This window comes from Rhodococcus sp. 27YEA15 (assembly GCF_049739425.1).
Taxonomy (GTDB): domain Bacteria; phylum Actinomycetota; class Actinomycetes; order Mycobacteriales; family Mycobacteriaceae; genus Rhodococcus_F.
Window position 1 is genome coordinate 3408082 of sequence record NZ_JBMHHW010000001.1, and the last position, 57671, is coordinate 3465752.

Consider the following 57671-nt stretch of genomic DNA (forward strand, 5'->3'; position numbering starts at 1 on the left):
GAAACCGACACCGCATACTTCTCCGCCAACCACAACACCTGATTGACCACACTGCGATGAGAAACCGCCACCCCCTTCGGCCGACCCGTCGAACCCGACGTGAAAATCACATACGCCGCATTCTCCGCCCGCAACACCGACACCCGATCCACATCCGACACCGGACCAGCCGAAAAACCAGACACATCAACAACATCAACCAACACCACCGGCCGACCACCGGCAACAAACCCCACATCAGACGTACTGATCACACACACCGGATCCGCAGCATCCACCACATACGCATTACGCTCGACCGGCTGATCCGGATCCACCGGCACATAAGCACCACCAGCAGCAAGAACACCATAAACAGCCACCACCAAATCCACCGAGCGACGCACCGCAACCGCAACCAACGACTCCGGACCCACACCCAACGAAATCAAATACCGCGCAAAACGATTCACCCGCGCATCAAACTCCGCATACGAGACAGACACCCCCTCGAACGAGAGCGCCACCGCCCCCGGAGACTCGAGCACACGAGCACCAAACAACCCCGGCACCACCACATCCGGCACCCGACACGCCGTCTCATTCCACGACTCGAGCACCAACGAACGCTCACCCGCATCCAACAACTCGACATCACCCACCCGCACACGCGGATCAGCCGCCACCGCCACCAACACCCGCAACAACCGCTCACCCAACAGCACCACCGACGACCCATCAAAAAGATCAGTCGCATAAGTCAACTCGACAAACATTCCGGCGGCGGCGCCGTCTTCGTCGATACTTTCGGACACGGTGACTTGCAGATCCACTTTGGCCTGAGCGGCGTCGATGTCGATACCCGACACCGACAATCCAGGTAGCTCCAGGGTGGTAACGCCTAGGTTCTGGAATGCGAGCATCACCTGGAACAACGGATTACGAGCCTGCGAACGCTCCGGATCAAGAATCTCCACCAACCGCTCGAACGGCACATCCGCATGAGCAAACGCACCCAAATCCGTATCACGCACCTGCGCCAACAAACCCTCGAAGCTCACACCCGAATCAACCCGAGTACGCAACACCAAAGTATTGACGAACATCCCGATCACATCATCAAGGGCAGCCTCACCACGACCCGCAACCGGAGTACCGATCGCAATATCCGACGTACCCGACACACGCGCAAGCAACACAGCCAACGCCGAATGCATCACCATGAACAGTGTGGTGTTCGCATCCCGCGATACCGCTACCAAATCTCGATGCAACTCGGCAGAAATCGAGAACCCATGTTGCGCACCCCGATTACTCGCGACGATCGGCCGCGGGCGATCAGCCGGCAGATCCAACTGATCCGGAACCCCATCGAGGGCCTCCGTCCAGTACCGCACCTGCTCCGAAATCAACGACCCCGGATCATCCTCCGATCCCAACACCTCACGCTGCCACAAGGTGTAATCCGCATACTGCACCGCAAGCGGCTCCCACGACGGCGCAATGTGACGCGCCCGAGACTCGTAGGCCACCACGACATCGCGAGTCAGTGGGCCCATCGAGAAGCCGTCGGCGCTGATGTGATGAACCACCAGCACCAGGACGTACTCACGACTACCGATCTCGAACAGATTCGCTCGCAAAGGAACTGCCGCGGTGACGTCGAAACCAGCTCCGACGACCCTGATTACGGCGTCAACTACCTCCGACTCGCTGATCTGTACTGGTTTCAGATCCAACTCGAGCTCGGCGACGCGCAGTACCTGCTGGTATCCGACACCGTCCACGTCCGGGTAGACAGTACGTAGCACTTCGTGACGCCCGATCACATCGAGCACCGCTGCACGCAAGGCGTCGACATCGAGCGCGCCCGACAACCGAATGGCAACCGGAATGTTGTTGACGGCAGATTCCGGATCGAGCCGGCTCAGGAACCACATGCGCTGCTGCGCCAAAGACAACGGAATTTGCTCTGGTCGTGTCCTTGGAGTCAATTCGACGCGAATGCCAGTTGCATTGTGCGAGTCGAGTTTCGCGGCCAACGCGTACACCGACGGCGCCTCGAAGAGCAGACGCACCGGTACGTTCATCCCTAGTGCGCTGCCCAATCTTGCCGCCACTCGGGTAGCGACAAGCGAGTTGCCGCCGAGTGCAAAGAAGTCGTCGTCACGACCGATGCGATCCATTGCGAGCAGCCCTGCAAATGTAGCCGCGACCAATTCTTCGGTGCTAGTTACCGGTGCACGGAATTGCGCTGGCTCGAAGGCCGGAATGGGTAAGAGTGTACGATCCAACTTTCCATTGACGGTACGCGGGAATGCGTCGAGCGCGATGATGCGCGAGGGCACCATGTAACTTGGTAATGTCTCCGCAATCTCGGCACGTAGCAGTTCCGGTTCGATTGCCGTGCCCGTCACATATGCCAACAGTTGATCACCGATGTGGGTGTCCTGGTGCACGATGGCTACCGATTGTGACACTCCGGCCAGACCGTCGAGCACCGCTTCGATCTCACCGAGTTCGATGCGGAATCCACGCAGCTTCACCTGGAAGTCGGTGCGGCCCAGGTATTCCAGTTCACCAGAAGCGTTCCACTTGACCAGGTCACCGGTGCGGTACATCCGCGCCCCTCCACCGGACGGGTTCGCGACAAAACGATCAGCCGTCAATTCTGCTCGCCCGAAGTAACCGCGGGCCAACTGCTCACCGGCAATATAGAGTTCCCCGGCCACACCGGTCGGCACCAGGTGAAGGCGTGAATCCAACACATAAAGTTGGGTATTGAGCTCCGGTACGCCGATGGATACCGTGTCGCGATCAGAGTCGTCGACCAGGTGAGAGGTCACCGAGACCGCAGCCTCGGTGGGTCCGTACAGGTTGTAGAGATCGAGCGCCGGATTTGCGACGCGCACTCGTCTGGCCAGTTCCGCAGGTAGTGCCTCGCCGATTGCGAGGACTTGCCGCAGTGTGGTGGGCAGTCGATCGCCTGCGGCAGTGGCCAGGGCGTCCAGCATCGACGGCACCACGTGCAATGTGGTGACAGCCTGCGTGTCGATGAGTGCTACCAACGACTCCGCGTCTTGTTGCGAGCCGGCGGGTGCGATGACAATGCGGGCGCCCGATGTGAGTGCAGACCAGAATTCCCACACCGAAAGGTCGAAGGTCGCGGCGGTCTTGAGCAGCACGGCATCAGCCGGTGTGATCGCGAATTCTTCTCGCTTCCAAGCTAGTTGATTTACCACAGCGCGATGCGATACGGCGACACCCTTGGGTTTGCCCGTAGAACCGGAGGTGAAGATGACGTATGCGGTGTTGTCCGCGTGAAGAGGTGTGATTCGCTCGGAATCGACGATCGGATGATCCGGTATTCCAGTGGAGTCCATCGCGTCCAGTTCGACTATCGTCCGGTCGCCCCACGCTCTGGCGTGAGCGTCGGATGTTCGCGTCACGATGCACACCGGGTTAGCGGATTCCAGGATGAACTCCGAGCGTTCTGCCGGCTGGTCCGGATCGATCGGGACGTACGCGCCACCAGCTTTGGCAATCGCATACATGCCGACGATCAAGTCGATCGAGCGCCGCAAAATCAAGGCCACCGAAGTTTCCGGACCCACACCTGCCGCAATCAACACTCGTGCCGTGCGGTTGACCTTGGCGTCAAATTCGGCGTACGTCAGTCTCTGGTCGCCCGACACCACTGCGATCGCGTCGGGAACCTTGACGACCATTCTGTCGAACTCGTCCACCAGGGTGCACGGGTCGGTCGTGAGCGCTGCACCTGTCCCCTGTCGGGTCAGCAGTTCGCGCTGGTCAATGCCCAGTAGATCGATGTCCCCCACCACGACGTCCGCATGCGCGGCGACCTCGGCGAGAACGCGTATCAGGTGGGCCGCAATCCGCTCGACTGTTTCGCGATCGAACAAGGCTGCCGAGTACTTGATTTCACCTCCGAGTCCGGTCGGGAGTCCGCTCTCGTCATAGGTATCAGTCACCGCGAGGTGAAGATCGAACTGTGAGGTCGAGACGTCGAAGTCCACAGCAGACAGGGCCAGGCCCGGCAGTTCGAAAGTGCTCTGCGCCAGGTTCTGGAACGAGAGAGCCACCTGGAACAGCGGGTGATACGACTGCGAGCGAGCCGGGTTGATCACTTCTACCAACTGCTCGAACGGTACGTCTGCATTACCGAACGCCGCCAAGTCCACGTCCCTGGTCTCGGCCAACATTTCGGCGAACGTCTGCTTGGCATCGAACCTGGTTCGGAAGACCAACGTGTTGACGAACATTCCGACAACGTCGTCTAGCGCCGCTTCGCCCCGCCCCGCGATCGGCGTGCCGATGGCAACATCATCTGTGTCGCTCAGGCGCGCCAGCAACAGCGCGAGCGCCGCGTGGACCACCATGAACAATGTGGTGCCTGATTCTCGTGCGAGAGCTGTCAGTTGCTGATGGATCTCCGCGTTGATGGTCACTGGCACACTTGCGCTCGTCACCGATTGAACGGCGCCGCGCGGCCGATCCATCGGGAGCGTCAACTGGTCGGGTAGTCCAGCAAGAGCGTTTCGCCAGAAGTTCAGCTGACGGGACTGCACGCTGTCCGGATCGTCTTCTGATCCGAGAACTTCTCGCTGCCAGAGCGTGTAGTCGATGTACTGCACATCGAGCGGTGACCAGGTAGGTGCACCCGCGGAAGAACGGGCGGCGTACGCGACCATGAGATCCCGGGTAAGGGGTGCCATCGAGAATCCGTCGGCAGCAATGTGATGCACCACAAACACCAGCACAAATTCTGATTCTGCGCCGGCAGCATCGCTGATCTCGAAAAGGCGGACCCGAACGGGTACCTGCGCTGCCACATCGAAACCTTCAAGTGCAAACTCCGACACCGAGTCGATGACGTGTGCCTGCTCGATCGTGGTGACCTCGAGATCGGCAGATATCTCATCAGCGGGAAGAACTTCCTGATAGCCGATACCGTCGACATCGCGATAGCGAGTCCGCAGACTCTCATGCCGTTGCCGTACATCCGTCACGGCAGCGGCCATCGCTGCAACATCGAGCGTGCCTGTCAATCGGATTGCGGCGGGTAGGTTTTGTGCCACCGAGCTGGGGTCGAAACGGTTGAGGAACCACATGCGGCGTTGCGCGAGTGAGAGTGGCACAAGTTCGGGCCGTGGCCGCGCGGTCAATACCGGTCGACCGCCATCGCCCGCGGCAGCCTCGAGCGCGTGGGCCAGAGCATGAACGGTTGAGAATTCGAACAGCTGCCGCACCGGAACAGAGGAATCGATCGCTGCACCCACTCGTGAAACCACCTGGGTAGCAAGGAGTGAGTTGCCGCCGAGCGCAAAGAAGTCGTCGTCGAGCCCCACGCGCGGGGTGCCGAGCACATCGGAGAACACCCTGGCCACGATCTGCTCGATAGGTGTCTCGGGTGTCCGAAAAGCCGCACTCTGGAACACCGGCGCGGGCAAGGCCCGACGATCCAGCTTTCCGCCTGGCGTGACCGGCAGCGACTCGAGAATCACCACCGCTTCGGGAACCATGTAGGCGGTCAACGAGGCGGCGACTGACGTGAGAATTGCGTCGGGATCGAGGCTCATCCCGAAGTCAGCCACCACGTAGCCGACCAACCGGTCGCCGAGTCGCGCGTCCGGGTGCGTGGTCGCAACTGCCTGCCGCACGCCCGGAACTGCGAGCAGTGCCGACTCCACCTCACCGAGTTCGATGCGTAGTCCACGAATTTTGACCTGGGCGTCACCGCGACCGAGATATTCGAGGGTGCCGCTCGGGGTCAGCCGAACCAGATCGCCGGTTCGATACAGAACCGACCCAGCGGGCCCGAACGGGTTCGCCACAAACCGCTCTGCGGTGAGGGCTGCGCGGCGATGGTATCCCCGTGCAAGCTGGCTTCCCGCAGCGTACAACTCACCCACGGTGCCCGCAGGTACCAGGTTCATCCGCGCATCGAGGACTATCGCGTCGATGCCGCGGGTGGGTGTTCCGATGTCTACGGGCTCGCCTGGCGCTACCGGCCCACTGCACGTCGTCATAACGGTCGACTCGGTCGGACCGTAGGCATTGAAGAGTCGACGGCCGGGTGCCCAACGCTCCACCAGATCGGGCGAGAGCGCCTCACCTGCCGAGAGGAGAACTTCCAGAGAGTCGAGCTCCTGCGGATCCATCGATGCCAGAGCCGCAGGAGTGATGACGGCAAGCGAAACTTGCTCGCGGCGAATCAACGATTCCAGTTCGGCGCCGCCGAACACCGACGGCGGCGCAATTACCAGCGTCGCGCCGTTGCCGACCGCAAAGAGCATTTCGAACACCGAGGCGTCGAAGCTCGGTGACGCCACGTGCAGTGCCCGCGAATGCGGGGTGATCGAATAGCGTTCGCGCTGCTCGTTCACAAGATTGCCGATACCTCGATGAGTAACGACCACGCCCTTGGGAAGGCCGGTCGATCCTGAGGTGAAAATCATGTATGCCGCACTCGAAATCCGGATGGGCCGAATCCGGTCGGCATCGGTGATCGTGGCTGTTGACGCCGACGCCAGCGCATCGTCGATGTCTGCTGAATCGACCGCCAGCCACTCCAGTAGGTTGGGCAGCGTCCCCGCCTCGGCAGCAGTGGTCAACCCGAACTTCGCACCGCAATCACCGACCATGTAAGCGACCCGATCCGCGGGATACCGCGGATCCACGGGAACAAAGGCTGCGCCGGCCTTCGCCACTGCCCAGACGCTGAGTACCGATTCAATCGATCTCGGAATAGCAACTGCCACTACATCTTCCGGTCCGACACCGCGGCCGATGAGCACGCGGGCAAGCCTGGTGGACCATGCGTCCGCCTCGCTGTAATCAAGGACTCGATCGCCGAAGACCAGCGCAGTCTGCTCGCTGTGCACCCGCGCAGTCTCCGCAATGACGTCCGCCAACGTCGCGAATGTCTCATCTTGATCGGATGCGTGCAGAACCAGGTCGCGGCGCTCGTTCGCCGTGGTGATGGCGACGTCGCCAAGGACCGCGGCAGCATCGGTGGCCATTGCCCCGATGATCCGGGTGAGCCGATCGGCGAAGTCGACTACCAGCGCCTCGTCGAACAGTTCTGTGGCGTAGAGGAACTCCATCGAAATGCCGGCGGGATTCCCTGAGACGTCAACCGACTCGTTGACGGTCAATTGCAGGTCCGTCTTGGCCGGCGCAAAATCTGTGGTTACCGCGGCGACGGCCAGTTCTCCGAGTTCGAGGCTGTCCTGTGCTGCGTTCTCCAGAGTCAGCGACACCTGGAAGAGCGGGTTCCGAGCCTGCGAACGCGGCGGATCGATGATTTCGACAAGTCGCTCGAACGGTAGATCAGCGTGCCCGAAAGCAGCCAGATCCACATCACGCACCAAATCCAGAACCGACGCGAAACTCGCGTCTGCCGCTACCTCCGTACGCAGAACCAGGGTATTGACGAACATTCCGACGATATCGTCGAGTGCGGCTTCGCCACGACCTGCCACTGGCGTGCCTATCGCGATATCCGACGATCCGGAGAGTCTGGCAAGCAGCACGGCGAGGGCTGAATGCACCACCATGAACAGCGATGCCTGGTGCTCCCGGGCTAGATCGCCGAGTGCTCGGTGCGTGTCCGGGTCGATTGAGAAGGGATATCTGGCACCGATTTTCGATGCAACCGTCGGTCGTGGCCGCGTTGTCGGCAGCAGCAACTGCTCGGGTGCATCGGCAAGATTGGCGGTCCAGTAGCCGATCTGCTCGGAGATCAGCGACGCCTCATCTGATTCCGAACCCAGAGTAGCCCGCTGCCACAGGGTGTAGTCGATGTATGAAATTTCCAGCGGTGTCCACGCCGGCTCGTCGCCGCGGCGACGAGCCTCGTAGGCGAGCACTACATCGCGAACCAACGGTCCCATCGAGAATCCATCGGCCGAGATGTGATGCACCACCATGGCAAGAACAAATTCGTCCGCACTCAGTCGCAGAAGCTCCACTCGGAACGGCATCTCGGCCGTTACATCGAAAGCCGTTGCCATCAATTCTGATATGTAACCGTATATACGCTCGGGGTCCACCTCGATAGGTGAAAGGTCGATAAGCGCATCGGCAGCCGCCAAAACGTGCTGGTAGCCGATGCCGTCAATTTCCGGATAGATCGTACGCAGCGCTTCATGCCTGCCCACGACGTCGTTGACAGCGCCACCGAGCGCATTTACATCAAGTGAACCCGTCAGGCGAATAGCCACCGGGATATTGTCGGCAGTGGAGGCGCGGTCGAAGCGGTTGAGGAACCACATACGTTGCTGCGCCAGCGACAGCGGCACCTGCGCCGGACGGTCCTGACGAACCAAGGCCGCCCGGGATCCCTTACCCGCCAACGCTTCCACCCGAACGGCGAGGGCCTCCACCCCGGAGTCCTCGAAGATCACACGAACCGGAATCTGGGCATTGACCGCCTGTCCCAAACGCGCCGTCAGTCGAGTAGCTCCGAGCGAGTTGCCGCCGAGTTCGAAGAAATCATCATCGAGACCCACCCGATCAACACCCAACACCTCGGCAAACACCCGAGCCACCACAACCTCCGACTCCGACACCGGAGCCCTGAACACCGCCGACTCGAACACCGGCTCCGGCAACAACCGCCGATCCAACTTCCCCGACGCATTAACCGGCAACACATCCAACACCACAAACAACGACGGCACCATATACGACGCAACCCGAGCCGACACACCCACCTTCACCACATCAACATCAACCAACGACCCCACCGCAGCAGTGACATACGCAACCAACTGATCACGCCACACCACCACCACCACAGAACCCACACCCGACTGATCCCGAACCGCAGCCTCGATCTCCCCCAACTCGATCCGCTGACCACGCAACTTCACCTGAAAATCACTACGCCCCACATACTCGAGCTCACCCGACACACCGATCCACCGCACCACATCCCCCGTGCGATACATCCGCGAACCCACACCACCAAACGGATTCGCCACAAACCGCTCCGCCGACAAATCCACCCGCCCGTAATACCCACGAGCAACCTGAACACCCGACAAATACAACTCACCCGCAACACCCACCGGAACCGGACGCAAACGAGAATCCAACACCAACACCGACGAATTCCACACCGGAGCACCCACCGGCACCACACCCACACCATCGAGCGGACCCGCCGCCGTCGCATGCACCGTGAACTCCGTCGGACCATACAAATTATGAACCTCAACCGACGGCAACACCGACAACACCCGACGCACCACCGACACCGGCAACGCCTCACCCGCCGCGAAAATCACCCGCAACGAACCCAACCCACCACCAACACCCCGATCAGCACCCTGATCGACAACCTGACCAGCACCCTGATCGACAACCTGATCGACAACCTGATCGACGAACACCTCCAACATCGACGGCACAAACGAAACCATCGACACCGACTCCGCCGCCATCACCGACGCCAAATACCCCGGATCCCGATGACCGTCATGAGTAGCCACCACCACCCGAGCACCCACCGCCAACGCAACAAACAACTCCCACACCGACACATCGAAAGTCACCGGAGTCTTGAACAACACCACATCAGAAACCGACACCGCATACTTCTCCGCCAACCACAACACCTGATTGACCACACTGCGATGAGAAACCGCCACCCCCTTCGGCCGACCCGTCGAACCCGACGTGAAAATCACATACGCCGCATTCTCCGCCCGCAACACCGACACCCGATCCACATCCGACACCGGACCAGCCGAAAAACCAGACACATCAACAACATCAACCAACACCACCGGCCGACCACCGGCAACAAACCCCACATCAGAAGTAGAAATCACACACACCGGATCCGCAGCATCCACCACATACGCATTACGCTCGACCGGCTGATCCGGATCCACCGGCACATAAGCACCACCAGCAGCAAGAACACCATAAACAGCCACCACCAAATCCACCGAGCGACGCACCGCAACCGCAACCAACGACTCCGGACCCACACCCAACGAAATCAAATACCGCGCAAAACGATTCACCCGCGCATCAAACTCCGCATACGAGACAGACACCCCCTCGAACGAGAGCGCCACCGCCCCCGGAGACTCCAGCACACGAGCACCAAACAACCCCGGCACCACCACATCCGGCACCCGACACGCCGTCTCATTCCACGACTCGAGCACCAACGAACGCTCACCCGCATCCAACAACTCGACATCACCCACCCGCACACGCGGATCAGCCGCCACCGCCACCAACACCCGCAACAACCGCTCACCCAACAACACCACCGACGACCCATCAAAAAGATCAGTCGCATAAGTCAACTGAGCAGCGATACCGTCCGGCGCACCGGCGGTATCGAACTGTTCCACCAGAGTCAGCTGCAGGTCCACCTTGGCCTGCGCGGCATCGGCTTGCACCCCAGAAACAGTCAGCTCACCCAATTCGAGTGCCGACTGCTCCACGTTCTGGAATGCGAGCATCACCTGGAACAACGGATTACGAGCCTGCGAACGCTCCGGATCAAGAATCTCCACCAACCGCTCGAACGGCACATCCGCATGAGCAAACGCACCCAAATCCGTATCACGCACCTGCGCCAACAAACCCTCGAAGCTCACACCCGAATCAACCCGAGTACGCAACACCAAAGTATTGACGAACATCCCGATCACATCATCAAGGGCAGCCTCACCACGACCCGCAACCGGAGTACCGATCGCAATATCCGACGTACCCGACACACGCGCAAGCAACACAGCCAACGCCGAATGCATCACCATGAACAGTGTGGTGTTCGCATCCCGCGATACCGCTACCAAATCTCGATGCAACTCGGCAGAAATCGAGAACCCATGTTGCGCACCCCGATTACTCGCGACGATCGGCCGCGGGCGATCAGCCGGCAGATCCAACTGATCCGGAACCCCATCGAGGGCCTCCGTCCAGTACCGCACCTGCTCCGAAATCAACGACCCCGGATCATCCTCCGACCCCAACACCTCACGCTGCCACAAGGTGTAATCCGCATACTGCACCGCAAGCGGCTCCCACGACGGCGCAACGCCATTGCTCCTGGCGGCGTAAGCAGTCATGACGTCACGTGTCAGCGGCCCCATCGATACACCGTCGCCCGCAATGTGGTGAATCACTACTGCCAAGACGTATTCGGTGTCGGAGATGGCAAACAGACGTGCCCGGATCGGCACCTGCACGCGCACGTCGAACCCGGCCGAGAAGAACTCGGTCACCAACGGAACAATTCCGGACTCATCTGCCGGAACAGCGGATACGTCCAGTCGGGCCTGGGCAGGGTCGAGGATTTGCTGCACACCAACGCCGTTCACGTCGGGATACACGGTGCGCAAGATCTCGTGTCGTGCCACCAGGTCCGACACGGCAGCCGTAAGTGCTTCGACGTCGAGCACACCGGACAACCGGATGGCGACCGGAATGTTGTTGACGGCAGATTCGGGATCGAACACGCTGAGGAACCACATGCGCTGCTGCGCCAAAGACAACGGAATTTGCGCTGGTCGTGTCCTGCGAGTCAACTCGACCTGAGCACCGTGGCCACCTGTGTTGTCGATAGTGCGCGCAAGTGCTGCGACGGAGGAGAATTCGAAGAGTGTCCGGATGGATACCTGCGAGTCGGTGGCTCGCCCGATACGCGCCACGATCCGGGTCGCGATGAGCGAATTACCGCCGAGTGCAAAGAAGTCGTCGTCACGTCCCACTTGGTCGATGCCCAGGGTCTCGGCAAACACCTGCGCCACTGCGCTTTCGGTCTCAGTGACAGGCGCTCGGAACGCAACCGTCTCGAACACCGGAGCGGGCAATGCTTTTCGATCAAGTTTGCCGTTGACAGTTAGCGGTAATTCGCCCAGCACAACTATCGCATCCGGCACCATGTAGCCGGTCAGATACTTGGCTGCATACTCGGAGACAGCGCGACTTTCGAGCGCAGCTTCCTGCTCCGCCACCACATAGCCGATCAGGCGTTCGCCCAGATCGGAGTCGCTGCGGACAATCGCCACGGCCTGCGCGACCCCGGGAGCGTCGACGAGGACGGTCTCGATCTCACCGAGTTCGATGCGGAAGCCGCGCAACTGAACCTGAGCGTCACTGCGTCCAGCGTATTCGAGCAGTCCGTCAAGGTTCCACCTGGCTACGTCGCCGGTTCGATACATCACCGAACCTGCTTCGCCACCATAAGGATTGGCGACAAAACGATGTGAGGAATGGTCAGGCCGGCCGCGATAGCCGCGTGAGACCTGCGGGCCCGAAACATAGACCTCTCCCCTGGCACCGACAGCGGCCGGGCGCAGACGGTCGTCGAGAACGTACACGGTCAGCCCCGGTAGTCCGCGTCCGATCAGCGAGCCTGCACCCGCTCTAGCGGCATCAACGGCACCGGCATCGATGGCCTGGAAGGACACGTGCACCGTGGTTTCGGTGATGCCATACATGTTGACCAGGCGCGCCCCGCCGCTCTGGTACCGCTCGAACCAGCGACTCAGACGCGGTAGATCGAGCGCCTCGCCGCCGAACACGACGTGTCTGATCGAGTGCGAGAGGTCTGCCGAGGCGGCCTGATCCGCGGCGTCGAACTGGTAAAAGGCCGACGGGGTTTGGTTGAGCACCGTCACGCCTTCTCGCGCGACCAGTTCCCGGAATTGTTCGGGCGAACGGGAGGTGAGGTAGTCGACCACAACCACGCGGCCGCCGTAGAGAAGCGCGCCCCACAGTTCCCACACCGAGAAGTCGAAGGCGATGCTGTGGAAGAGCGTCCACACGTCGGAGCTGTCGAATCCGAACAGCGACCACGAGTTGCCGAACAGACTCACCACGTTGCGGTGTTCGACGGCAACACCTTTGGGGCGCCCGGTGGACCCGGAGGTGTAGATGACGTACACGATGTCGCTCGGGCGAACCGGACGGCGGCGCTCGCCTGCCCGCAGGGGCGTCTCGTCGACGCCGGTCAAATCGAGTGTGTCGAGCACCAGTGTCTCGAGATTCGCCGGTACGGTGTCTGCGGTTTCCGTGACGACCAGCGCGCACACTGGAGCTGCGTCACCGAGCGTGTACTCGATGCGTTCGGCCGGGTATCCCGGGTCGATCGGAAGATACCCCGCGCCCGACTTCACGATGGCCACCACCGCCACGACGAGTTCAAGCGAACGTGGAAGCAGTACCGCAACAAGGTCTTCGCAGCCTACTCCGCGTTCGAGCAGTACTCGCGCCAAGGCATTGGTTGCCTCGTCGAGTTCTCGATACGTCATCGACCGATCCTCGAATGACACGGCCACGGCATGTGGATCGGCGCCGAAACTCTTCCCAATCAAGTCGGTCAACGTGGACTGCGTTTGCGCTGTCGCTCGCTCGTGCCAGCCGTCGAGCACGAGCGCACGCTCCGCGGTGCCCAAAATCTCGATGTCTCCGACCGGCGCGTCCGGCTGGTCGACAAAGCCGTCCAGAATCAGGGACAGCCGGCTGAAGAATCCTTCGATGAATTCGCCGCTGAAGACACCTGTGGCGTAGGACAGTGCCAGGTGAATCTCCTGCCCGGCGTTGACCACCAGGCTCAGGGGGTAGTGGCTGTCGTCGTTTGTCACAACGCCGTCCACCGAGAGTCCATCAATCGAACCGGCCTGCGCGGCAAGCCCGTCCTGATCGATGGGGTACGACTCGAAAACGACCAGACTGTCGAACAGCGCCGTGACACCGATCGCCTGCTGAATCTCGGCGAGTCCGAGGTAGTGATGGTCGAGCAGAGATGCCTGCTCGAGCTGGATTCGCCCGAGCAGGCTGCGCGGCGATTCGGCGGGGTCGAAGGCGACGCGGACGGGCAGCGTGTTGATGAACAACCCGACCATCGACTCGACACCCGTGAGCTGCGGTGGTCGACCGGAGACGGTGGCGCCGAATACTACGTCGCGCGTTCCGGTGATCCGACCCAGCAGCACACCCCACGCGCTCTGCAAGACGGTATTGAGCGTGACACCGGCACTGGCCGCGAGCGCATTGAACTTTCGGGTACGGTCAGCACTGAGCAGCAGTTCGACCTTGTCCTTGGACTCGCCGGCGGCCGGTGTACCCAGTTGAGTAGCAAGCAAAGTCGGCGCATCGAGGTCCGACAATGCCCGTCGCCACTCGAGTAGCGACGCCGCCCGGTCCTGCTCGCCCAGCCACGCCAGGTAGGTCCGATAGCTCCTGGTCCGCGGTAAGGCCGAGGAGTCGCCGCGGGTGGCATAAAGGAACAGCAGATCCTTGAGCAGCAGCGGCATCGACCAGCCGTCGAGCAGGATGTGGTGGGTGACCACGGACATCGTGAACCGGCCGCCACCGAGTTCAAGGAAGGCAAAACGGATCAGCGGTGGCGCCGCCATGCTGAACGGCGCCTGCCGCTCGTGGTCGAGAATGCTCCGCCTGGCCTCGGCCCGTGCCTGATCGCCGAGTCCGGAGAGTTCGTGCGAAGTCCACGCCGGCTCGACGCCATCTCGCACCACCTGAACAGCCGTACCGTCGACACTGGTGTGAAAGGCGGTACGCAAGTTGTCATGGCGGTCGAACAATGTCCGCGCTGCCGCCTTCATCCTGGCTTCGTCGACAGTGCCCGACAACTCCAACGCCACCTGTACGGTGTAGAGGTCGACGGCGCCCTCGGCGAACAACGCGTGGAAGTAGAGTCCGCTCTGCAGTGGGGCAAGCGGCCACACGTCAGAGATCGAATCGTGTACCGATTCCCAGACATCGAGGTCGTGTTGTGAAGTCTCGACCAACGTGATGTCCGAGGGAGTCAACCCACCTGCACCCTCAAAAGCCGTGTGTTCGGCCAGGGCTGAAAGGGTTTCGGTCCACAACTCACTCAGTCGCCGAACATCGCTTTCAGCGACCGCGAGTCGAGCAAACCCGAAACTTGCTCGCAGCGAAAGGTTTTCGCCCTCGCCGCCCACCACGGCATTGATATCGATGGTGCGGTTGGCCGGCCGGTCCTCGTCACCAGCGGCGGTGAATTCACCGAGTCCATCACCCGGGATCCAACTCATACCGGTGGCGTCCGTCGGTACCCCACCGCTCGCGATCTGGCCAAAGTAGTTGAAGCTGATCTGGCCGTCGGTGAGGCCATCGAACAACGTCGACGTCTCGGGATTGAGATGCCGGAGCAGGCCGTATCCCATGCCCTTGTCCGGTATCGCTGCCAATTGCTCTTTGACGGCCTTGATCAGCGAGCCGGCTTCGGCGCCGCCGCGAAGCACCGAGGCGATTTCTATCCCGGTAAGATCCAAACGCACCGGATACGAGCTGGTGAACCAGCCCACGGTCCGCGACAGATCGGCACCGGGAATCAAGTCTTCCTCCCGGCCATGGCCTTCCAGATGGATCAGGGCCGTGGATTCCTCGACACCACGTTCATGTCGCAACTGGACCAGAGCGACCGCCAATGCCGCGAGAAGTATGTCGTTGACCCCACTGCGATACAGCGTCGGCAGGGAGCGCAACAGCGCGCGCGTCGTGTCCACCGAGACGGACACCTCGACGTGATCAACGGTCGGCACCACATCAAGAGACGGATCAAAAGCTCTGGCACCGAGCTGTGGATCCGAGCCGGCAAGAACACCGCGCCAGTACTCGGTTCGCGCGAGATGTTCGGGCGCTGTAGCCGCGTCCGCCAGGGCGTGGGCCCACCGACGCATCGAGGTCACGGCAGGTGCAAGGCCTATCGGTAGGTTGGCCGACCGCTGCGCCCACGCCGTCACCAGATCCGGCACGATGATCCGCCAGGACACCCCGTCGACAACAAGGTGGTGTGCGATGAAGAGCAGCCGGCCCGAGCGCTGGGTGCCGAAGTCGAACCAGACGAATTGCGTCATCACGGCGCCGGCCGGGTCGAGTCGGGAGAGCGCACGATCGAACTCGGCGGATGCGATCTCCGTGATGTGCGCGTCGGTCGCATCGATCGGGAGCTCTACCCGGTGTAGCAGCGAATCAACACTGACTGCGCCGACGGGAGCTACTTCGAGGCCGCGGCCACGATGATCGTCGACCAGTCGCGAGCGCAGCACATCATGCCGATCAACCACCGCTGTCAACGTGTCGACCACGCCGGCGCGGTCGACACCCGCAGGCAACTCGAGAACCAGATTCTGGTTATTGCGTGCGAAGCTACCCGGACCGGACGTAGCGGTGCGGGCGAACGGCAGCAGCGGCATCCAACCGATTCCGCCACCGGGAAGCTCTTCGAGCACCACGGCATCGGTATCGCCTACCGCCGTTGCAACTTCAGCCAATTTGGCCACCGTCTTGTGTTCGAACACATTACGGGGTGTGAAGTGCATTCCCCTGGCCTTGGCGCGCGCAACCAGCTGAATCGACATGATCGAGTCGCCACCGAGCGCGAAGAACGAATCGTCGACACCCACCTGATCCAGGCCGAGTACATCGGCGAACACGGCCGCAATGGCTTCTTCGAACTCCGATTCAGCGGCCCGGAACTCCGCTGCCTCAAATGAGGGTTCCGGAAGACCACGGCGATCGAGCTTTCCGGACGGGCCCACCGGAAGCTCTTCGAGGACCACAAAATGAGTGGGAACCATGTAGATGGGCAGGCGTGCGGCAAGCGCGTGCTCCAGCTTCTCGGTATCGACCGCCACTTCGTCCGCCGGAACGACGTATGCAACCAAATTCTCCGAGAGCACCAGCACCACCGCCGACGTCACACCCGGTTGATCCCGCAACGCCGACTCGATTTCACCGAGTTCGATACGTAGACCGCGCAGTTTGACCTGAAAATCGGTCCGGCCGATGTACTCGAGTTCCCCGACCCGCGTGGGACTCCACCGCACCAAGTCGCCAGTGCGGTACAGGCGCGAGCCGGCCGGACCGAAGGGATCTGCAACAAAGCGCTCACTGGTCAGTTGGGCGCGCGACAGATAGCCACGGGCCAATTGGATACCAGCGAGGTACAGCTCACCCGGTACCCCTACCGGCACCGGACGCAACCGCGAATCAAGAACGAGCACCCGGGTATTCCAGACCGGTGCTCCGATCGGCACCGAGACGGAGTCTGCCGCGGTGACTTCGTGGTACGTCACGTCGACGGCCGCTTCCGTGGGGCCGTACAAATTGTGCAGTCGCGCGGTGGGCAGTGCCGATCGGACTCGGGCAGCTACCTGAGCCGGCAACGCCTCACCTGAAGCGAACACCCGCACCAACGAGGTGCACTGCGCTGCAGAGGGTTCGGCAATAAATACCTCGAGCATCGACGGCACGAAGTGCAAAGTCGTCACCGCTTCTTCGGTCACGATATTTGCCAAGTACTCGGGATCGCGGTGCCCGTCGACTGCTGCCACCACCAGTCGCGCGCCAACCTGCAACGGCCAGAAGAACTCCCACACCGACACATCGAAGGTGAATGGGGTCTTCTGCAGCACTACATCAGTTGCGCCCAGTGGATACTCGGACTGCATCCACCGCAACCGGTTGACGATTGCCTGGTGCGAGACCGCGACGCCCTTGGGTCGTCCGGTCGAGCCCGAAGTGAAGATGACGTAGGCGGTGTTGGCGGCGCGCAAAGTCGAGGTGCGCTCGGCGTCGGTGACAGGCGCTGCCGAGTACTCGATCAACTCCAGACGATCGATCTCGAGGACCTCTATCGCACCCGCAGACTCGAAGCCGTCAAGGCTCGTACTCAACACACAAATCGGCTCGGCAGTCTCGAGTACGTAGTTATTGCGCTCCTGAGGTTGCTCTGGATCCACCGGAAGGTATGCAGCGCCGGCCTTGATGACGGCGTACATTGCCACGAGCAGTTCCACCCCGCGCCGCATGGCCAATGCCACTACGGCGTCGGGGCCCGCACCGCGAGCGATAAGTGAGCGCGCCAGTCGGTTGGCTCTGGCATCAAATTCTGCGTAGGAGATCGACACTCCCTCGAACGTCACGGCAGGTGCATCTGGCGTGCGCCCTACTTGAGCGTCGAACAGATCGACCAGGCACGCATCGGTCGTGTCGATATCGGTGGCATTCCATGCCCGCAGCACGCCGTCGCGCTCGGTGGGATCAAGAATATCGATATCGCCGACCGCGGTCGTCGGTGCCGTCAGCGCGGTCTCGAGGATTCGGACGAACCGCTCGGCGAACGCGACGATCGTGGATCGATCGAATAGATCTGTGGCGTAAGTGAAATAGCCGGCCATCTGCTTACCGGACTCAGGTTCCGACTCGCTGGGAACCTCGGACAGGGTCAGTTGGAGATCGACCTTGGCCAACTCCATGTCGAAGTCGACTCCGGTAATCTCGAGGCCGTCCAGCTCGAGTGTCTGGGCACCGAGGTTCTGGAAAGTGAGCATCACTTGGAACAGCGGATTGTGTGCCTCGGTGCGCTGCGGATCAAGCACCTCGACGAGCCGCTCGAAGGGGACGTCCGCATGACCAAATGCTCCGAGGTCGTGTTCGCGTGTGGCTGCGAGCACGTCGGAGAAGGAGGCGGCCGGGTCGATCTCGGTGCGTAGCACGAGCGTATTGACGAACATGCCGACGAGGCTGTCGAGTCCGGCCTCGCCGCGGCCGGCAACAGGGGTACCCACAGCGATGTCAGTGGTGGCGGACAAGCGCGCCAGGAGTAGGGCGAGCGCGGTGTGAGCGAGCATGAACATGGTGACGTTCTGCTCGCGAGCGAACCTCTCCAGACGCTCGTACAACGGCGAATCGAGGGTGAAGGAATATCCCGCACCGGCGTTGGTAGCGACCGCCGGTCTGGCTCTGTCGCTTGGTAGTTCGATCACAGTGGGGATACCCGCGAGCGCTCGGCGCCAGTACGTCAGCTGCCTCGAGATAAGCGACTCCGGATCGTCTTCCGAGCCCAATACCTCGTGCTGCCACAACGTGTAGTCGGCGTACTGGACCGGCAACGGTGCCCACGTCGGTGCCTCACCGTGGGTGCGTGCGGCATACGCGGTCATCAGATCGCGTGTCAACGGTCCCATCGAATAGCCGTCACCACTGATGTGATGCACCACGATCGCCAGGACGTATTCGGACGGCGTCACCTCGAACAGCCGAATCCGAACCGGCACTTGCACTGTGACGTCGAAGCCTTGAGTCACAAATTCTGTAACGGCAGCAACAACATTCGCCGCGTCAACGGGAAGTGGAGTCAGGTCGACGCTCACCGCTCGGGCAGGGAGCACTCGCTGGAACCCGATGCCGTCGGCCTCCGGGTACACGGTACGGAGAATTTCGTGACGAGTGAGCAGGTCATCTACCGCGCTACGCAGAGCCAAGACGTCGAGGCTACCGGTCAACCGGATTGCCGCCGGTAGATTATCGACCGCAGAACCAGAATCGAACCGGTTCAGGAACCACATCCGTTGCTGCGCCAACGACAACGGCACCCGCTCCGGACGCGACTGGGGCACCAGAGGCACCCGAGCACCCGAACCCGCCTCCGACTCCACCCGCGCCGCCACACCCTGCACCGACGACGCCTCGAACAACACCCGCACCGGAACCTGCGCATCGAGCGCCTCACCCAACCGCGCCACCACCCGCGTCGCGATCAGCGAATTACCACCCAAAGCAAAGAAATCATCATCAAGACCCACCCGATCCACACCGAGGACCTGCGCGAACACCGACGCAACGATCTGCTCCACCGCCGTCACCGGAGCCCGGAACACCGCAGCCTCTATCGTCGGCTCCGGCAACAACTTCCGATCCAACTTCCCCGACGCATTGAGCGGGAAAGCCTCCAACACCATGATCTGCGACGGCACCATATACGACGGCAACACCGCCCCCAACGAATCCACCAGTGCCGCAGTATCAACCACCGCACCCGACGCCGGCACCACATACCCCACCAACTGATCACCGGTCTTGGTCGAGACCACAGCCACCGACGACACCGACACCGACACATCGGCCACCAACGCCGACTCGATCTCCCCCAACTCGATCCGCTGACCACGGAACTTCACCTGAAAATCGCTGCGACCGATGTACTCGAGCTCACCGCAAGCCCCTACAACACCCCTCGCTCCGCTCGACCGAGTCCACCGCACCAAGTCCCCCGTGCGATACATCCGCGAACCCGCCCCACCATACGGATTAGCCACGAACCGATCCGCCGACAAATCCGGACGAGAAACATACCCACGAGCCAACTGCACACCCGCCAGATACAACTCACCCGCCACACCCACCGGCACCGGACGCAACCGAGAATCCAACACAAACACCTGCGAATTCCACTGCGGCACACCAATAGAGACCACACCACCAGCGCCGGCACTCGTCACATCCGCGAACGTGATCGACACCGCAGCCTCGGTCGGACCATACAAGTTGTGAACCCGCGCACCCGAGACCACACCGAAATCACGCACCGTCTGCGCCGGCAACGCCTCACCGATGACGAACACATCACGCAACGAAACCAACTGGCCCGCAGATACTTCGCCCGCGAACACCGACAACATCGTCGGCACGAAGTCCGTCACCGTCACACCCTGATCAGCGATCACCGACGCCAAATACCCCGGATCCCGATGACCGTCATGAGTGGCCACCACCAACCGCGCACCCACCGCCAACGGCAAGAAGAAACCCCACAACGACACATCGAACGTCGTCGCCGTCTTCTGCAGATACACATCCGACCCGGTCAGAACATACCGGCCCTGCATCCACCCCATCTGATTGACGATCGCCGCATGCGAAACCGCCACACCCTTCGGCTTCCCCGTCGACCCCGACGTGAAAATCACATACGCCGCATTCGAACCCCGCAGCGGAGCAACACGATCCGCATCAGAAACCGGCGCATCCGAGTACCCCGACACATCCACCACATCGATCAACACCACATCGAACGCACCCGGCAACACCACACCGTCACCAGCAGTGGACAACACACACACCGGTGCCGCAGTAGCGAGAATATGACCATTACGCGAGGCCGGATGATCCGGATCCAACGGCACATACGCCCCACCCGCAGCGACCACCGCATACATACCCACCACGAGATCGATCGACCGGCGCATCGCCAACGCCACCAACGACTCCGGCCCCACACCCTGCGCAATCAAATACCGGGCAAGACGATTGACCCGAGACCCGAACTGCGCATACGTCAGAGACTGCCCCTCGAACACCACCGCCACCGCACCCGGAGTCGCCGCCACCTGCGCAACAAACCCGTCGAGCAACAACACGCCGGCAGTCAACTCGTGAACAGTGTCATTGACCGCCACCAACACCTGCGAACGCTCGTCCGCACCGAGTAACTCCACATCCCCGACAACCGAATCAGGCTCCGCCACCATCGCTTCGAGAACCCGCACCAGACGATCGGCAAACGAGACAACCGTCGACTCGTCGAACAAATCCGTCGCATACGTCAACGACATCGGCATCCCCACACCGACACCGCCCTCCTCGACCGGTGACACCGTCAACTGCAGATCGAACTTCGCGACCTCGACCCCCGCATCGAACCCCGCGACAGTCAACCCCGGCAACTCCAACACGTCCTGTGTCATGTTCTGAAAGAACAACGCCACCTGGAACAACGGATGATGGGCCTGCGACCGCACCGGATCGAGCACCTCCACCAACCGCTCGAACGGAACATCCTCGTTCCCGAACGCCCCCAGATCAACCTCACGAACCCGAGAAAGCAACACCGAGAACGACTCCGAAGAATCCACCTCCGTCCGCAACACCAACGTGTTGACGAACATCCCGATCACATCATCGAGCTCCGGCTCACCCCGCCCCGCGATCGGCGAACCCACCACCACATCATCACTACCACCGAGCCGCGCCAACAACACCGCCAACGCCGCATGCACCACCATGAACAACGACACACCACGATCAAGCGCCAACTGCTCGAGCGCCCGATGCAACCGCTCGTCTACCGAAAACCGGTAACTCGCACCACGATTAGATGCCACCAACGGACGCGGACGATCCACCGGCAACTCGATCCGCTCCGGCAACCCCGCCAACACCGACGTCCAATACCCCAACTGCTCGGACACCAACGACGACGAATCATCCTCGGACCCCAACACCTCACGCTGCCAGAGGGAATAGTCCGCATACTGCACCACCAACGGCGCCCACCCCGGAACCACACCCCGAGACCGAGCCTCGTACGCCACCATCACATCACGCGTAAGCGGCCCCATCGACACACCATCAGCAGCAATATGATGAATCACCAACGCCAACACAAACTCCGACGAACCAGTCTGGAACAACCGAACCCGCAACGGCACCTCCGACGTGACATCGAACCCCTCCGTCACCACCGGAACCAACACCGCCAACAACTCCGACTCAGCCACCCGCTCCGCCGAAACATCAACAGAGAACTCGCCCACCGAAAGAACCCGCTGGAACCCCACCCCCTCGAACTCCGGATACACCGTCCGCAACACCTCATGCCGACCAACAACATCGGACACCGCAGCCGCCAACGCCGCCACATCCACCACACCAGACAACCGCAACACGATCGGAATATTGTTCACACCCGACACCGCATCGAACCGCGACAAAAACCACATCCGCTGCTGCGCCAACGACAACGGCACCCGCACCGGACGCACCCGAGCCGCCAACGCCTCCCGCGACCGACCACCCGAACTCGACAACACCGCAGCCAAACCCGCCACCGTCGACGACTCGAACAACGTCTTCACCTGAACACGGAACCCGAAAACCGCACTCAACCGACCCGCCAACTTCGCCGCAATCAGCGAATTACCACCCAACTCGAAGAAATCATCATCAGCCCCCACCCGCCCGAGACCCAACAACTCACCGAACACCCCCGCCACCAACGCCTCCCCACCAGAAGACGGCTCACGGAAAACACGCGACTGAAACACCGGATCCGGCAACGCAGCAGAATCAAGCTTCCCCACCGGCGTCAACGGAATCCCGTCAATCACCATCACCGACGCAGGCACCATATGACGCGGCAAAACCCGCCGAGCAGACTCGATGATCGCGTCGGACGTCACCTCCGCACCAACGACAGGCACGACATACGCCACCAACACGGTTTCGCCGTTGTCGAGCTTGCGCCCAAGCGTCGCCACGAACTCCACCGATGGGTGCTTTGCCAGGACTCCGTCGATCTCTCCGAGTTCTATGCGGAACCCACGAATCTTGACCTGCGAATCCGCTCGACCGACATAATCGATACCGCGCTCACCAAACTCGTCGTCGACCCACCGCACCACATCACCCGTGCGATACATCCGATCACCCGGCGCACCAAACGGATTCGCGACAAAGCGATCGGCTGTCATACCTCTGAGGTTGTGGTAGCCGCGGGCCAACTCAGGCCCCGCTAGATACAACTCACCCGCAGAGCCCATGGGAACCGGATTGAGCCGTGAGTCCAACACCAATGCTGAAACGCCTCGAATCGGCGCACCGATACTCACCCTGTCGCCAGGCGCCAAATTCGGACTTATATTGGTGATGATTGTAGTTTCGGTAGGTCCATACGCGTTGAAGAAGGCTCTGCCGCGTCCCCATTTTGCGACAAGTTCAGGTGGGCAAACCTCACCACCGACGACCACCGCCTCGACAAAATCCAGTCCGGCCGGGTCAACCGACGCCAACATCGAAGGTGTTCCAACCACATGAGTGACCTGCTCCGCTTTGAGCAGATCTGCCAGTTCATCGCCACCGTAGGTGCTTGGTGGGACGATGACCATTGTCGAGCCCGACCCGATGGTGAGCAACAATTCGAACAGGGACGTATCAAAGCTGGGTGTTGCGAAGTGCAGCACCCGGGAATGTGCCTTGGCACCAAGTTTGTCGACCTGCTCGCTGAGTAGGTTACCGAGTCCACCGTGGGTAACCAGGACGCCCTTCGGCCGACCCGTCGAACCCGACGTATAAATCACATACGCCACATGCTCCGCACGCAACAACGACACACGATCCGAGTACACCACCGGGTCACCCGAGACCCCCGACAACAACTGACCCATCTCAGGCGAATCAATCGACTTCCAATCCACCGACGAAGGAAGACCACCCACCACGCCCTCAACCGTCAACCCCACCGAAACACCAGAATCCTCAATCATGTACAAAACACGATCAACCGGATAATTAGGATCAACCGGCACAAAAGCCGCACCCGACTTCGCCACCGCCCACAACGCCACCACAGACTCGATCGACCGCGGCACCGACACCGCAACCCGATCCTCCGGCCCCACACCACCAGCAATCAACACCCGAGCCAAACGAGAAGACCACTCATCCAACTCCGCATACGAAACCGAACGACCCCCACACCGCAACGCCACCCGACCCGGATCCAACTCCACCGCCGCCACCAACAACTGCGGCAACAACAACACCCGCGAACCACGACTCGACCGACGGGCCCGAGCTTTCCGAACCCCGCTCTTCACTGCGTTCTCCGGTCCCGAACCACCGGCGGTCATGCGCCGACCGTCCAAGATCGAACGACGTACTGGAGAACACCGTGGTGCATGAAGTAACTCACTTCCGCGTCAAAACTTCAGTTCAACTATCCGAGCTGGGCGGCCCAGCTAGAACTGCCGTACCCGATTCAGGCACATGGGACCATTGTTGCAGTTAAGGCCAAGTAAGCAGAACTGACATTACAATCCGACCGATTAGATTGTTTTTCGGACTGTGGTTGCCTCTTCGGACCAATCGCAGGCTCGGCGCCCCTGCATCGACCCGTCGATATCTACGTCAAGTCCGCGTATCGACGGTAGACGGATCGGTATGCAGCGCCCTTACCTCCAGCATCATCGGGAAAACGTGAACCTCGCCATTTCCGTGAGTTCAAGAAGACAGCTCAGTTGATCTGGCTCTCGGCGCCGGCAAGCCATCGAGCAAAACCGTGCCCCGGTTCCGTCACCACGGCACCGGAGATCTCGTTACGTACGCCTGCCTACCCACCGGTGCCGGTCACAGCTCCTTCGATCCAGAACTATCGTGCCCATCTATTGGGCGAGGTAGGGCTCGTCCCTGCCGGCTCCTCGATATTGCTGGTCGAACGCTTGTACAGCAGGCATCTCGATCGACCGAATCTGATGACGACTGGATCGCAATTCCCGGACGGCGACAGAATCAAGGTCTCACCCTTGCAGAACTCTCTCGAGAGCAGGCCCGATAACAGCGACGGCATCAGGTGTCATCAGTGCTACGTGTGGTTGGTCCACGAAGAGATTGTCGATTTCACCCGATACGTACGGCCGCCAACGTAGCGCGGCATCCTCGGCGCGTGGATGTTGATCCGAACTGACGAAGGTCACACCTCCGGTGAATCGACCGGGAACGTAGCGTTCGATCATTGCCTCACTGGCGGCAAGGCTCGCAAACAGATCACGAAGCCGATCAACAGACAGGCCTACACGTGCTCCGTCGACACCGCTCAGGATCGATTCGAGAACGTCATCACTGAGATTGTCGATTTCTTCCGCATCTGCGATGTCGATTCCCAGGGCCGCCAATTCGTCTCTGAGGTGCTCGGTGAACGGACGACTGTCGGACGTTTCGACCGATTTCGCATCTGGAAGGCTGTCGAGGATGACCAGCGCTTCGATGTCGTACCCCCGCTCCTGTAGACGAGTAGCGATACCGTGCGCTAGCACACCGCCCAACGACCAGCCCAGGAGTCGATACGGCCCGCTGTTCTGTACTCGAAGGATTTCGTCCACATACCGGTCCATGTAGTCACCAAGGTCGGTGGGGGCAAATCCCGGATCGGTCAGTACCGGAGTCTGAACGCCGTAGATTGGGACCGATCTGTCTATTTCTGTCAGCAACGCCGTGTAGGGCCACGCCAACCCGACCATCGGATGTATGCAGAAAATCGGCGTAGAGGACCCGGTTCCACGTAGAGGCAGCATCACGGCGATTGCGTCCTCGGCTCTCGAATCGAATCCGGACCGAACTCCGACTCCAATCCGATCAGTCAGATCCTTGATGACCGAAGAATCGAAGATCACACGAATTGGTACGGCAACTCCCAATGCTTCGGACAATGCCGAGATCACTTCCATCGCGTTCAGTGAATTTCCGCCCAGCGCGAAGAAGTCATCGTCCAAGCCCACTGAATCGTTTTCGAGCACTCGGGAGACGACCGCTGTGACGAGTATTTCCGCTTCGGTAACCGGTGCCCGGAATTCGCGTGCCACGAACACCGGATCCGGAAGAAGCCTCCGATCCAACTTCCCCGACACACCCAACGGCAACTCGTCGAGCACCATCACCACCGCCGGCACCATGTACCCCGGCAGCCGAGCCGCAACAACACTCCTCAACTCGTCGACATCCACCACACCACCGGCCGCCGTGACGTACGCAACCAACACATCGTCACGCACTGTCACAACCACCGACGACACCGACTCGTGCTCACGAACCACCGACTCGATCTCACCGAGCTCGATCCGCAAACCATGCAACTTCACCTGAAAATCACTACGCCCGATGTACTCCAACTCACCCGCCGCAGTCCACCGCACCACATCACCCGAGCGGTACATCCGCGCACCACCACCCGAGAACGGATTGGCCACAAACCGATCCGCCGACAAATCCGGCCGACCCACATACCCACGAGCCAACTGAACGCCCGCCAAATACAGCTCACCCGCAACACCCACCGGCACCGGATTCAACCGCGAATCCAGAACAAACACCTGCGTATTCCATACCGGAGCACCGATCGGCACCCCTGCAACATCGGCCGCCACCACCTCGTGGAACGTCACATCCACCGCAGCCTCGGTCGGACCATACAAATTGTGCACACCGACACCCGGCAACACAGCCCGCACGTCAGCAACAACACTCGCCGGCAAGGCCTCCCCCGACGCAAACACCCGAGTCAAGGAAACACACTCAGCCACAGACGAATCCGCCGCGAAAACCTCGAGCATCGACGGCACGAAATGGACCGTCGTCACACCCTCCCCCACGATCACCGACGACAAATACCGCGGATCGCGATGCCCATCCGGCGCCGCCATCACAAGCCGAGCACCAACCTGCAACGGCCAGAACAACTCCCACACCGACACATCGAAGGTGAACGGCGTCTTCTGCAACACCACATCCGACGGACCCAAACCGTACTCGCCTTGCATCCACGCCAACCGATTCACGATCGCCGCATGCGAAACCGCCACACCCTTCGGCCGACCCGTCGAACCCGACGTGAAGATCACATACGCCGTGTTCTCCGGCCGCAACGGCGAGATCCGGTCCACATCCGAAACGCGCGCACTCGAAAAACCAGACACATCGACAACATCAACCTCGACCACCGGCACCACACCAGCATCGAAACCAACATCGGAAGTACTGATCACACACACCGGCGACGCCGACGCCAACACATACCCAGTGCGCTCGGCCGGTTGATCCGGATCCACCGGAACGTACCCACCGCCCGCCTTGAGCACGCCGTAAATAGCGACCATCAAGTCAACCGACCGACGAACCGCAATACCCACCAACGACTCCGGCCCAACACCGACCGAAACCAGATAACGGGCAAGACGATTTACCCGAGCGTCGAACTCCGCATACGACAACGACATCGCCTCGAAAGAGACCGCCGACGCGCTCGGCGACCGCACCACCTGAGCATCGAACATATCCATCAACGACGCATTCACCACCTCGTGCGCCGTGTCATTCCACGACTCGAGCACCAAAGAACGCTCACCCGCATCCAACAAATCCACATCACCCACCCGAACCGAGGGGTTCGTAGCCAGAGGCTGGAGGAGCCGCAGGAACTTGTTCGACAGATCACGCACCGACGGTTCGTCGAACAGATCCGTCGCATACGTGAACTGTGTGATGATTCCAGCAGGGTTACCAAGGTCGTCGACACTCTCGCTGAGCGTGACATCGAGATCGAACTTCGACAACTCCACATCGGTCTCGACCGCGCTCAGCGTCAATCCCGGAAGCTGGAACACCGTCTGTCCGGCATTGTGGAACGACAGCATCACCTGAAAGAGCGGATTGCGCGAACGCGTTCGGACGGGATTGAGAACGTCGACCAACCGTTCGAATGGTATGTCGGCGTTGGAAAAAGCGCTGAGGTCGACATCGCGCACCTCGGCAATCAGTTCTTCGAAGGACTCCTCGAGTGAGACTTGTGTTCGCAGTACCAATGTATTCACGAACATACCGATAACGTCGTCGAGCACTCGTTCCCCTCGACCTGCAACCGGTGTACCGATTGCGATGTCGCCCGTCGACGACAATCGTGCGAGTAGGACAACCAACGCGGCATGCACCACCATGAACGTAGTTGCATTGGTGCGGTGCGCAACCTCGTTGATGCGTTGGTGAACCTCGCGCTCTATCGTGACACTCACACTCGCGCCGTGATTGCTGGCGACTATCGGTCGCTCACGATCGAACGGCAACGCAAGACGGTCGGGTAAACCATCGAGGTGTGATGTCCAGTAGCCCAATTGACGGGTCACAATGGAATTCTCGTCGCCCTCCGAGCCCAAAAGCTCTCGCTGCCACAATGCGTAATCCGCGTACTGAATCTCCAGCGGGTTCCACGACGGCGATGCCCCCCGCGAACGAGCCTCGTAGGCAAGCATCACATCGCGGGTCAACGGCCCCATCGAGAACCCGTCGGCCGCGATGTGGTGAATGACAAATACCAAAACATGGTCTGACTCGGAAATCTCGAAGATGGCCACCCGGATCGGAATATCCTTGGTTACGTCGAATCCAGCCGAGAGAACCGTCGCGACTGCTCCGAGTACCTCATGCTCGTCCAGCACCGTGGGTGTCATGTCGAGCTCGAACACACCACGAATGTCCTGATACCCCACCCCGTGGATCTCGGGATAGACGGTGCGCAGAACTTCGTGTCGCTCGATCACATCCCGCACCGCGGCCTGCAGTGCAACGACATGGAGCCTTCCGGTAAGTCTGATCGCGACCGGAATGTTGTCGACCGCCGACGCTTCCTCGAACCGATTGAGAAACCACATGCGCTGTTGAGCCAGGGAAAGTGGGATCAACTCGGGCCGCACCGCCCTTTCAAGTGCGATTGTTTCGCCTCTTCCGACTTGACTGATCAGCATCGCAGCCAATCGCTCGACCACAGGCGCGTCGAACAGTTCTCGCACCGCTACCGTGGTGTCGAGCGCACGCCCTAACCGAGAGACGACCTGGGTCGCGAGCAGAGAGTTTCCGCCAAGGTCGAAGAAATCATCGCCCAAACCGACGCGACTGACACCCAGCACATCCGCGAAAGTCGAGGCAACCGCTTCCTCGACCGAGTTGCTCGGTGCACGAAACTCTTGAACGCGGTACGACGGCGCCGGAAGCGCATCGCGGTCGAGCTTGCCGTTTGTGGTCAAGGGAAGCATCGGCACGACGACAACAGCATCGGGAATCATGTAACGGGTCAGCGAACCCGCGGCGAACTCGATCAGACGGTCGGGCTCGACCGATCGTCCGGAACCGGGGACCACATAAGCAACAATTCTGTCGATCCGATTCTCGTCCCGCCGCACCAGAACGACCGCCCGTTCTACCGAATCGTGCTGCATCAAAGCAGATTCGATTTCGCCGAGTTCGATGCGGAATCCACGTACCTTGACCTGAAAGTCGCTTCGTCCGACATACTCGACCTCGTAGGTATCCGTCCATCGCGCGAGATCACCGGTACGGTACATGAGCTCCCCGACCGGGCCGAACGGGTCCGCGACAAAACGTTCCGCGGTCATCGACGGGCGGGAATGGTAGCCGCGCGCAAGTTGAATCCCCGACAGGTAAAGCTCGCCGGCAACACCGATCGGAACAGGACGAAGTCGTTGATCGAGAATCTTCGACGTCATGCCTCGAATAGGACCACCTATCGTCACTGTCGATCCTGAGACCAATGGTGAACTGATGTTGGTCATGATCGTCGTCTCGGTGGGTCCGTACCCGTTGAAGAATCGTCGACCTGGCGCCCACTTCGCTACCAGTTCGGGAGGACACGCCTCTCCGCCGGCAATGACCACATCCAATCCTTCGAGGCCCACCGGATCCATAGATCCCAACGCAGCAGGGGTGATGAATGCATGCGAGACCTGTTCGGCGTCGACCAACTCTGCAAGCTCGGCCCCCCCGTAGATCGAGTCAGGTGCGATCACCAACGTCCCGCCGGCGGAAACGGCCAACAGCAATTCGAGAATTGACGCGTCGAAGCTCGGGGATGCAAAGTGCAACGCCCGTGTGCGCGCATCCAATGCGTAGCGGGTCTCCTGCTCGACAGCGAAGTTGGACAAGCCGTTGTGCGTCACCAGAACACCCTTGGGTCGACCCGTCGAACCCGAGGTATAGATCATGTAAGCGGCATTGGCACTTCGCAACGGTCGAATCCGATCGGAATCGACCATCGTCGACGGGTAGCCCTCCGCCCGTGCCGTCGATCCGGAATCCATTGTCAACCAGTCTACTTCGGTAGGCAACATGTCCAGGATCTCGCCTGTTGTCAGCCCGAGAACTGCCTCCGAGTCGACGAGCATGAACTTCACACGATCGGCAGGGTACTTCGGGTCGACAGGCAGGTACACGGCTCCCGTCTTGACCACAGCCCACAAAGCCACAATCGAATCTGTCGATCGGGGTATCGACACCGCAACTCGATCTTCGGGCCCGACACCACGATCTATCAACACCCGTGCCAGACGCGAGGACAACAGATCCAGTTCGGAGTACGTTGTCGATGTACCCTCGAAGCGGACAGCCACAGCATCCGGGGACGATCCGACCGTACGCGCCAGGATATCCGGTAGCAGGACGATCTCCGCCGCAGATCCGCCATGGCGATTCAACAGTTGATCCCGTTCGTCCGCTGACAATACTTCGATATTGCCGACGACGATCCCGGCCTCCTCGGTGATGCCGTCGATTACTCGAAGGAATCTCCTTGCTATCGTCCGAGCCGTTTCGTCGTCGAACAAATCCGTGGCATAGGTGAGTTCAGAGACCATCCCCGCTGGTTGTCCACCCTCGTCGAATTGTTCGACGAGGGTCAACTGCAGGTCGAATTTCGCGGCAGCAGAACCCGTGTCAAGGCCGGCGACCGTCAGGTCACCCAATTCGAGTACCGAGCCACCTGCATTCTGGAAGACCAGCGCAACCTGGAAAAGGGGGTGACGACCTGGCGACCGCTCTGGGTTCAACACCTCGACGAGGGTTTCGAACGGAACATCCGAATGAGCGAACGCACCGAGGTCCCGCTCTCGCACGTGATCGATCAATGCGGTAAGCGTCATCTGCGGATCTACGTTTGTCCGCAGTACCAGCGTGTTGACGAACATTCCGATCAGATCGTCCAACTCGGCTTCGCCGCGACCGGCGATCGGCGTGCCGATGACAACGTCCGCTGTTCCGGACAATCGAGCAAGTAGGACTGCGAGAGCCGCATGCACGACCATGAAGGTCGACGCGTCATGAGTGCGTCCGAGGTCCACGAGACGTCGATGCGCCGATTCTTCAATCGAGAAGCTGTATGTCTTGCCCACGTTCGAGGCCACAGCCGGTCGAGACCGGTCCACGGGCAGTTCCATTTGATCGGGGATCGATTCCAGCATCGTGCGCCAGTACGCGACTTGACGCGCAAGTGTCGACGCTGGATCGTCATCCGCTCCCAGAACGATTCGCTGCCAGATGGCATAGTCCGCGTATTGAATTGTGAGCGGCGCCCAACCCGGCTCCGCGCCTCGGTGGCGAGCTTCGTAGCTGATCATCAGATCTCGGGTGAGCGGGCCAATCGAGAAACCGTCGCCGGCCACGTGGTGGACGACGAAGGCAAGTAGATACTCGGCCTTCGCCTCTCTCGAATCATTGGATAGTTCGAACAATCGCGCCCGAACCGGAACCTCGCGAGTGACGTCGAACCCCGTCGCCACGAATTCCGATACCGCACCTAACGCTCCGGTCTCCGAGACCTCCACCGGGGTGAGGTCAGGTACCGCCTCGCCGGCCGGAAGAATGTGCTGGTAGCCAACCCCGTCGACTTCCGGGTACAAGGTCCGAAGCGACTCGTGACGGCCGATCAGGTCTGCAACCGCCGCCTGCAATGCGGCGATGTTCAAGTCGCCGGAAAGGCGGATCGCGATCGGAATATTATTGGCTGTCGACTCGGAATCGAAGCGGTTGAGGAACCACATTCTCTGTTGCGCCAACGAGAGTGGGATACGGTTCGGCCGCACCTGCGCTGCAAGCTCGAGCCGACTCCCTTCACCCACAAGTTTTGCAATTCGCTCGGCCAACGCCTGGACCGTCGTGGATTCGAACACGGCTCGAACAGGAACCTGTGCGTTCAGAGCACGGCCCAACCTGGATGCGACCCGCGTCGCGACGAGTGAATTTCCTCCGAGTTCGAAGAAGTCGTCGTCAAGTCCCAATCGATCTGTACCCAGAAGTTCGGCGAATACTCCGGCCACTGTCTGCTCGACAAATGTGACCGGGGCACGAAATGCGTTCGTGATCACTTCAGGCTCGGGTAACTGCTTGCGGTCGATTTTTCCAGACGCATTGAGCGGGAACTCGTCGAGAACCATCGTCGTCGAGGGCACCATGTACGAGGGCAATCGCGTACCCAATTCCAGCCTCAACTTCTCGATGTCGACTGCGCCCACAGATTCACCGACCACGTAGGCGACCAATCGGTCACCGACCTCCGGCACTTGCCGAACTACCACCACGGCCCGGGCGATGCCTGGCACCGACAACAATGCCGCCTCGATTTCGCCGAGTTCGATTCGCATTCCACGGAGTTTGACCTGAAAATCGCTGCGCCCGATGTACTCCAACGCACCGCTTTTGTTCCACCGAACCAGGTCTCCGGTGCGATACATCCGTTCTCCGATTCCGACCAACGGGTGCGCGACAAAGCGCTCGGCAGTCAGGTCTGCCCGCCCGCCGTAGCCGCGACCTGTCCCGACGCCGCCGACATACAGCTCGCCCACCACGTTCGTCGGCACCAGTTGCAATCTCGAATCGAGAACGAACAGATTCGTGTTCGGAATCGGTCGACCGATAGGTACGTCTGACTCGTCCATGTCGGCCTGATGAAAGGACACCACATCTGATGCCTCTGTCGGCCCGTAACTGTTGAAAATCTTCACTCCGCGTGCCGCGACTCCAGCCAGACGCCCCGTACGCAGAGGTTCGCCGCCGAGAAATACTGCTTCGAGGCCCGAGAGAACCTCCGAAGAATCTGCCTGTACCACTGCTTCGAACACGGACGGCGACATGTTCGCAACCCGTACCGCGCCACGAGAAATAGTAGTCAGTATCTCGCTTGGATCGAACTGCGGATCGCTCAGGTAGATCGTGTGGCCACCGGACAACGACACCCAGATGTTCTTCTGTGTCAGATCGAACGACGGCGACGTAGCGACCAGAATCCCGGAGGGGGTTCGTAGATCCAGGGCTTTCTCGTACCAATCGACGGTGTTCTCGATACCCGACATCGGTACACACGTGGCTTTCGGCTTACCAGTGGAACCCGAAGTCGTGATCACGTATCCGAGTCTCAGCGAGGAAGAGAGAACTCGCCAGTCACGGTGAGCGTCGTCAACGCCGGTGTCCTCGAAATGTGTCCCCAACCCGATCGTCGACACCGCAAATTCGTGTTCGGAAATCCACTCTTCCATGCCGACGACGCATTTGGCAGACAGATCCGCGACCAACGAAAGGATGCGAGAGAGTGGTTGGGTCGGATCCACCGGCGCGTAGGCTGCGCCGGCCTTCCACGTCGCCAGCAGCGCCACGATCCATTCGACAGAGCGGACAAAAGCAACTGCCACTACATCATCCGCACCGATGCCATTCGATCGGAGCTCACGGGCCAGCGCCGATGAGCGTCGATCCAAATCTTCGTACGTCATCACCCGATCGCCCGCAACAACGGCAATCGCTGTGGGTGCGGCGTTCAGTCGAGTGCGAAACCGCTCCAGGATGGAGGCAGTTCGAGGGGGCGTCGGTACTGCGATCGAGTCCGCAAAGATACGTGCACGTTCGACTTCGCTGAGAACGTCGATGTCGCCGATCGATTGCCCGCTCGACTGCACGACTGCCTCGAGTATCTGCACGAAACGCCGACCAAACGAGACTATCGTCGATTCGTCGAACAGGTCCACCGCGTACGTCAGGTGCCCGGCCATCCCGGACGGGGCCCCGTCCGGCGCAGTCAATTCGGTTACTGCAAGCCCTAGATCGAATGGAGAGTGACCCGACGCCACTTCACCACCGGACGCCGACAAGCGATCAAGTTCGAGAGTCGACTTTTCCATGTTCTGGAACGCGAACTCGACCTGGAAGATCGGGTTGTGTGATTGCGAGCGGACAGGATTGAGCACCTCGACAAGACGCTCGAACGGCACATCGGAATTGGCAAGGGACGAGAGGTCGACTTCTTTGACTCGCGCCAACAGGTCGCTGAACGAATCAGTCGCATCGACAGGAGTGCGCAGAACAACCGCGTTGACGAACATCCCGATCAGATCGTCCAATTCGACGTCCCCACGTCCTGCCACCGGAACGCCGACCACGACGTCCGAAGAGCCACTCACACGCGATAACAAGACCGCAAATGCCGCGTGTACCAACATGAATGGAGTCACGTTGTTCTTCGTCGCGAGATCCAGCATCTTGGCATGCAAGATCGCATCGATCTCGAATGCATGAGTCCGCCCTCGATTGGTGGCAATCGCTGGACGCGGCCGATCCATCGGGAGGTCGAACGTGTCAGGTACACCACTGAGGCGCATCTTCCAGAACTCGACTTGGCGCGAGAGCAGACTGCCAGGATCGTCTTCGGACCCCAAGACTTCGCGTTGCCAGAGAGCGTAGTCGGCGAATTGAACTGGCAAGGGCTGCCACGTCGGCGTTTCGCCTCGACTGCGGGCCTCGTACGAGATCATCACGTCCCGCGTCATCGGGCCCATCGAAAAGCCATCCGCTGCGATGTGATGCACCACGATGACCACCATGAAGTCGTCATCGGCAACTCTGAGCAGCCGTGCACGCAGCGGAACATGAGATCTCACGTCGAAGCCCGCACCGATGAAGTCTGCGACCGCCGCATCGAGGTCTGCTGCAGAAACGTCCACCGGTACGAGCTGCACGCCCGCATCTCGGATCGGAAGAATCCGCTGGTATCCGACTCCGTCGATTTCAGGGTAAACAGTGCGCAAAATCTCGTGGCGCGTTATCACATCCGTGATCGCCGCTTGTAACGCATCGACGTCGAGTACACCCGACAACCGAATCGCCATGGGAATGTTGTTCACCGCAGAGTCAGGATCGAAAACACTGAGGAACCACATCCGCTGCTGCGCCAACGACAACGGCACCCGCTCCGGCCGCGGTTGAGGCACGAGAGGCGCCCGCGCACCCGAACCCGCCTCCGACTCCACCCGCGCCGCCACACCCTGCACCGACGACGCCTCGAACAACACCCGCACCGGAACCTGCGCATCGAGCGCCTGACCCAACCGCGCCACCACCCGCGTCGCGATCAGCGAATTACCACCCAAAGCAAAGAAATCGTCATCAAGACCCACCCGATCCACACCGAGCAGATCCGCGAACACCGACGCAACGATCTCCTCCACCGCCGTCACCGGAGCCCTAAACACCGCCTTCTCGAACACCGGCTCCGGCAACAGCTTCCGATCCAACTTACCGTTGACATTGAGAGGGAACTCCTCGAGCACCACGATCTGCGAGGGCACCATGTAGGAGGGCAGACCCGCCGCCAACACCTCACGAACACCGTCGACATCGACATCCGATCCCGGTGACGCAACGACGTACGCAACCAGCATCTCACCGGCGTGCGCATCCTCGTGCACGACGGCCACCGCCTGACCCACCGAATCGACAGCAACCAACGCGGCTTCGATCTCACCGAGCTCGATCCGGAAACCACGCAACTTCACCTGGAAATCGCTGCGCCCCACATACTCCAATTCACCCGAACGATTCCACGACACCACATCGCCCGTGCGATACATCCGCGAACCCGCACCGCTGTAAGGATTGGCCACGAAACGCTCCGCCGACAAATCCACCCGGCCGTGATACCCCCGAGCGACCTGCGCACCCGCAAGATACAACTCACCCGCGACACCCACCGGAACCGGATGCAACCGCGAATCCAACACCAACAGCTGCGTATTCCACTCCGCCGACCCGATCGACACCGACGACACATCACCATCGGTCACCTCGTGCGAGGTCACCGACACCGCCGCTTCCGTCGGACCGTACAAATTGAACAACCGCACACCAGGATTGGCCCCACGCACACGCCGCGCCAGATCGGCAGGCAACGCCTCACCGATCGCCAACACCTGACGAAGACCCGACGGAAGTACACCACCCGCAGCAGTAGCCGTCAACGCCTCCAACATCGACGGAACCACATGCAACGTCGACACACCCGAGACCGCCATCACATCGAGCAGATACTCCGGATCCTGCTGACCACCGACCTTCGCGATCACCAACCGCGCACCCGAAACCAACGCAGACCAGAACTCCCACACCGACAAATCGAACGTCGACGCAGTCTTGAGCAACACCGCATCATCCTGATCGAGATCGAAGACCTCACGCTTCCACAGCAACTGATTCACCACAGCCCCATGCGGAACCGCCACACCCTTCGGCCGACCCGTCGACCCCGACGTGAAAATCACATACGCCGTGTTCTCCGCCCGCAGCGGCGACACCCGATCCACATCCGAGACAGGAGCATCCGAAAAACCAGACACATCGACAACATCGATCTCGACCACCGGCACCACACCAGCATCGAAACCAACATCAGAAGTAGTGACCACACACACCGGAGCAGCAGCCTCGACGATGAACGCCGAACGATCCGCCGGCTGATCCGGATCCACCGGAACATACCCGCCACCAGCCTTGACTACCGCATACATCCCCACCAACAAATCTACACCACGACGAACAACCAACGCCACCAACGACTCCGGCCCTACACCCACCGAAATCAAATACCGGGCAAGACGATTCACCCGAACATCGAACTCACCGTACGACAGCTCGACACCACCACACACCAACGCAACACGACCCGCACCACGAACCACCTGCTCGTCGAACAAATCCACCAACGTCCCCGACACACCAGCACACGACACCCCGTGCCCTGCTCGCTCGACCAGGCTTCTATCTGTATCGATGAGCAGATCGATATCACCGATCACAGTTTCGACGTCGTCCGTAATCGCAGTCAGAACGCGCACGAACTGATCCACAAAACCGGCCACCGTCGCTTCGTCGAACAACGCCGACGCGAACGTCATCACGCCGGTTATCCCAGCCGCGGCCCCACCGTCGTAGTGGTCGGTCACGATCAAGTGAAGATCGAACTGTGATGTTCCACTGTCGAGTTCGACACCGGAGAGCGTCAAGTTCGGTAACTCGAAAGCATTCTGGCCGAGGTTCTGGAACGACAGCCCCACCTGGAACAACGGATGATACGCCGTCGACCGAACCGGATTGAGCACCTCCACCAAACGCTCGAACGGCACATCCGCATGCGCAAACGCCGCCAAATCCGCCTCACGCGAGAGTGCAAGCACATCGGTGAACGTAGCACTCGCCTGGACCGGCATCCGCAACACCAATGTGTTGACGAACATCCCGACCAGGTCATCGAGCGCTCTCTCGCCGCGGCCGGCGATCGGAGTACCCACAGCGATGTCATCGCTACCGGACAACCGCGCCAACACCACCGCCAACGCCGCATGCACCACCATGAACAACGTCGAATTGTGCTGTTGTGCCACCTGTTCGAGACGACGATGCAGGTCTGCACCGATCACCACCGGCACCTGCCCACCGGCGAACGACTGCACCGCCGGCCGCGGCCGATCCCACGGCAACACCAACTGATCCGGCAACCCCGCAAGAGCACCCGACCAGAACTCGACCTGACGCGAAAGCAGCGACGACGGATCGTCCTCGGACCCCAACACCGCACGCTGCCACAACGCGTAATCCGCATACTGCACCTCGAGCGGCGCCCACGACGGCACAGCATCCGCCGATCGAGCCAGGTACGCCACCATCAGATCGCGTGTCAACGGTCCCATCGAGGAGCCGTCACCACTGATGTGATGCACCACAAATGTCAACACGAACTCCGACTCCGAGACCGCGAACAACCGCGCCCGAACCGGAACCTGCACCGCCACATCGAAACCAGCAGCCATGAATCCGATCACCGCCGACACCACGTCGGCCTCCGACACCGAAACCGGTGTCAGATCCAGCTCCACCCGATCGACCGGGACGATCTGCTGGTAGCCGATGCCGTCGACCTCCGGATACACCGTCCGCAAAATCTCATGCCGGGCAACAACATCCGACACAGCTACCTGCAGAGCCGCCACATCCAACGACCCCGACAACCGAATCGCGACCGGCAAGTTGTATGCCGTCGACTCCGGCTCGAACCGGTTCAGGAACCACATCCGCTGCTGCGCCAACGACAACGGCACCCGCTCCGGACGCGACTGGGGCACCAGAGGCACCCGAGCACCCGAACCCGCCTCCGACTCCACCCGCGCCGCCACACCCTGCACCGACGACGCCTCGAACAACACCCGCACCGGAACCTGCGCATCGAGCGCCTCACCCAACCGCGCCACCACCCGCGTCGCGATCAGCGAATTACCACCCAAAGCAAAGAAATCATCATCAAGACCCACCCGATCCACACCGAGGACCTGCGCGAACACCGACGCAACGATCTGCTCCACCGCCGTCACCGGAGCCCGGAACACCGCAGCCTCTATCGTCGGCTCCGGCAACAACTTCCGATCCAACTTCCCCGACGCATTGAGCGGGAAAGCCTCCAACACCATGATCTGCGACGGCACCATATACGACGGCAACACCGCCCCCAACGAATCCACCAGTGCCGCAGTATCAACCACCGCACCCGACGCCGGCACCACATACCCCACCAACTGATCACCGGTCTTGGTCGAGACCACAGCCACCGACGACACCGACACCGACACATCGGCCACCAACGCCGACTCGATCTCCCCCAACTCGATCCGCTGACCACGGAACTTCACCTGAAAATCGCTGCGACCGATGTACTCGAGCTCACCGCAAGCCCCTACAACACCCCTCGCTCCGCTCGACCGAGTCCACCGCACCAAGTCCCCCGTGCGATACATCCGCGAACCCGCCCCACCATACGGATTAGCCACGAACCGATCCGCCGACAAATCCGGACGAGAAACATACCCACGAGCCAACTGCACACCCGCCAGATACAACTCACCCGCCACACCCACCGGCACCGGACGCAACCGAGAATCCAACACAAACACCTGCGAATTCCACTGCGGCACACCAATAGAGACCACACCACCAGCGCCGGCACTCGTCACATCCGCGAACGTGATCGACACCGCAGCCTCGGTCGGACCATACAAGTTGTGAACCCGCGCACCCGAGACCACACCGAAATCACGCACCGTCTGCGCCGGCAACGCCTCACCGATGACGAACACATCACGCAACGAAACCAACTGGCCCGCAGATACTTCGCCCGCGAACACCGACAACATCGTCGGCACGAAGTCCGTCACCGTCACACCCTGATCAGCGATCACCGACGCCAAATACCCCGGATCCCGATGACCGTCATGAGTGGCCACCACCAACCGCGCACCCACCGCCAACGGCAAGAAGAAACCCCACAACGACACATCGAACGTCGTCGCCGTCTTCTGCAGATACACATCCGACCCGGTCAGAACATACCGGCCCTGCATCCACCCCATCTGATTGACGATCGCCGCATGCGAAACCGCCACACCCTTCGGCTTCCCCGTCGACCCCGACGTGAAAATCACATACGCCGCATTCGAACCCCGCAGCGGAGCAACACGATCCGCATCAGAAACCGGCGCATCCGAGTACCCCGACACATCCACCACATCGATCAACACCACATCGAACGCACCCGGCAACACCACACCGTCACCAGCAGTGGACAACACACACACCGGTGCCGCAGTAGCGAGAATATGACCATTACGCGAGGCCGGATGATCCGGATCCAACGGCACATACGCCCCACCCGCAGCGACCACCGCATACATACCCACCACGAGATCGATCGACCGGCGCATCGCCAACGCCACCAACGACTCCGGCCCCACACCCTGCGCAATCAAATACCGGGCAAGACGATTGACCCGAGACCCGAACTGCGCATACGTCAGAGACTGCCCCTCGAACACCACCGCCACCGCACCCGGAGTCGCCGCCACCTGCGCAACAAACCCGTCGAGCAACAACACGCCGGCAGTCAACTCGTGAACAGTGTCATTGACCGCCACCAACACCTGCGAACGCTCGTCCGCACCGAGTAACTCCACATCCCCGACAACCGAATCAGGCTCCGCCACCATCGCTTCGAGAACCCGCACCAGACGATCGGCAAACGAGACAACCGTCGACTCGTCGAACAAATCCGTCGCATACGTCAACGACATCGGCATCCCCACACCGACACCGCCCTCCTCGACCGGTGACACCGTCAACTGCAGATCGAACTTCGCGACCTCGACCCCCGCATCGAACCCCGCGACAGTCAACCCCGGCAACTCCAACACGTCCTGTGTCATGTTCTGAAAGAACAACGCCACCTGGAACAACGGATGATGGGCCTGCGACCGCACCGGATCGAGCACCTCCACCAACCGCTCGAACGGAACATCCTCGTTCCCGAACGCCCCCAGATCAACCTCACGAACCCGAGAAAGCAACACCGAGAACGACTCCGAAGAATCCACCTCCGTCCGCAACACCAACGTGTTGACGAACATCCCGATCACATCATCGAGCTCCGGCTCACCCCGCCCCGCGATCGGCGAACCCACCACCACATCATCACTACCACCGAGCCGCGCCAACAACACCGCCAACGCCGCATGCACCACCATGAACAACGACACACCACGATCAAGCGCCAACTGCTCGAGCGCCCGATGCAACCGCTCGTCTACCGAAAACCGGTAACTCGCACCACGATTAGATGCCACCAACGGACGCGGACGATCCACCGGCAACTCGATCCGCTCCGGCAACCCCGCCAACACCGACGTCCAATACCCCAACTGCTCGGACACCAACGACGACGAATCATCCTCGGACCCCAACACCTCACGCTGCCAGAGGGAATAGTCCGCATACTGCACCACCAACGGCGCCCACCCCGGAACCACACCCCGAGACCGAGCCTCGTACGCCACCATCACATCACGCGTAAGCGGCCCCATCGACACACCATCAGCAGCAATATGATGAATCACCAACGCCAACACAAACTCCGACGAACCAGTCTGGAACAACCGAACCCGCAACGGCACCTCCGACGTGACATCGAACCCCTCCGTCACCACCGGAACCAACACCGCCAACAACTCCGACTCAGCCACCCGCTCCGCCGAAACATCAACAGAGAACTCGCCCACCGAAAGAACCCGCTGGAACCCCACCCCCTCGAACTCCGGATACACCGTCCGCAACACCTCATGCCGACCAACAACATCGGACACCGCAGCCGCCAACGCCGCCACATCCACCACACCAGACAACCGCAACACGATCGGAATATTGTTCACACCCGACACCGCATCGAACCGCGACAAAAACCACATCCGCTGCTGCGCCAACGACAACGGCACCCGCACCGGACGCACCCGAGCCGCCAACGCCTCCCGCGACCGACCACCCGAACTCGACAACACCGCAGCCAAACCCGCCACCGTCGACGACTCGAACAACGTCTTCACCTGAACACGGAACCCGAAAACCGCACTCAACCGACCCGCCAACTTCGCCGCAATCAGCGAATTACCACCCAACTCGAAGAAATCATCATCAGCCCCCACCCGCCCGAGACCCAACAACTCACCGAACACCCCCGCCACCAACGCCTCCCCACCAGAAGACGGCTCACGGAAAACACGCGACTGAAACACCGGATCCGGCAACGCAGCAGAATCAAGCTTCCCCACCGGCGTCAACGGAATCCCGTCAATCACCATCACCGACGCAGGCACCATATGACGCGGCAAAACCCGCCGAGCAGACTCGATGATCGCGTCGGACGTCACCTCCGCACCAACGACAGGCACGACATACGCCACCAACACGGTTTCGCCGTTGTCGAGCTTGCGCCCAAGCGTCGCCACGAACTCCACCCGCGAATCAGAAGCGATAACCGCATCGATCTCACTCAACTCGATCCGGAACCCACGAATCTTGACCTGCGAATCCGCTCGACCGACATAATCGATACTGCGCTCACCAAACTCGTCGTCGACCCACCGCACCACATCACCCGTGCGATACATCCGATCACCCGGCGCACCAAACGGATTCGCGACAAACCTACTCGCCGTCACCGCAGCCAGATTATGATAACCACGCGAAACCTGCGGCCCCGCTATATACAACTCACCCGTCGAACCAACCGATGCAGCATGGAACCTGGCATCGAGCACCAACTCCGGAGTAGCCCGATTAGGTCGCCCGATCGTCACGGGCCCGCCCACGAACAACTCCGCCATATTCGACACGATCGTCGTTTCAGTAGGCCCGTACACATTGAAAAAACGCCGACCCGGCGCCCACTTGGCAACAAGCTCGGACGGGCACGCCTCACCCGCAGCCACCACTACCTCAACCGTGTCGAGCCCCGACGGATCCACCGACGCAAGGAACGACGGCGTCCCACTGACATGGGTCACCCGCTCAGCGTCGATGAGATCCCGCAAATCCGACCCACCATAAATAGTGGTCGGCGCAATCACCGTCGTCGCACCCGAACCAATCGCCAACAACAACTCGAACAACGACAAATCGAAACTCGGCGTAGCGAAATGCAGAACCCGCGACAACGCAGTCACACCCATACGCTCGACCTGCTCGGTCAACAGAACCCCGAGACCGGAATGAGTAACCACCACACCCTTCGGCCGACCCGTCGAACCCGACGTATAAATCACATACGCCACATGCTCCGCACGCAACAACGACACACGATCCGAGTACACCACCGGGTCACCCGAGACCCCCGACAACAACTGACCCATCTCAGGCGAATCAATCGACTTCCAATCCACCGACGAAGGAAGACCACCCACCACGCCCTCAACCGTCAACCCCACCGAAACACCAGAATCCTCAATCATGTACAAAACACGATCAACCGGATAATTAGGATCAACCGGCACAAAAGCCGCACCCGACTTCGCCACCGCCCACAACGCCACCACAGACTCGATCGACCGCGGCACCGACACCGCAACCCGATCCTCCGGCCCCACACCACCAGCAATCAACACCCGAGCCAAACGAGAAGACCACTCATCCAACTCCGCATACGAAACCGAACGACCCCCACACCGCAACGCCACCCGACCCGGATCCAACTCCACCGCCGCCACCAACAACTGCGGCAACAACAACACCCGCGAACCACGCCGACGACGCTCCTCACGCACACGAGGCGCTCGCGTTGTTCGCTTGACTGCGACGTCGGAATTTTGTGTGTTGCCGCGCATTCTCTCTCCCCTTCGAACATCACTCACTCGCACGCCCCGCCCACGACCCGTACCAGCCATCGCACCGTCAGCGGTCACCAAGGTTGCCGCCCACTCTTCGTGCTCCTGGACACCTTGGGGACAGCGGTTTCTCAACGGGTTCGCCGAACTGCGTTCCGGGAACATCCTCGGTCTCGACAGGTCGACGCTTCACCGACAATAACGGATTATCCCCAGAAGAGACTATTCCCATCACTTTTCGGAATAATCGGGCATGCTTTGGACGAGGGAGACTCGAAACCGAGAGTCGAAAGTGGCGAATTGTGAGGTTTCAAGATCGCCAAACAAGCTTCCGTTAAACAGATTTCGACATCAACTACCTCTGACAATCGGAAATAGCGTCCATATCGGACCGGATAGAGTCGGCACGGTCGTCGACACCTGGGATCACTCCAGCGGTACGCCGTCATGTCGAATTTGACTTGAATATCACGCTTGCTCCATTCGAGAGTTCCAGTTGTTCAACAGTTGTCGATGCTGATGACGCCAGGCTCGGGCAGGACTGCCCCTCCGCACAGTGACCCGGCCGTAGCGGTCCCCTCGCGCTACTTCGACCCGGCCGTAGCGGTCTACCTCGCGCTACTTCGTGGTCACGCACAGTGGTCGTACGGTACGAGAGGTAGCAGTCAGGTATCGAAAGACGGTGATCGTCAGATCTGACGTGGACAAGATCCGGGCCGTCCCGAGTGTTGCGACCAATGGTGCAGCCGGCCGCACGGACCGGAACATGTCGCTTGACGTAGCCGACAGTCGGTGAAAAAAGCATCCGCCAACTCGGGTATCTTGCACTCCGGCGGCGGCAGAGGGTCTCGTCACAACGAGCGCGATATGGACCGACCGCAGCGACCGACAAGAGTTTCGTGCTCCAATCGACGACTGCAACCTCCCAAACGACCGTTTCGAGAGCACCGCCGCTACGTCAAAGTTTCGCCAAGGGGATTCAGTTCGACACATTCGTCATCGACAGCGGTAGTCCGATACAGAAAGCGGCATTCGGATACAGAAAGTGTGCTGAAGGGCGCAGCAGAAACCTTGCCGGCCGATTGGCTCACAGCTCTCGTCCTCGACACATCGCAATGGCCGATCAGACCTCGAGCAGCTCCTCCTGCCGCATCGGGAGCTTCCGAGGCGCGGACCGATATGCCCCGCTACCTCAGGTGCACGCACTCAGGTCAGGTCAGGTCAGGTCAGGTCAGGTCAGGTCAGGTCATCGAGAGTAGCGTTCCCAGCACCGGGCCAACTGTAGATACACCCTCCGCTCCGAGAAGTTGGCCGTGCGGAACGTCGACGTGCACGTCGTAAATTTTGCCGGTGACGAATGGTTGCCAGAGAAGCGCAGCGTCGCTGCTGTCGGGATGCTCCGCCGCGCTCACGAAGTTCAGATGGCCGCGGAAGAGTTGCGGACTGTATGCGTCGATGTACCCGCCGATGTCGGAAAGACTGTTCATCAACCGACCCAGACGATCGATTGTCAAGGATTCGGCGTGGACACGAATCAACTCGTACAGATCTGTCATCACCTCGCGCGAGAATTCTTCGCTGCCCCCGCTGTCCCTGCCGTCGATATCGATGCCCGCAGAGCGAAGTTCATCCATGAGCATGTCGACAATCGACCCACCTACCTGGATCGGCATCGAATCCAACATGGTCAAGGATTCGACAGTTCGTCCGTCCGCCTGCAATCGCGTTGCAATGCCGTGAGCGAGTAAGCCACCGAACGACCATCCGACGAGCCGATAGGGCCCCTCAGGTTGTACAGCCACGATCTCGGCGAAGTATCGAGAAATGTATTCTTCCAGGCTTCTCGGCAAATCCTCCGACTCCAGAATATACGGGCTCTGAAGTCCGTACATCGGAGTGTCGGGGTCGACAAACGACGACAGAGCAGCGTACGACCAGGCAAATCCAGACAGCGGGTGGATACAGAAGATCGGTGTGGCTACACCGATCGGCCTGATCGGCAGTAGCACCTCGAGCGATCGGTCGGGATCCGAATCGGTTCCGCGATCGAGCGCGGCGGCCAAGTCGTAGAGCCGCGGAAATTCCAGAACCAAACGAGCCTGCACACTCTTCCCCGATGCGGTGCGCAGAAAATCAGCCAGACGCGTCGCGAGCAAAGAGGTTCCGCCGAGCTCGAAGAAGTTGTCGTCGAGTCCCACTTTCACGTCCGCCCGCAACGCGAGAACGGTGACGAACGCAGACGCGACAACGCGTTCTGTCGGCGAAATCGCCAGTCGAACATGGCGTGACTTCGCAATCGGCAAGGGCAGCGCTTCACGATCCAGTTTGCCATTTACCGTCAACGGAAGACTATCCAGAACAACGACTTCCGAGGGAACCAATGGTGAAGGCAATGCCGCCCTTACGCTCTCGACTACCGCCCCCGAGAGCACTGTAGCCCCTGGCTCTGCCACAACATATCCGATCAATCGATCATCGGATGAGGCATGCCCTCGAACTGTCGCCGCAGCGCGAGAAACTCCGGGGTAGGCCAGTAGCGCCGACTCCACCTCACCAAGTTCGATTCGGATGCCCCTGAGTTGAACTTGCAGGTCTGACCTACCGACATATTCGAGCACTCCCCCACCACTCCAACGCGCAGTGTCGCCGGTTCGATACATCCGGTCTCCTGTCGGACCAAACGGGCTCGCAACGAATCGTGATGCGGTCAAGCCGAACCGGCGATGGTATCCACGGGCGACACCGGCGCCCGCCAGGTACAACTCGCCGACCACTCCGTCGGGGACCGGCCGCAACCGCCGATCCAGCACGTACGCGCGCGCCCCGATGACAGGTGCACCGATATCAACTCCCGAGTCCCGGGTCAGCGGATCACTGATCGTCGCCATCACGGTAGCTTCGGTCGGACCGTATCCATTGAAGAACGACACCTCTCGTGACCATCGATCGATCAGCTCCGGTGGGCAGCTCTCTCCCCCGACGACTACCACCTCCAGGTCACTCAGGCCTGTCGAGGGTAGCGATCCGAGTGTTGACGGTGTCGCGAACATATGAGTGATCTCGTTGTGCGCGAGTTCGTCCCACAGCTCCTGACCGCCCAAGATCTCCGGCGAAACGATGACCATGGTCGAGCCGGCGCCAACTGCGAGTAGGAGTTCGAGTATCGACGCATCGAAGCTCGGTGAAGCGAAGTGGAGTACTCGTGACTCCGGCCGAAGCCGGTACCGAGACTTTTGCTCATCAGCGAAACTGGCCAGCCCTCGGTGCGAGACCACGACTCCCTTCGGCTGCCCGGTTGAACCCGAGGTGTAGATGACGTACGCCGAATTCCCCGGCTCGACGGGGCGAACGCGTTCGGACGTGGCGAAGGATCCATTCGAATCGTCGACAATCGTCGCTATGTGAATCCAGTCGACGATCTGCGGCAAACCAACGCAGTCTCGAGCCGTCGTGAGACCGTATTCGACGGATGAATCAGTCAGCATGTATTCGACGCGTTTGGCTGGATACCGAGTATCGACCGGCAGGAACGCCGCCCCCGTAGCACTGACAGCCCACACGGCGAGCACCGACTCGAGTGACCGCTGCACGCACACTGCGACGAAATCTTCGGCGCCGATCCCACGAGTCTCGAGTTCGCGGGCGATCGCCGACGACCGGATCATCAGCTCGCGGTAAGTCATCGATCTGGACCCATCGATCACTGCTACACGGGACGGGTCGACCGCCGCCGCATGCCAGAGCAGGTCCGCAAGTGTTCGTGGGGACACCTCGCGACTGCCTGCCCGCGTCGTCAACGCGTCCTCGATGCTCTTGTCGAGGAGTGGAATGTCCCCGACTACGACGTTCGGGTCCTCACACACCGCGGAGACGATTCGCTGGAATTGATCCACCATGGCGAGCACCGTGGTCTGCTCGAACAGATCGGTGGCGTACGTGAACGACGCGGCAAGTCCGTCATGACTCCCGACGGAATCACCACGCTCGACCACAGTGAGCTGAAGGTCGAACTTCGACACCGAACCGCCGATGTCGAAAGGCGAGATCATCAGGCCCGGTAGCTCCAGCTTCGGCTCGGGCACGTTCTGGAAAGCCAGGGCTACCTGAAACAACGGATGACGATGTGGACCACGAGATACTGCGAGTTCGTCCACCAACCAGTCGAAGGGAACATCCGAGTTCTCGAATGCGTCGAAATCACCTCGTCGCGCTCGATCGAGTACCTCCACAAAGGTCACGTCCTGGTCGACGCGTAGCCGCAGCACCAGCAGATTGACGAACATCCCGATCATGTCGTCGAGAGCAGCATGTCGACGCCCGGCAACAGGCGTACCGATGACCACGTCCGAGCTGTCGGACAGACGAGCCAACAAGATTCCGAAGACAGCATGCAGAACCATGAAAAGTGAAGTTCCGGTGGCACTTGCGAGATCGAACAGCCTCTGATGAACGTGTGCTCCCAACTCGAACCCGACAACGTCCCCTGCTGTCGTCGAGACAGAAGGGCGTGGTCGATCCCGGGGAAGCTCGATAGCATCCGGAATGCCGGCCAGGGTCCTGACCCAGTACTGTAGTTGTCGGCCCAGTTGCGGCGAGTTCCCATCGTGATCGGTCATGACTCGCCGCTGCCACAGCGCGAAATCCGCGTACTGGATGTCCAGCTGGACCCACGACGGCGCGGTCCCCGATGTGCGACTCGCGTAAGCTGCCGCCAGGTCTCGCACCAATGGTGCCATCGAGAGACCGTCGGATGCGACGTGGTGCACCACCATGACCAGAACAAAATTCGAGGGGCCCGATCGAAAAAGCTTTACTCGCAACGGTATCTGCCTTGACAGATCAAAAGGCACGCCGGCTGTCGCCGCGGCGGCGGCGGCCAATTCGCCGTCGGCGACCTCCTCGAGCTCGAAGAACCGCCCAGCCTGATCAGGAGGCAGTATTTGCTGACCCGGAACCCCGCCCGTTTGGACGTACACCGTTCTGAGAATCTCATGTCTGTTGATGACATCGTGTAAGGCAGATTCCAGAGCGCTCACGTCCAGGTGACCGTCGATGTTCAATCCGAGTGGGATGTTGTACGACGCCGACTGCGGGTCCAGACAATTCAGCACCAACATCCGCTCTTGGGCAAAAGACAGGGGAAGCAGATCGGGTCTGACTGTGCGGGTGATCGTCGGTAGCGTCCCGCCTGCGAGCGTCGACTCGATTGCCACGGCGAGATCAGCGATGGATGCAGCCTCGAAAAGCTGTCGAGCACTCACCACGGTATCGAGTGCCTCGCCCAGCCTGGCTGAGATTCTCAGCGCTGAAAGCGAGTTGCCACCGAGACTGTAGATGTTGTCATAGCGTCCGACGGCGTCGAGTTCGAGCACTTCCTCGAATACCCTTGCTATTTCGCATTCGAGTCGAGTTTCCGGAGCAACCAAGGCCACTGAGTCGAAGATCGGCGCGGGGAGCGAAAGCCGATCGAGTTTTCCGCTCGGCGTCAGCGGAATCCGATCGAGCGAACACAGAACTGCAGGGACCATGTGGTTCGGCAGCCGCCTCGCGGCCCACGATTTGACGACGGACACGTCGAGCAGGCATCCCGGGCGGGCGAGAGTATACGAAACAAGCACAGTGTCGCCATTGCCACGTTCGTGTGCAATCGTCACAGCAAATGCGACGTCGGGGTGACCGCTGATCACCGCGTCGACCTCGCCCGGTTCGACTCTCATTCCCCTGATCTTGACTTGAAAGTCCGCACGACCCACATACTCCAGTCGAGGCCGGCTCTCCGCATCGGGAGCATGCACCCACCGAACCAAATCACCTGTTCGATAGACACGTTCGCCAGATCGACCATGTGGCAGTGCAACAAATGTCGAGGCCGTCAGGGCCGCTCTGCCGTGATAGCCTCGCGCAATTGCCGCACCGGCAACATACAACTCACCCACAGCACCGATCGGGACTGCCTGTAGCCGCTCGTCCAGAACGATCACAGACACGCCCTGCACCGCAGAACCGATCACGATTGGATCGCCCGGAACCAAGGGCGTTGAACAAGTGCTCATGACCGTGGCCTCCGTCGGCCCGTATCCGTTGACCAGCAGGCGTTCACGGCCCGCGGACAACGGTACGGCCCACTTGTCGACCAACTCCGGAGGCAACGCTTCACCGGCCGACAACACCATTTCCAAGGTATCGAGTGCGCAAGGGTCGATCGTTGCCAGAACGGCGGGCGTCATTACTGCGTGCGTAACGCCTTCCCGGGATATCAACTCCGCAAGATCGACACCCCCGAACACGGCCGGCGGCGAGACGATCAACGTACCCGCCACACCGGTGGCCATCAAGATCTCGAAGATCGACGCGTCAAAACTCGGCGACGCTACTTGCAGGACACGAGATCGACGCGTCAGAACGAGCGTCGATCTCTGCTCGGCAACAAGATTGGCCAATCCGGAGTGGGTGACCACCACGCCCTTGGGCATCCCCGTGGTCCCCGATGTGTAGACGACATAGGCAGGGTTGTCGGCGCGGAGCCCTGCTCTACGTTCGTAGCTCGGCTCCGCGTCCGCCGTGAGAAGTATCGGATCCAGTTCGACACCAAGCCAATTGACACCGCCGAACGGGAGTTCTCCGACGGCACTCACTCCGACGACGGCACCTGAGTCCTCGAGCATGTGGCGGATTCGATCCACCGGGTAGCTCGGGTCAATCGGAACGAAGGCGGCACCCGATTTGGCCACAGCCCAGACAGCCACCAACAACTGCAAAGACCGCGGCATCACGACGGCCACCCGATCTTCCGGAGACACTCCCTGATCGATCAGATTGCGCGCGATCACCGACGACCACCGGTCGAGTTCGTGATAGGTCATCGTCCGACCGGTGGAGACCGCTGCGATTCCCTCCGGGTTCGCCTCGACTGCCGCAGCCATCAATTGATGAAGTAACGGCGTGACGGGACGGGAACGGCGAGCATGCCGTTCCCGTCCCGGGCCACGGGCGCCGACATACTCCGACACAACTTCTCCTAGCACGCAAATGGTCCCGAACCAGCGCTTCGAACCCATCAGATTGTGCGTGGAAGCAGGTCGTCTGTACGAACCGAATACTAGCTCCTCGGGTGCGAACGGTATGAGACATTGCTAAGAATTGCCCCATTGAGCCGTATCGACCACAAAGCTCAAGTCCGGCAAACCTTCGGACTCGATTGCCGAGACCAGATTCGTGGGCGCGACAACATGCGATACCCATTCGTCAGCCAATATCTGGTTGACATTCGTATCGTCGAGTGCATCCGGGGGCAACACCACCGCAGCGCCGGTGGAGGCCGCGAGGAACACCGTCTTCACTCCCAGGTCGTCACTGACAGTCCCGGCGTACATCAACCGTGATTCGTAGTCGACGTCGTGCGCGCTGCGCAGCCTCGCCATGATGTCGGTGAGCTGTCCGTAGCTGACACTGTCGGCGTCTTCGCTTCCCGACGACAGCGCAACATCGTCGGCCCCGAGGAGACGAACCCGATCCGAGTAGTTCACCGGACGAGCAGAACGTGAAGCTATTCTCTCCCTGACTTCTGGGTCGTCGAGTACCAACGTCGTGACGTCGGGGCGACTGATCGTCGGCGCCGAAGAAACAGATGTGATGACCATCCGGACAGCATCCGGCAGTACTTCTCCTCCGACGGAACGCCCATCGGTAGCAGCAACAATCGCTGCGCCGGTCTTGGACACCGCCCACATTGCGACAACGCTGTCCAAACCCGACAAACCGACAAGCGCCACCGCATCTCCCGGACCGACTCCACCGCCGATCAATTCACGCGAAAGTCGGGACGAGCGCGCGTCGACGTACTGATATGTGTACTCTTCGCCGTCGACTGCCAGAGCCGGAGCCTCCGGATCGGCCTCGACCGCAGTAGCCAAGAGTTGCGGAAGTAACTGCAGCGTCGAGGTCTCACCCAATCGAGTACTGACCGGATTCGACAAACCGATCAGTACGTCGCGCTCTTCATCACTCATCAGTTCGATGTCGCCGACGGGACGCGACGGATCCGCAATCACCTGGTCGACGACGCGGACATAACTCTGGGCATACCGGTCCACTGTCGGCTGATCGAACAGATCAGCGGCGTAGACCAGATGCCCTACCAGTCCTCCAGTTCGAGGATCCGAGGTCAGTGTCAGTTGCAAGTCGAATTTCGCTGTCGCCTCTACACCCTCGACCGCAGCGATCGTCAACCCGTCCAAGGTGAACTCGGCTCCCGCCATCGGCTCGACCGAGAGTGCAATCTGGAACAGGTCGTTCGCTGCAACGCCAAGCGCTCCGGTCACTTCCTCGAACGGCACGTCTGCATTCGCGAACGCTTCGAGGTCCGTGTCGCGTACCAAAGAGACGAACTCGCCGAATCCTGCATCGAGATCAGGCGCGGTTCGAAGAGCCAAAGTGTTGACGAACATGCCGACAACGTTGTCGAGATCCTTTTCACCCCGGCCGGCCACCACAGTGCCGATCGCAAAATCTCGACTGCCGCCCGCCCTGGCGATCAGGACGCCGAGGGCCGCGTGCGCCACCATGAACAGCGTCGCATTGTGTTCGCGAGCGATCTCGTTCAGCCGAGCCGAAGTCGCACCGTCGATGGTGAACTCCGCAACGCCCGCCTTGGTCGAGACATGCTGTGGGCGCTGTCTGTCGGCCTGCAGGCCCCCGACCGAGGTGAGTCCACTCAAGTTTTGTCGCCAGAACTCCAGCTGATTCGCAGCCGGCGAGCCAACCTGGTCGATAGAACCGACCACTTCACGCTGCCATAGCGAGAAGTCCGCGTACTGTACGGGCAGAGCGGTCCACATCGGAGCGGCCCCCCGTGAACGCGCCTCGTACGCCACCATCATGTCTCTCGCCAACGGAGCCATGGACTCGCCGTCTGCGGCAATGTGATGCGCGACAAGCACGAAAACGAACTCGTCAGGCGCGAGCTGCAGCAACTCGGCACGCACTGGAATCTCCTGAGCCACGTCGAAACCGCGCGATACGAACTGTGCTACTCGTTCATACGCTGCTCCGACGTCCTCGAGCTCGACGACTTCGAGCGACAGCGCGACGGCGTCGTCGGCGACGATCACCTGTGTCGGCCCATCCGCATCACTCGGATACCTGGTGCGAAGCGATTCGTGCCGAACCAGAACGTCGCGGAGCGACGCCCGGAGCGAGGTCACGTCCAGCTCTCCGCTCAATCGCAATGCCAACGGGATGTTGTATGCCGGTGATGCCGAATCCATCTGGTTGACCAACCACATACGCTGTTGAGCCAGCGACAGCGGTATGCGCTCCGGACGTTCGCGGGCCTCCAACCTCTTCCGAGCTCCGGATCCGGCCAGCGCCGAAACCGATCGCGCCAGATTCACAACAGTAGAGTTCTCGAACAAGATCCGGACGGCCACCTGGGTGTTCAACGCTTGACCCAATCTCGCCGCCAACCTGGTGGCTACCAACGAATTTCCGCCGAGAGCAAAAAAATCGTCGTCGAGGCCGACTCGTTCCACACCGAGTACATCCGCGAACACTTCCGCTACGACAGTCTCGGCCGGGGTGACCGGCGCCCGGAACTCGCGCAGTCGGACGACCGGATCCGGGAGCGCCTTTCGATCCAGCTTCCCGTTCACCGTCAAGGGAAGTGCGTCGAGCACTACGAGCGAATCCGGAACCATGTATCCGGTCAGGAACCGGGACGCGGAGGCCAGAACATCGGAAACCTCGAGAACCGAACCGGCAGTGGGCACTACGTATCCCACCAACCGCTCACCGAGCGCCTCGTCCGCGCGGACCATGGCCACGGCATGAGCGACACCCTGCACGCGAAGAAGAGTCGCCTCGATCTCACCGATCTCGATACGGAAACCACGCAATTGTACCTGCGAGTCGCTACGTCCGGCGTACTCGAGCATCCCGTTGACGTTCCAGCGCGCAACGTCGCCAGTGCGGTACATAAGCCCACCGGAACGGTTGTGGGTGAAGGGATTGGCGACGAATCGTCCCGCAGTCAACCCGGGCTGCCCCACGTAACCGCGTGAGAGTTGTGGCCCGGCAACATACATCTCACCGCGCACCCCAACAGGGACGGGGCGCAACCTGTCGTCGAGCACGAACACCGAAAACCCGCCCAACCCACGTCCGATCAGGGATGCCGACGCGCCACGGACCGTCTCGGCGTCCAGGCCCAGGAAGGAGACGTGCACCGTCGTCTCGGTGATGCCGTACATGTTCACCAACCTGGGCGACGAATCGTCGTGCCGGTCGTACCAGCGCGTCAGCTGAGACAGATCCAGCGCTTCGCCGCCGAAGATCACGTGCTTCAGAGACAGGGCTCCTGCCGAATCACCGACGGCACGATCTGCTTCGGCAAATTGATAGAACGCAGACGGAGTCTGGTTCAGCACTGTGACCTTCTCGCGAGCAACCAATTCGCGGAACTGCTCCGGCGACCGAGAGGTCAGGTAGTCGACAACCACAACGGTACCGCCGTACAGCAACGGGCCCCACAACTCCCACACAGAGAAGTCGAAAGCGTAGCTGTGGAACAATGTCCACACGTCAGACGAGTCGAACGCGAAATTCGGTCGAGCGTTCGCGAACAATTCCACGACGTTTCGATGGGTAACCGCGACACCCTTCGGCCGACCCGTCGAACCGGATGTGTAGATCACGTAGGCAACGTTGTCGGCCTGCAGTTGTCCACGACGATCCGTGTCGGTGAGAGCGCTCGCCCCGTATCCGGAGAAATCCTCGCTGATGACATCCACAACCGGAACCTCGGTACCGAACGCGAGGTCTGCCGAGCCGAGCACGACTACAGGCCGTGCATCGGCGAGTGTGAACGCAATACGCTCGGACGGATACGACGGATCCACCGGAAGATATCCACCACCGGCTTTGACTACTGCCAGAAGTGCAACCACCAACTCGACCGAGCGCGGCAATACGACTGCCACCAACGATTCGGGACCAACACCAAGCTCGACAAGCTTGCGTGCCAGCCGGTTCGCCGAGGAATCCACTTCCCGGTAAGTCAGGCGTGTGCCCTCGAAAACCACGGCAATCGCATCTGGTGAATCTCGAACCTGCGAGGCGAACATCGAAGCGAGAGTTTCACTTCCGTCCACGTTCACACCTGGAACGGACCACGAGCCCAACACATCCGCACGCTCGGAGGGCTCGAGCATTTCGATGTCGCCCACCACGACACGCGCATTGTCGGCTGCGGCCTCGAGCACTCGAACGAACCGCAATGCCATCGAGGCTACCGTCGATTCGTCGAAAAGATCTGTCGCATATGTAATCTTCGCCGCGAATCCCGCAGCGGCTCCAGATTCGTCGAACTGCTCAGCCATCGTCAACTGCACGTCGAATTTGGCGAACTCCACGTCCGAGTCCACGCCTGAAACAGATAATTCGGGTAGTTCGAAGATATGAGGAGCCATGTTCTGGAAGGTCAGAACAACCTGCACCAGTGGATGGCGCCCCTGCGAACGCTCCGGGTCGAGAGCATCAACCACCTGTTCGAACGGTATGTCGCTGTGCGCAAATGCGCCTAGATCAGCTGCGCGGACGCGCTCGAGCAGTGCCACGAACGTATCACCCGACGAAACATCCGTGCGGAGCACGAGGGTGTTGACGAACATTCCGATCATGTCGTCAAGAGCGCGATCACCGCGCCCGGCGACGGGTGTACCGATCGCGATGTCGGATGCCCCCGACAATCGTGCGCAAAGAACTGCCAGGGCCGTATGTGCCACCATGAACAACGACGCCTGATGTTCCCGGGCAATCGCACTCATGGCTTCGTGTATGCGTCGGTCGATCCGGAATGCGAAGTCTGCTCCCCGATTCGATGCAACCTTCGGCCGAACTCGATCTGCCGGCAGGTCGAGAACATCGGGAGCACCCGCGAGCGTCTGCGTCCAGTAGTGCAATTGACGTGACAGGACACTGGCGGGGTCGTCCTCCAGACCCAGGACCTGTCGTTGCCACAGGGAGTAGTCGGCATACTGCACAGCCAGGGGCGCCCAACCCGGAGCGTCGCCCGCCAGCCTCGCCGTGTAAGCGACCATCACATCGCGCGCCAGCGGCCCGAAGGAAAATCCGTCGCCCGCAATGTGGTGAACCACGAAAACAAGCACGTGCTCGTTCTCGTCTACACGGAAGAGTCCGGCGCGGACAGGTACCTCACTGGTGACATCGAAACCCACCGATACGAATTCGGTTACAACTTTCACGATTTCGTCCGCGGCGATTTCGACAGGAGCCGCAAGCGACACAGACTCCGATGCAGGCAAGACCCGCTGATAGCCCTCCCCGTCGAATTCCGGATACACGGTCCGCAGAATTTCATGCCGCGCAACCAGATCCGCGACAGCAGCCTGCAGAGCCGCAACGTTCACGTTGCCGGTCAATCGAATAGCCAGGGGAAGGTTGTTCACCGCCGAATCAGGCTCGAAACGGTTCAGGAACCACATTCGCTGTTGCGCCAGCGACAAGGGAATTCGCTCCGGGCGGACCTGCGCGATCAACGCCACCCGGTCACCAGAACCAACTTCCGACTCCACTCGTGCTGCCAACAACTCGACCGATGACGTCTCGAACAACAGACGTACCGCAACCCGCGAATCCAAAGCCTCACCCAACCGCGCCGCCACCTGCGTCGCGATCAGCGAATTCCCGCCCAGGGCAAAGAAATCATCATCGAGTCCCACCCTCGGAACACCCAGGACCTCGCCGAACACCGAGGCTACGATCTCCTGCACCGGAGTGACCGGGGCCCGGAACGCCGAGACCTCGAACTTCGGCTCAGGCAACAACTTCCGGTCGAGCTTTCCCGACGAATTGAGCGGCAATTCCTCCAACACGATGATGACTGCCGGAATCATGTACGCTGGCAGAACTTTCGGGAGCGAAGCCCTCAGAGCCGTCACGTCGATTACTGAATCAGGTAGTGCGACAACGTATGCAACGAGTTGGTCGCCGGCGTCTGTACCGGCCACCGCCACCACGCTCTGCCCCACCGCCTCCGACAACAACAGCGCGGACTCGATCTCACCCAGCTCGATCCTCTGCCCACGAAACTTGACCTGGAAGTCGGTGCGCCCGACATACTCGAGTTCGCCGACATTGTTCCACCACACCAGGTCCCCGGTGCGATACATGCGACTGCCGCCGTCGAGGACTTCACCGCTCGTCGTACTCGCCTCGGCAAACGGGTTCGCGACAAAACGATCACTGGTGAGATCGGGCCGCGCGACGTAGCCGCGGGCAAGCTGGTCCCCGGCCAGATACAACTCACCTGCAACGCCCACCGGCACCGGCCGCAGTCGGCTGTCCAACACGTAGACCTGCGAGTTCCATTCGGGCACTCCAATCGGAACACCCGTCGACTCCGAACCGTCGACTTCGTAGTAGGTGATCGAGACCGCCGCCTCGGTGGGGCCGTACACGTTGTGCAAACCTGCCGACGATACCCGAGAGAATGCGCGCGCCGTCTCGACCGGCAATGCCTCACCGATCACGAAGACTGCCCTCAGTGACACCAATGACTGTTGTGGAACCGAAGAAGCGAAGACGGTCAACATCGACGGAACAAAGTCCGTCAACGTCACCCGATGATCTTCGATCAGACCAGCCAGGTATGCGGGATCTCGATGTCCGTCGTGAGAGGCCAGCACAACTCGCGTGCCGGACAACAGCGCAGTGAAGTATCCCCACAACGAGACGTCGAATGTCGTTGCAGTTTTCTGTAGATAGACGTCTTCTGCGCCGATGGCATACTGATCCTGCATCCACAGCACCTGGTTCACGATTGCGTGGTGCGTTACCGCAACGCCCTTCGGCTTTCCGGTCGAACCCGAAGTGAAGATCACGTAAGCGGCATTTGTATCACGCAGTCGACCACGACGATCAGCGTCGGAAACGACTGAAGTCGAA

At 60.6% G+C, this 57671-nt stretch carries 4 protein-coding genes (2 of these 4 only partly in view); all 4 read right to left on the reverse strand.

Annotated elements, in window-relative coordinates; translation table 11 throughout:
• A protein-coding gene (locus ABH922_RS16215; protein ID WP_424807883.1) for a non-ribosomal peptide synthase/polyketide synthase crosses the window boundary here: on the reverse strand, positions 1 to 24494 show its 5' portion. The gene continues 2017 nt to the left of window position 1, outside the view; only the first 24494 of its 26511 coding nucleotides appear in the window; its start codon is at positions 24492 to 24494; its stop codon lies off the left edge, out of view.
• A 666-nt stretch (positions 24495 to 25160) separates the two neighbouring features.
• Positions 25161 to 43709: a non-ribosomal peptide synthase/polyketide synthase gene (locus ABH922_RS16220; RefSeq protein WP_424807884.1), complete on the reverse strand. Its 18549-nt coding sequence runs from the start codon at positions 43707 to 43709 to the stop codon at positions 25161 to 25163.
• Positions 43710 to 44950: 1241 nt separating this feature from the next.
• Positions 44951 to 50719 carry an amino acid adenylation domain-containing protein gene (locus tag ABH922_RS16225; protein WP_424807885.1) on the reverse strand — a complete coding sequence of 1923 codons (5769 nt, stop codon included), beginning with the start codon at positions 50717 to 50719 and terminating at the stop codon, positions 44951 to 44953.
• A 123-nt stretch (positions 50720 to 50842) separates the two neighbouring features.
• A protein-coding gene (locus ABH922_RS16230; RefSeq protein WP_424807886.1) for an amino acid adenylation domain-containing protein crosses the window boundary here: on the reverse strand, positions 50843 to 57671 show its 3' portion. It continues 7148 nt past the right edge of the window; the window shows 6829 of its 13977 coding nt (coding positions 7149-13977); its start codon lies off the right edge, out of view; its stop codon occupies positions 50843 to 50845.

Coding starts and splice junctions, on each gene's coding strand:
- ABH922_RS16220 (WP_424807884.1), bottom strand. CDS start 43,709: ATGCGCGGCAACACACAAAATTCCGACGTCGCAGTCAAGCGAACAACG.